The organism is Mucilaginibacter humi (assembly GCF_013087555.1).
On record NZ_JABFCR010000003.1, the window covers coordinates 1 to 55866 of the forward strand.

Below are 55866 nucleotides of genomic sequence, written 5' to 3' on the forward strand. Positions count from 1 at the left end.
GCAATGCTAAAACTCCACAAAAGACTAAAAGATAAAGCGGCACCACCATGAGGTAGACAACAATAAAAATTGTGCTTTCCGAAATACTGGGCCTGCTGAAGTTTACTCCGATGTAGACTAATACCTTCATCGATATAACGCCGTCGCTATCCCGAAGGCAAGAATGCCTCCATCTCGTAATTCAACACTCGCGACAAAGCGTCGCGAGCAACACCAACAGGGTTGTGCTCGATATTGAAACAGAAGAAGGCCGCCGGGCTAGCGCTTGCGTGGGCACAGAGGGGGATCTGTCTCATCGTAAACAATTGGCTGGTATTGCGTCAAAGCATTATAACATTACGACGCATACATACATAGGCGTATCGAGGCGACACAATAACCTTCACTGCCTTGATGGCCGGCTATGTGTGGCAGGCTGAACCTCATTGATGACGAGCCAGCCAAACAGACGATGTTAAAGGCGTCTCATCTAACGGCTCTGGTTTCGGTGTCATTTACTGTTGTGATTTATTATACATGTTAATGCCATCCATTTAGGATGATTAAGGCCCAATTGGTCAAATAATTGTGCAAATGCAAATAATATTAATTCTTCTCGCTGTTCCTGCTGCTTCAATAAGATAATCATATCCTCAATGAAAATATAGAGCCGTCTAAGGTTTTGTTGATGTATGTTTGGTTGCCATAAGCTTTGTACAAACTCAATCAAATCGTTTTTATTGCGCATTATAATCTTAGCAGCACTTTTTTAATTTGATCTTGCTCTTCTGCCTTAAGTTTAACCATATGCATGTTACCTATATTACCTAAATGCAGCCACGCAACATGGCTGTTATTGCAAAATGCTCTAATTATTGCATGTTGGAGATGAATGACAAAAGTTAGGATGTTATCATCATTTGCTTCTGTTATTTTAAACTCTGAAACAATTTGCTTAGTGATTAAATATTTAAGTGCTATTTTAAATTGCGTATGTTTCTTGTCTGATATTTCCGGAAAGATATTAAAGTAGAAGCGGCCAGGTGCAAAGTCCATAAAAAGTTGATCTGCGTCTTTATGATCATGTGCCGGAGCTTGAGGGTAAAGTTTAAAAAAGTTGCCAAAGATTTTTCCAGCTCTAATTTGATGTCAGAATAAGTACTTTTTGAAAAAAACTCAATTTTAATGTGTTCGCCTTGATTATAAGCGAAAGACATGTTATATATTCCCGATGGATTTACATTCTGTTCAAATAACGGCCCGATGCATTTGTTAAAAAGCATTGACCAATGATCTCGAGCACAGAAAATCGATATATTCAAACTGTTATCGATTAAATTCATAAGCATTAAGTTAAATCTGTAGATACATGTCCTTTTCCAAACCCTGATGGATTAACTTTTATAATCCTTTTCTTAAGATTAGATTCCATTATTAAGCGATTATATACTTGATGAAAAAAGAACAACATTTCTTCTCTCAAAATAGAATTGCTATTATCTCGAAACTTTATGCCATTATCGTCAATAAACCATTTTTCGTCAATACAACCGAAATATTTTTGGTTATTTTCAAATTGAAATATCAGGTTGTTTTTTATATAATGCCATTGCCCTATTTCCCATTTGTTTTCTGCTAACGAATATTTATAATGTAATGTTTTTTTGTTTCAGTAGGCAAACAAATTCCGTTATGTATACGATTGTTTATAATTGTGGCTTTAGAATAGCTTCCATCTTTTAATAATAGGCAGAGCACGGATGTTGCTGGATTTATGTGGGCAATAAGCAACTTTTCAAGATCATTTACACCGCCACTATTAGCCATTCTTGACTCATTCGAATGGCTGATTGCAGATAAGTATCTATCATTTTCAATGGGCTCATTCTTAAGTCCATTAAGTTGTAATCTATTTAAGAAATCATAGTCATCGAAGCCATAATAAATCATTGATTCATCGTATCCGTTTACTGCTAAAAAATCTTTTTCTTCACACATATTCTTCCCAATACGTCTTTTTTTTTTTTTTTCAATTCGTTGATGCGTACTTAAAACTATTTCTTCCTTATCATTAAATGTTTTATTTATATAGTTAGCAAATCCCTCTCCTGTAAAGTTGTCTGCATCTATGTTACATAAAATATCACCATTAGCTAGATTAAAAACCATATTTCTGGAATGAGACATATTGTATTTTACAGGTTCATCCGTTCTGTAATAAGATAACTTTCCTGCAGTTATATATTGAGCTAATTCAGACTTTACATAATTTTTTAGCCCATCTGAAGAATTGTAATCCAGAAGGACAAACTCTACATTTTTATAATTCTTATTTGCTAATATATTTTGTGGAAGTGTTTCTTTAAGATGTTCAACACGATTCATACAAGTGGTGCAGAAAGAAATTTTAAAATTCATGGTACTCTATATTTTTGAATAACAACCCTATAGAATTACTAAGTTGCCGGACAATGACAAGCATTGAAAGCAAACCTGGTTGTAGAAAAATTCGATAAGGTTTGGAACTAAATTATAAAAAAATAGCTTATTTGAATCTTAAAAATAAAGAAATAAGTAAAGTTTCCATATAACGGAGATTTTACTTAATCAAAGCTCTATACTTAAGCATTATAATCCATGCACGCAATAGCAATAGGCCGTATATTGCCAATAAATAAAATATTGGCAATCGAAATGCCAATAACCCTACACATAAAAAGCTGAATTAAAGAGCTTACTAGCAAGGCAACAGTCTGATTGGTTTTGATTGTCACCCACTTTAATAAATCGCGATAGGATGTTATTGTAGCTAATATGCCATGCAATAAGGTAGTCTGTTAAAAATTTGATACTAAGTAATAATCAAACTATTTCTGGAAAAATTGTGCAATAATGAATCGCACGTAAGCTGGTTCACTCTTTAATTCTTTATAAAAATTCAAACACTGCTCTTCCATGCTTTCAATTTCATAATGTGCATCAAGCTCGATAACATCGCCCTCAATGTTCATTGTTCTGCCAGTGATATAATATTCTTTCAATTGTGCGTCTGCCTTGAAAGTCCTAATTTTTTTCCAAACTTTTTGGCTCGTTTTGGTTTTACTCCATTTTAGTAAATTCCGATGTAGAAACAATATATTACCATTCAAATCATGTTGCACCATCGTTTGTCCAACAAATTTCTCATTATCGTTGTAATAACCGCAAGAGCCCACTTCAGTTGCAATCATTTCAAATTTTGACTTGAGAGCTAACCATGCAAACTTAAAAGTATCTTTGTCTCCATGTAATAGTTCATAGTAAATATTATGGTTTTGATTGAAATAAAGGCAAAGATTAAGTTCTTTCCAGCATTTTTTTTTATCGATTAATATCTGACCACTTTCTTGTTCAAATGTAAGATAGTCCGGCTCTCAACTATCTTCCAGATAGGGTTAGATGGGGTAGTTTTCCAATAATCTGGCCAAAATATTGCGCCAGATTTTTTATATTCTACACTGTCAAACAAAAAGTTGGATCTGTTAAGCAATTATTATCCGCATCAATAAATAGCACCTCCTGAAATCGGCTAAGAATTATGCTTAAAGGTTTTAACTGGAAGCCAGTAAGTTGCGTTGGCTGATAGTCTAAAAAGTTTTTACATTCAACATTTAACCCTTCAAACAGTTTAATTAATTCTGGCGATAACTCACCATTTAAAAACCATACCTCCATAGGTAAGGTGCATTCAAGAAATCTTAAACGTTTTATTGCGATCCATGCACAAGTAAAATAATCAACACCTCCTGCACAAATTACTATTCCTCTTTCTTTAAATTTTGAATTTGGATATGGTTCAATTTCCTGTATGTGACTTTTCCGGGTAAAATTAAGATAATGAATAGAGTCCTCTGAAAAATTTATTCCAATTTTTCGAATTCCATTTTTAAGAAAATAGGACTTATTGTTCGCTAATTTTTCATCGTTAGAAATATTTTTTTCTGACATAATCTAATGAATATTCTGAAAAGCAAAGTTTAGGAAGACAATAATACATTAAAAAAAATAAATGAAACCGTGTAATTAATTCATTGGTAAAATGAATCATAAAGTTGAGTTATGTGTGTCGTGCACTAACGTGTATAATATAGTAATTCCTATAAATGGCTATTATTATCGATGTAAGTTGGTCATTATTAATTGGTTAACACAGTCGTTAAAATATGCTAATGATTCAAACCAAATATTATAATCAATATTGCATAGAAAGTTCATTTATTTTAAGACCAACCCCGTTAGTCAAATTTGCCGAACTGATAATAACATGGCAACAGTTATACTTATCTTTATCAATAAAGCTTGCTGTGAAACACCGTTTTGAACTTCATATTAACTATATACGGAACTAATTTTGAGATTTGTTTGCATGCTTAAGTAATTCAACGAGGGCAACAGGATCAGTTATTGCGAAGTTGTAACCAGCAAGTGGCTACTACAATAGCTATAGAAGTTTTTACTGGATAAAGCGGGAATGCTTAATCTTATTTATTTCAACGAAATGATGACTTTATCAGATTATAAAATTGATGAATTGCTTTATCATAGGGTCGATAAAGGTTTAGGTGGTTTCCTCAATGTATGGCTAAAGAAGCTGAATATTTTGCTAAAAGGAAAAATCGATGGCATTAAGTGTAGAGAAAAAGATGCACCCCTGTAATTATAAAAGCATAAAAAATGCCCTTATTGATATAATAAGAGCATTTTTACTAATTTAAAAGTGGAGCCGGAGGGATTCGAACCCTCGTCCAAACATGGTACAAGATATGCTTTCTACGTGCTTAGCATCTGTTTAATTGTAGGGAAGGGGAAGGTCAGCTGCTTACCTGTACCGTCTTCCTTAGGTGTTTTATTTCACCTGCTATGCACACCATTAAGCAGGCTATTTTCGTTTTACGATGCCCCGATTGCCGATCCAACGAAACAGAAAACCGGCGGGACAAAAGCTATGCTAATTCTAAATTAGGCAGCTAAGGCGTAGTTATTTTCGCCATTTGTAAGTTTGAATGTTCAGATTTAAGCGCTAATCATCCAACGCGCTGCATGCTTACATACTCATCTCCATCCTGTCAATTCCGGTCGACCCCTTTTTTTGTAGAGTGCACTGTTTAGTGGCAGTAACAGATATAGAACAACAAAGATACGATTTCAGTTTGCAGTTATTAGTTTACAAATTGCAATTTTTTTAGTGAGCTGTAACTATAAACTTCCTACCGCTAATTGGTCGTTGTTAATTGTTCTTCCGGGGTATACTTTCAATGCTTCCTCTAAACAAATCATTGCTTTAGCCAAATCGTCATTATTTAAAACGTAGGCGGGCGCACTTCTTTTAGGCCGGCTTTGGTGTGCTGTAAAACCCAGTAGCAGGGGCCATCATAACAGTCTGATTTTCGTAACTAAACTCTTCCAGCATCCACTGGCAAAATTTATTCGAATTATCTATAGGTAATTGTGCCATCACGTAAAATGCACCGCCCGGGTTAGGGCAATATACACCCTCCATACGGTTAAGGGCATTAACAACGGTGTTACGGCGGGTAGTGTATTCAGCTTTTACGCGGTCAAAGTATTCGTCCGGCGTATCTATAGCAGCCTCGCCTGCAATTTGCTCAACTAAACCGGGGCTTAGGCGCGCCTGTGCAAATTTTATGGCCACTTCCCAAAACTTGCGGTTCTTGCTAATAATACAACCCAAACGTGCACCGCAGGCGCTGTAACGCTTGCTTACAGTATCAATTATAATCACGTTTTCTTCCAGTCCGTCTAAATGCATTGGCGATACAAAAGGTTGGTCGCCATAGCAAAATTCGCGGTAAGCCTCATCAGCAAACAGGTAAAGGTCATGCTTTAAAACCGGGGCTTTAAGTGCTTCCATCTCCTCGCGCGAATATAGGTAGCCCGTAGGGTTATTAGGGCTGCAAATAAATATGGCCCGGGTCCTGTCAGTTATATTTTTCTCAAACTCGCTGATAGGGGGTAAGGCGAACCCGTTCTCGATATAAGACATAATGGGCCTTACTATAACATCATTCTGACTGGCAAAACCATTATAGTTGGCATAGTAGGGTTCAGGTACTATTACCTCGTCGCCGGCATCAAGGCAGGTCATGAAGGTTATTGATATCGCCTCAGATCCGCCTGTAGTAACAATAATATCATCAGTAGTAATGTTATAACCAACTTTGTTGTAATACTTAGCCAATTGTTTACGATAGGACAAGGTCCCCTCTGACGCGGTATACGCCCAAACTTTAAAGTCGATATTTTTAACAGCGGCTATCATACCTTCTGGTGTTTCAATATCAGGCTGGCCTATATTTAAGTGGTATACGGTTTTGCCCTGAAGCTTAGCTTTGTCGGCAAAGGGTGTTAGTTTACGGATAGGTGAAGCGGGCATTCGCTGCCCCTTTCGGGATATATTTGGCATTTGACAAAAGTAATAAAAAGGTGGTGATTATGTCGATAGAATTAGTAGATTATACATCGAATTAGATAAACAAAAAAGGCCCGAAGTATTTCGGGCCTTTTTTAATTTTTTTTTATTGACCCTGTCTGCCGTCATGGTAGCGCAGGGTTAACCTAAACAACTACCGGTGCTTGGTGCCGCTTTGGCCGCAGGTGCCGCTACAACTTCGCCAATGATTTTTAGATATTTTTGTGGAGTTTTAGCATTGCTTGTTACTACAATAGTTTTATCAAATGGTGCTACAACTGCCGCGTTGTAAGTAATGGTGATTTTACCCGTACCGCCTTTTAAAACTGGTGTTTTGGTATAATCAGCAATAGTACAGCCGCAGGTAGGTTTAACTTCGGTTAAAATAAGCGGTTCTTGCCCGATATTAGTATAAGTAAAAACGGTAGTTACGGGTTTTCCTTGCGGTATAGTGCCAAAATCGTGCTTTTCTTCGTTGAATTTAAATTCAGCTTTATTATCAGTTTGGGCGGATGCATTAAAGGCAAAGCCTAAAACTACTGCACACATTAAAATTAATTTTTTCATAATTAGTTCTTTGAGTATTACAAATATAAAAGGTTTAACGGAAATTAAATTATATAGTTTCAAATTTACCTACTATCTGTTATCGGGCTAAATTTTTTCACGTTGATTATGATGTATTTAAGCAGGGGCCGTATAGGCAATTATTATACGTTACCATACAATTGCTACCTTGTGTAAAAACTGACGGGTATGTAGGATGTTTTAAAGGTGCATATACCGATTACAAATTAGAATTTATATTTTTACATCTTAAATAAAGATCTATGCCCGAAACTGCAAATTCTGGTACCGGTAACAATGCTATTGCTGAACTGAGTTTTGATGATTTCAAAAGTATTGTAATTAAGGATTACCGTATAGGTTATGAAAGCAGGCAGGCCAGTATTATTGGCCGCCGCGAAGTACTTACGGGCAAGGCCAAGTTTGGCATATTTGGCGACGGTAAAGAGGTTGCCCAACTGGCTATGGCCAAAGTATTTCGCAAGGGCGACTGGCGCGCGGGTTATTACCGCGACCAAACTTTTATGTTTGCTACGGGCATGAGCAACCTTAAAGAGTTTTTTGCCCAGCTTTATGCAAACCCGGATCTGACAGAAGACCCTGCTTCAGGTGGCAGGCAAATGAATTGCCACTACGCTACCCGGTTTATAAATGAGGACGGCAGTTGGAAAAACCAGTCCGAAACCATGAATTGCTCTGCTGATATATCAACAACCGGCGGACACATGCCCCGTTTGTTAGGCCCGGCATATGCATCAAAACTATATCGCCAAAACCGTGAGCTTGCACCCTTAACTAATTTTTCTGTTAACGGTAACGAGGTTGTTTTTGGCACCATAGGTAACGGTGCAACATCCGAAGGGCTATTTTTTGAGGTATTTAATGCTGCAGGTGTATTACAGGTGCCTATGGCGATATCCGTTTGGGATGATGCTTATGCTATCTCTGTACCCGCAAGTATCCAAACTACCAAAGAAGATATATCCGAGATATTAAGCGGTTTTCAGCGCGAAACCGGTACAAACGGCTATGAGATATTTAAAGTACGCGGCTGGGACTATGTGGCCCTTTGCGAAACATATGAACGTGCAATAACCGTTTGCCGTGAAGAACATGTGCCAGTATTGATCCACGTGGTGGAGATGACACAACCACAGGGGCACTCTACCTCGGGTTCGCATGAACGTTATAAAACAAAGGACCGCCTTACCCGGGAAAGTGATTACGACTGTTTATTGCAGATGCGCAACTGGATGATCGAGTCGGCAATTATTACTGAAGAGGATATAACCGCCTTAGAAGATGAGGCCAAAAAATACGTACGCGAATGCCAGCGCGAAGCCTGGAATATTTTAAGCGATAAAATAAAGACCGAAATAGACGAGGCAGTGCAGCTGATAAATGCGCTTAGTCATGTATCTAATTTCAAGAATGAACTGGAGGATGTGTCTGCCGAACTTTTAGCCTGTGTGGATCCGGGGCGTAAAGACGCTGCATCGGCCATACGCAAAGCATTACGTTTGACAGTTTCGGAACACTCTGATGAAAAATACGCGCTTATTGACTGGCTTAACGAAGAAAATGCTAAGAACGAAGAGCGCTTTAACTCCAAACTGTTTACAGGTTCGTCATCATCGCCGTTAAATGTTAATGTGCTGCCTGCCGATTATGCAGATGATGCCGCACTTTTAGATGGCCGTGAAATATTGAACGCCTGCTTCGACGCTAATTTTGAGCGCGATAAAACTATCGTAGCTTTCGGGGAAGATTTGGGTGCGATAGGTGATGTTAACCAGGGTTTTGCCGGCCTGCAAGCTAAATATGGGGATATCCGGATAACTGATACCGGTATCCGCGAGTCAAGCATTATAGGTAAAGGTATGGGTCTTGCCATGCGTGGTTTAAAGCCAATTGCCGAGATCCAATATGTAGATTACCTGTTATACGCCATCACTGTATTAAGTGATGATCTGGCAAGCTTAAGCTACCGTACTGCTGGTGGACAAAAAGCGCCAGTAATTGTACGTACGCGCGGACATAGGTTAGAAGGGATTTGGCACTCGGGGTCGCCGCTGGGGATTATATTGAATGCGCTCCGCGGATTACATGTTTGTGTGCCCCGTAATATGACACAGGCTGCCGGTATGTATAACACTTTACTGCGTGGCGATGAGCCGGCTATAGTTATTGAATGCCTTAACGGTTATCGCCTCAAGGAAAAATTACCGGCTAACGTGGGCGAGTTTACCGTACCATTGGGCAAGGCGGAGATACTGAGGGAAGGCAGCGATATGACCGTTGTTTCTTACGGATCGACCCTGCGTATTGTAATGGAGGCCGCCGTCGAACTGGAAAAACTAGGTGTTAATATAGAAGTTATCGACCCGCAAACGCTTTATCCTTTTGATATTGATAACGTATGCGGTAACTCATTATACAAAACCAATAAATTATTAATAGTTGATGAGGACCTTCCCGGTGCTGCATCGGCCTACATCTTGCAAAAGGTACTGGAGGCCCAAAAGGGTTATTATGCGCTTGACGCTCCGCCTCGTACCTTAAGCGCCAAAGAACACCGCCCGCCATACGGATCAGACGGGGATTACTTCAGCAAGCCATCGGTTGATGATGTGATAGAAGCCGTTTATGGCATAATGCATGAGAGCAATCCAGGTAAATATCCCGCCATATATTAATTATTGAAGTATAGAATTATTAAATGAGTGATTAACAGTCACTCATTTTCTTTTAAAACAAATTTAGTTATGTCTGATACATTCTCTACCATATCCACCATCATCAAAAATCGTCGTACCATAAAACCTTTTATGATGAATGGCGGTAAGATTCCTGATGAACAAATAAAAGAATTACTGGAACTGGCCGACTGGGCGCCAACGCACGGCCTTACCGAGCCATGGCGCTTTACTATTTATACCGACCCGACAAAATTTTGCTATGCCCATGCAGAAATGTATTTAACTAGTACACCTGCCGATGAGTTTAACCGGGGCGTATATGATAATTTCTTTCACCGGGGCGATAAAGTGTCGCATGTTATTATTGCGGTGATGCAAAGGGGTAACTTACCTAAGATACCCGCATTTGAAGAAATTGCTGCAACTTCGGCAGCTATCCAGAATATATTGCTTGGTGCCACGGCGTTGGGTGTGGCTTCATTTTGGAGTACCGGCGGCATGATACTAAAACCAGCCATGAAAGCGTTCTTAAATCTACGCGACGAGGATGAAGTAATGGGGGTGTTATATTTAGGTTATGCTGATGAGCAGCCGCAAGGAGTGAGGCGGATTAGTTTAGCTGATAAGGTGAAGTGGATGATATAACACAACCATTTTCTTTCTTATTTCGTAGAACCAACTATAACTTAGTTCCTGATGTAATTGTTTTGTCAGGTTTTAAATAATCGTTAATAAATTTTATTTATTGGTAATTTTTGCTTATATTTGTCTTAACAATTATTCCAACTCACTCCTGATTTTTAATAAATTACTGACTTAAAACTCAACAAAGTATGAGAAAACATTTTTGGTGGATAAGCTGCGTTTCGTTAATGTTATTTATAAGTGTTATGGGCTTCAAGCCGGTTAACGCTACAAAAACGCAGTAACTTATAAAACAACAACCCCTACTGCTAAAGAATTATTTGCGCAATATGTAAGTACTGTTTACCAAACAGCGCGTTTACAGGAAACAGGGTTAAACTTCGAAGTTTTTCAAAAGGCTTTAACAGGATATTTCAATATCAAGTCGGCCAATAAATTGCAAAATAGCTCGGTTATTACCGTGGTAGATTTTACAAAATCAAGCCGCGAAAAACGCATGTGGATCATCGACATTTTAAACAAAAAACTTCTGTTAAATACGTTGGTAGCTCACGGACAAGGTAGTGGCGATGATATGGCTACCATGTTCTCAGATAATAACGAGTCGCACCAAAGCAGTTTAGGCTTCTTTTTAGCCGACGATGTTTACATAGGTAAACACGGCCGTTCATTGCGTTTGGATGGCTTAGACGCAGGCTTTAACACCAGTGCGCGTGCACGTGGCATTGTAGTACATGCTGCAGATTATGTTAGCGAAAGCAATATTGCCCGTATAGGCCGTTTAGGCCGCAGTTTTGGTTGTCCTGCAGTATCTCCTCAGGTTGTAACCCGGGTTATCAATACTATAAAAGGTAAAACCGTTTTCTTTATCAATGGTAATAACCCAAGGTATAACTCAAAATATTTAAATGATAATGTGTTAGCGAATTTCACTTCGCCTGATACGACAACTACAGATTCTGTAAGATTATAATAAATTAATTATTTAACAAAAACGCCCTTGAGAAATCAAGGGCGTTTTTTGTTTTTAGCAGGTCGTCATGCTGAACTTGTTTCAGTATCCCACACGCTTAGTAAACGTTTACCTGTACCGTGCGATGCCGAAATAAATTCGGCATGACGTTGAATGAAATTACTTTACCTGCGCCAAAGCATTATACAATACCGTATCCAGTTCATACACATCAGGCCTTATTTGTATGGCTCCGGTAGTATCGGCCCGTGCGGTTATATACGTTATATATACCGGGATGTTAGGCGTTAAGTTTATGGTTGTCGGGTCGGGTTTATCTGATGCCATATCTTTAACAATCAGGTCGAATTTTGGGCCATCGCCGAATAAGGTGTGAGCAAGCCCTTGTGGGTCGCCTAAACGTACGCAACCGTGGCTAATAGCACGCATGGGTCGGGTAAAAGCTAATTTTGCCGGGGTGTCATGTAAATAAACACTGCTTTGGTTTTGAAACAAGAATTTAATTTTGCCCAATGAGTTATCATCGCCTGGTCTTTGTTTAAAGTCATAATCGCCTTTTGCCGCTGTCGACCAATTGACATCATCAGCGTCTATCAGCTTACCGTTCTTATAAACATTAATACCTTTGTTCTCTAAATAATACCTGTCTTTAGCGGCTTCCACCATTATCTCTTTGGTGGCAATGCTTTGCGGGATATTCCAAACCGGGTTTACATCCACACTATGGATCTTGCTGTTTAGTTGTGGGGTAGAGTGCTGATTTGGTTTATCAACTTTGTCAGAATCTACATAATTGGTCAAATCTGTTTTACCGTAAGGGTTACGACCCCGGCCTACGCAAACCTTCATGTTTAATACAGATTTACCGTTTTCTATTACATCAAGGCGGTAATCCGCTATGTTTACGATCACATATTTTTTATCCAATGGTTTATTTTTCCAGCGTAACCGTTCAAGGTTAGCAATAATCACCCGTTTAGCGTTTTCGGGCGATGTGCCGGGTACTGCTGTTCCGTTTACAAGCGCTTTTTGTAATGCCGGTATGATGGATCTTTAGGCTGGATACTGTCGAGGTAAGTTTTTATATCTTTTATCTGGAAGATTCTTTGTGCCGATGTACTATCAGGGCGCAAGGTTTTAGTATAATACCCGGCGTAGATATTTTTAGGATTTACCACACCATATTGAAGCGCGTTACTATATTTTATCAGCGAGTTTGCGGTAAGCAACTCTAGCTCGGCAATGGCATGATAAGCCTGATCGAGTGTCCTGATCTGCTTTTTGTTGTAGAACTTGTTGATAAGCGCAGCCATTTCATCAGCATCAAACATGGATGGGTTAAGGCCATGTTCGCCGGCTTTAGCGTAATACATTACCGCGGTTTTAAGGTCCTTATTAAAGATATGGTCCATTACAAAAATGGGGTCATAACCGTTAGCTTCGTAAAACGCGCTTATAGTTTTAGGGTAGCTTAGTTTGGATTTCTCTTCCTCTAAAACTTTTTGAAATACTTCGGCGCAGCCTTCGGGCGTTACATCTTTAAAAACCTTATTTTTCGTTTTTGAGTATAGGGTTTTACCCATATCAGAGCGGCTTTTTTTACAACTCTGGAAAGCTACAGTAAGCGCAAGCAGCGTTAGTATAGTCAGCTTAAAAATTTTTTGGTATCAGTTAACATAAGTTTAAATTAAAATCACTTGCTAATAGCAATAGCTATACCACATCTTTAAAGATGCAATTAATTGCCTATCTAAATATTGAAATATATGGCAGATCATAATAAGCCGGAAGTATGGTTGCGCGGCCCGTTGGAAGGTATACCTCCGTTAGTACAACCAGTTGCCCATGCGTTATTGCAGGCACGCGAGGAAGTAAACGGATTTATGGCTGATTTCCCCGAAATTTTACTGTGGGTAAAGCCATCAGGGCTGGCTTCGCCTGCATTTCACCTACAACATTTGGCCGGCGTACTCGATCGTTTATTTACCTACGCCCGGGGCGAACAATTAACGGCCCATCAGCTTACCAAACTATCACGGGAAGGAAAAGTGCCCGAAATAGTATACAGTATTAGCACTTTACTGGAAGTTTTTAACCGGCAGGTTGATGAAGCCATCAAGCAATTAAGCGAAACTGATGAGCTTACCTTAACCGATAAAAGAGGAGTAGGGCGCAATCAATTACCATCAACTGTAATTGGTTTGTATACGCATGCGGCCGAGCATATAATGAGGCATGTGGGGCAGTTGCTGGTTACCACTAAGGTTTTAAAGGGATAAGCGCGCAAGGCTTACGAAGTTTTTAAAACTTCGTAAGCCTGACTACGACGGTACATCATCCAATACCCAATCGAACTTATTAAACAAACACCACCCAATATCCACCATAGCGCGGTAAAGCCACCATAATAAATAACATTACTACCTAAAAACGGGGCGATGATCTGTGCTGCCGACCAAGACATGCTATATAAGGCAGCATACTCACCACGGTTATGGGGTGTTGTACGGCTTACCCAAAACGAGTTCATGAACGGCATAGCCAGCATTTCACCAAAAGTTATGAATATAATTACTATTACCGCCGAGATAACCGCGGCAGGTAATATATTTAGCAACATAAGAGCAATCCCACTTAAAAACACACCACCGGTAATGTAAACCAAGCCATGGCGCCGCCCCTCAAGTTTGTGGGTCATTACCATTTCTATCGCGGTAATTAATAAGCCGTTAAGCGCCATTATTGAGCCAATAATACGTTCGCTAAAATGCCAGTTAATTTTAAAAATACCGGCTGCATTATCATAAATTGGTAAAAGCATGTGGCGAATAAAGTGGCAAATAATATAAACCACAGGTAAGTTTTGTCTTTATAAGCTGATGCTTTTATAACCATTTTGTCCGCTTTCTTCATGGTTTTTACCACCGCAGCGCGCGGCATAATTAATAACAATAGCACCCCGGCAATTATGTTAGTAAAACCATCAACCCAAAACAATAAATGATAATTAATTGCCGCTAAAAAGCCACCTAAGCCGCCGCCAACTGCCCAGCCAAGATTTATTGCTAATCTGTTTAAGGAGTAAGAGCGCGTTCTGTTGGCATCTGAACTATAATGTGCAATTGCTGTTGAGTTGGCGGGCCGGACAGATTCATTACAAAAACTTAGTATCAACGTACCTATAGCCAAAACAATAAAGCTTTGTAAAAACCTATAGATATGTAGAGTAGGCCACCGCTTACTAATGCCGCTATCTGCAAATCATAAAAACCAATTTTATCAACCAGCTTGCCACCCATAAATGATCCGCTTAGCGCACCAACGCCATATAAGGTCATGATGACACCGGCTTGCAACACGCTGAAATGTAATTGCTGGATACAGTAAATACTCAGAAAAGGTACTACCATTGTGCCTGCCCGGTTTATCAACATAACAACAGACAGATACCAGCTATTTTTAGAAAGACCGGTGTAAGCGTTTTTGTATAATTGGATAGTATAGGCAAGCATGACAGTATAATTTAAGGGCGAATTGTGATTGACGCCCTGATGTTTATACTTCTAAATCTGTAAAGGTAACCCAGTATCTAAACATTTTTTTGTTGCTATCTTCGCTATGCTCAGATAACAAAAGGATATTTTAAACCAAAGAAGCGTTATTGCGGTAATATGGTGTTCCTGTTCCTCAGCCAATGGTCGGCAATTACCAGTGCGGCCATGGCCTCAACAATAGGAACGGCGCGGGGCACAACACAAGGATCATGACGGCCCTTGCCTGAGATCTCGGCAGCATTGCCCGCAGCATTAACTGTAGCCTGATTATGCATAATAGTAGCAACCGGCTTAAAGGCCACTTTAAAGTCGATAGGCATACCATTGCTGATACCGCCCTGTATACCACCCGAGTAGTTGGTAATGGTTTTAACGTCGCCCAAATGCGTTTTTACGAAGATATCGTTATGCTCTGATCCGCGCATCTCGCTGCCTTCAAAGCCCGACCCGAATTCAAAGCCGTGCACGGCGTTGATACTTAGCATGGCCTTGCCCAGATCAGCGTGCAGCTTATCGAATACCGGCTCGCCAAGGCCAACCGGGCAGTTCAGAATATGGCAGCTTACTTTACCGCCAACGGTATCGCCATCTAAACGTACCGAGTCAATAAAGCTAATCATTTCGTCGGCTGTCGCCGGATCCGCGCAGCGGACAATGTTAAGTTCGCGTTGGTCTATAAACTCCTGCGCGCTTTTGATCTCAACGTTAGGTGCTTCGATCTTACCTACGCTGCTAACGTGGGCAACGATCTCGATGCCTTGTGTTTTCAATAACAGCTTGGCTAAAGCGCCTGCAGCCACGCGCGCCGCGGTTTCACGGGCCGATGAACGGCCGCCACCACGGTGATCGCGGATGCCATACTTCGTTTGATAAGTATAATCGGCATGCGACGGGCGGAACACATCTGTATTATGGCTATAATCCTTACTGCGCTGGTCCTCGTTAGGGATCAGCATCATGATAGGGGTTCCGGTGGTCTTTCCTTCAAACACACCCGAAAGGATGCGTACGGTATCGCTTTCTTTACGTTGTGTAGTGATCTTGCTCTGGCCCGGCTTGCGTTTATCCAACTCACCCCGGATGTATTCCATATCCACTGGTAACTGCGACGGGCAACCGTCAATAATTACGCCTATAGCTTCGCCATGCGACTCGCCAAATGTGGTTATCCTGAATAATTGCCCGAATGAATTGCCTGCCATGGGTTTAATGAGTGAATTATGGAATTATTGAATGAGTGAATACTGTGGGGCGAAAGGCAAAAGAACGCTTTCACCTTTCGCCTTTCAGCTTTTATCTTATATATCTTTTACTTCAAATCCTACTTTTTCGAGGTCGGCCCAGAAAGCAGGGTACGATTTTTCTACTACCGGCGAGTCTTCAATTTCCAGCTCTGGTACTAACAACGCCAGTGGCGCAAAGGCCATCGCCATGCGGTGGTCATCATAAGTGTTAATAAACATACGCTCTGGTATGAACTTTTCGCTGCAGTCCAGCTTATAGGTCTGGCCTTTCTCAATCAGCTTAACACCCATCTTGCCCAGCTCGTTTTGTAAGGCTGCTATACGGTCGGTTTCTTTGATCTTTAAAGTTTCAGGCCGGTAAAAGTAGCTTCATGGTTCAACGCCGCGCACACTACTATAATGGTCTGCGCCAAATCTGGGCATTCTTTCAGATCAAAGATCTTACGGCTGATAGGTTTTGCTTCCTTCAATAAATGCACGCCCCCGTCCCTAAATTGTGAGGTTATACCAAAGTTAGCCATGATCTCGGTGATCACGCTATCACCTTGTAAGCTGTACTGGGTAAGGCCGTGCAGGAACAAGTCGGCGGTATCTGCCAATGCTGCAATAGCGTACCAGTATGATGCTGCGCTCCAATCAGGCTCAACCGGCAATACGGTCTCCTTAAACTCCCGGTAAGCTATGCTGATCACATTGCCGTTCCATTGATGCTGTATACCTGCTTGCTGCAACATCGCCGTGGTCATCTCCACATAGGGGCGTGATGTCAGGTCGCCTTCAATATGCAGCTCCAGGCCTTGCGGCAATTTTGGTGCGATCAACAGTAGCGCCGTAATATACTGGCTGCTGATATCACCTTTAATGCTGATCTGGTTAGTTGCCTGCTGTAAGTTGCCTTTTATACGGATGGGAGGGAAGCCCTCGTTTTCCTCATAGCTGATCTCGGCACCCAGCTTGCGTAATGCATCTACTAAAATACCAATAGGGCGTTGTTTCATGCGCTCGCTGCCAGTTAAAACAACCTCTTCATCCTGCAAAGTATAATAAGCAGTTAAAAAACGCATAGCAGTACCCGCGGGTCCTATATTAATAATTTTGTGCTCCAGCTCGTGCTTAATAGGTGATGCTTCGTAACCAACAGTTTGTAAAGTAAGGCCCAGTACTTTTGATAAGGTGACTGCATCAGCAGCGTCTGAGATGTTTTCAACCCGTACCTTGTCATGACTTAAGGCCTCAATTACCAGCGCCCTGTTGCACTCGCTTTTTGAGCCCGTAAGGCGCACCTCGCCATTTACTGATTTGCTTTCTTTAGTAAGCAGGATATTGTGACTCATTATGTAGTACTAAACGTGCGTAAGCTTTTTCTGCCTGCTGGCCAGCTTCCTGTCCCGCGTTCATAACTTCAGTTTGTTTGCGAATTGATTCAGCATGGATCAACTCTAATAATTTTTCAGTGAAGTCGGCATGTAGTTTTAATGCTTTGCCGTAGTTAATACGTTTGTTTAAAATCTCGTCCCAACGGTTAACCTGTAAAATGGTGATGTTGTTATCTTTTTATAAGTACCAATCTGCTCGGCAATTGTCATACGCTCTGCCATTTTCTGGATAATAAGGTCGTCAATTTTGTCGATGTTGTTACGTAACTCGCTCAATTTGTCATTAACCTGCGCGTTGCTGGTTTCAGGCTTACGAAGCGTTAAGTGGTCTATCAATTCAGCCAAAGCAGCTGGGGTAACTTGTTGTTTGGCATCGGTCCAGGGCAACACTCGGGTCAATATGCGACTCGATCATCAGCCCTTGCATATCAAGATCCAACGCTTTTTGAGATACATAACCTATCAGATCGCGGTTACCAGAGATGTGGCTCGGGTCGCAAATTAAAGGTAAATGCGGTGCCAAAGTTTTCATGTGGATAGCTATATCCCACATTGGCTCATTACGGAAAGCTGATTTCTCGTATGATGAAAAGCCGCGGTGTATAGCTGCTAATTTGGTAATACCCGCATTGTTGATCCGCTCTAAAGCGCCTATCCACAAAGATATATCAGGATTAACCGGGTTTTTAACCATTACCGGGATGTCAACACCTTTTAAAGCGTCGGCAATTTCCTGTACGGTAAACGGGTTAGCGGTTGAGCGTGCGCCTACCCAAAGGATATCAACACCTGCGGCTAAAGCTTCTTCAACGTGTTTTGCTGTTGCAACTTCAACGGCTGTAGGTAAGCCTGTTTCTGCTTTAGCGCGTTTTAACCACTCTAAACCAATGCTGCCTATGCCTTCAAATTCTCCGGGACGGGTACGTGGTTTCCAGATACCGGCACGTAACGCTGTAACGCGACCGGTTGCTTTTAATAAATGAGCAGTAGCTACCAGCTGATCTTCAGTCTCTGCGCTGCACGGACCAGCTATCAATAATGGCTGATTAACGGCCGTTATCCGGTGTTTAATGGTTGGATGTTTAAATTAAGTTTCATTTGTATTGTTTGTTTGTCTGGAAGTCCACAAGTATGGAAGTCCGTAGTTTGTTGTTGTATATATTTTAATTTTCTATTTTCCTATTTTTTTATTTCTTTCGGACTTACCGACTTTCGGTCGTCCTGACTATTTAGCTTTTTTACGCTGATATATTTTCTTTCGGGTTTGGCCGGCGCTGTAAGGGATTTGTCATTCTCTTCTTCATGACGCTTATACTCGCCCAGTATATTAAAATTATGTGTGTATTTTAAAATCTGTTTTACAGCGCTGTCATATTGCTTGGTTTCTTCCCACTCTACATCTACGTAAAAGTTATACTCGTTGCGCTTACCTAAAACCGGCATTGATTGTATTTTGCTCATATTAACACCACGGTTAGCAAAAATATTCAACACTTTAGCTAATGCGCCTACCTGATTACTAACACGGAAGCAAAGCGATGCCTTGTTAGCAGGTTGTTTAACCGCGTTTTCATGGGTTGTTAATATCAGGAAACGTGTGAAATTCTTTTTATTGGATTCGATACGACGCTCAATAATATCCAAACCATATAGTTTGGCTGCTAAGGTATTCGCAATAGCAACGGTATCAGTTAATTTTTCCTCGGCTATCCGTTTGGCACAAGCGGCGGTGTCACTGCTTTCAACTATTTTAAGATGCGGGTATTCATCAAAAAAGTCTACACACTGACGTATAGCGATTGGGTGCGAAGTTACGTATTTTACCTGTTCAAATGCAACACCGGGCAATGCCATTAAATGCAGCTGTATAGGCAGGTAAATTTCGCCAATAACCGGGAAGTTATAATTTAACAATAAAGAGTAGTTAGGCAGGATACTGCCGGCAATACTGTTTTCTATAGCCATTACTACATAATCGGCTTCGCCTGCTTCTAAAGCGTCAAATGTTTGTTTAAAAGAGTTGCACTCAATAGTCTGGATGTTTTCTCCAAAGTATTTAAAGGCCGCCTCTTCGTGAAACGAAGCGCGGATGCCCTGTATGGCTACTCTTGGTTTATCTTTCTTCATAACTGCGTTAAAACAAAAAATCCCGGCTTTACGGGCCGGGACTTTTTAAGTTTCTTTATATGTGTGTTAGTGCATATTAGTCCCGGCTCTTACTTGGTAAAGTAAAAGTAGTAGTAACCAAAAAAATATGCGGTTGTTGCTTTCATTTTTTTATTATGCCGTAAATATAGGAGATTAAAAAGATATGTCAATAGAAAATTTTTATTTTTTCAAAATAAAGGATCCCATCCGAATTTTATATTGTGAAATTGAATTTGGTGGTAGATAATTTTGTTTTACTTTGGATGTAATCTGACTTATCGATCAAATTCAATTACCTCTCCCGTCTTTCTTAATTAATTTATACATTACAGAACCCTTGACTTTTATCATGAATCACCGATTTCTATCTTATGCCTTGGATCATAAACTGATCCTATATAATAACTTGTATGCTTATTAAGATGGTTGGAAGCTCTTTGATATCATATTCAACATGATCTATAACTCCACTAAACCAAGGCTTATGTCTCCTTGATCAATAATATCGTCATTATAAGATCAGTGAGCAAATACAAAGCAACATATAATAAAAAAACTGAGAAAATTACTCGACTACTTAAACTGCTATTTTCTATCATTTGATTGACAAATACATAGGTTGCGTATTACGTTGCTATCGCTCTTTCTTCTTAAAAAAAAGATTACACATCCATCAGGCCGATTTTGAAAGTGTAGTTACAATTTGATTATGGTTTTCTCTCAATTGATAAATCATAACTCCATACGTCAAGGCTACCGAGAGATGGCTTCGTTTGTTTTTATATGTCCACAGCAAAAACTCGCGGTAGTATTTACTGTCTTTATCATATACAGCCAATTTTACAAATGCTTTTATAATATAATAAAATTGGGACATGGTATATTTCTGTTTCATCTTAACACCATATTTAGGGAACTCGTGCATCTCCAAAAACTTTTTAACCTTTTATAAGAATGTTCAGGAGGATAAATACTGGATATTACCTCTAAAAAGCCGCTTTTTAAACGTTCTGCCCCCATTGTCGGAATTATGTTAGTTTCCCCTTCAGAAAAGGTAAAATGCCGGGAGAGCCGGTTTTCACGGTTCATCCTATCAAACAGCGCTGTACCCGGCGGTGCTTTTAACACATTTACAATCGGAACAGGAATTCCGCTTTCTTGTATAAAATTAACTATGTTTTTAAAGCTATCTTCCGTATCAGTATCAAAGCCAACTATAAACCCGCCCATAATTGTAAAGCCTGCTTGGTGCAACTTATGGACATTACTCAATAAGTCCCGCTTTAGGTTTTGATTTTTAGTGAAAATTTCAAGCTTTCTTCTTGCGGAGTTTCAATTCCGATAAATATGTTTCTGAATTTAGCTTCAAGCATCAGCCGCATCATCTCCTCGTCATCTGCTAAGTTGATGGTCAACTGTGTTGCAAAATATAAACCCGGGTTGGTTTTGTATTGCCATTCGATTAATGCCGGAAGTAAATCAGATTTTAAAATTCTTTTATTTCCAATGAGATTATCGTCGGCAAACAACACTAACTGACTTTCGCCTGTCTTATGAATCAGATCTAACTCTGCCATAATTTGCTCTACAGACTTAGTACGAGGTTTACGCCCATACAAGGTTGTCACATCACAAAAATCGCATAGATATGGACAACCTCGTGAAAATTGTACAATAGCATACAAATAGTCCTTCATATTGATCAGGTCCATTTGCGGAACCGGGGTTTGGCTTACATCAGCAAACTCATGTGTTTTATAAATAGGCTTCGCCTGGCCAAATTTCAAATCGGCCAGAAATAGTGGAAGTGTAATTTCAGCTTCATTTAAAACGAAATGATCGACGCCCTCAAAACGCTCATGTTCATGTGTAAAAAGCGGGCCGCCGGCCACGATAATTGCATTTTTTCTTTTACATTGTTCAATAATCTTTCGCACAGACTCTTCCTGCACATTCATAGCTGAAAGAAAAACCATGTCAGCCCATTCAATATCCGAATCAGACAATGGCTTTACATTTAAATCGATCAGTCTTCGTTCCCAGTTTTTAGGTAACATGGCCGCTACGGTCAATAAGCCCAGCGGGGGAAAGCTGCCTTTTTACCTACTAAAGAAGCGGCATGCCTGAAAGCATAAAATGAATCATACATTTCAGGATATATCAACAGAATTTTCATAGAATCTATTCGACTTTAAACTTATTGGATTATTAATTATCAACCCCTCTGTTTCAAATGTTTTAGTTGCTAAATTATTGTTTTATGGTGATAATTCATAATTGTACAATAGGTTTGGGTGTAATCGGCAAACACAATATAAAAATATGTATTACAAACACTTATGGCGAAGTTTGTTATTACTTTGATTCGGTAGGTTTTATGATAATAATGAGTTGACACGCAAGAAATCAGGTCAGTGATAATCGACGTAAGCAGATGTTTTAGTTACATCATAACACCTGAAAAGAAAAAGCCCTTAGTTGTCAATAAGAGACTTTTGCAGCACGCCCACACGGGCGGCGAGCCGAGAATCAAAAGATTATGGGTCATTTACTCAAACCAACTGAGCTACCCATTTGGAAAGGGTGAAAATTTATGCTAAAAAATCAAGAACAAGTAAAAAAGCCGCTCTGGTGTTGAACGGCTTCAATATTTTTGTTTAGTAATTATAAACCGGCATAATAATTCAATCCCTCCAACAACTCATCAGCAGTACAAATATTGTCGATGTTAAATTGGCCTATCGTGCTCAGTAGAGTGCAGTTAATTTTACCGTTGCTGTTCTTCTTATCTTTAAGCATATACGCTAAAAGGGTATCGCTATGCTCCATTTTTAATTCGTAGCGCGGGTATAAATTCGTTAAAAACGGGTAATCTCTGCCAATTCATCGCTGCTTAAACCTGTTTTTTTGTAGGATAAGTAAGACTCACAGATCATACCGATAGCAATAGCTTCGCCATGTGACAATGAATCTGTATCGTTAATCAACGACCAGGTTTCAACCGCGTGACCAATAGTATGCCCAAAGTTTAATGATTTGCGAATGTTCTTTTCGTGCGGATCTTCCAGCACCACCTTGTTTTTAATGGCTACTGATTTGTAAACCATTTCGGCAGTAGTCGTGCTAAGGTCGCTTTGTTTAAGCAGGTTCCAGTATTCAGCATCACAAATCAAACCATGTTTCAGCATTTCTGCCGTACCTGATAGGATCTGGCGGGCCGGCAGGGTCTTTAAAAATTCGTACTCAATAAATACAGCTTTTGGCTGTGTAAACGTGCCGATGATGTTTTTAATGCTATCAATATCAATTCCAGTTTTACCGCCAACTGATGCATCAACCTGTGATAATAGGGTAGTGGGTACATGTACAAAATCAATCCCGCGCTTAAAGGTTGATGCTGCAAAACCACCAAGGTCGCTTATAACACCGCCACCTAAGTTTATCAATAAACTTTGACGATCGGCACCAAAGTCTATCAGCATTTTCCATACACCTATACAAAAGTCAATATCCTTGCTTTCTTCACCGGCGTTAATTTCTATAATATCAAAGTTGTCAGGATTTCCCAAGCGCTCCCTTAATAAGGGCAGGCAGTATTTCGCGGTATTTTCATCGGTTAAAACAAAAAAGCGCGAATAACGCCCTTGCTCAATAAAAGTAGCAAGCTCGCCTAAGCTATTGTCGAAATATATATTGTAATTGTTGCTTTGTATCGTATCCATATTAGCATCTAATGTGCAAGTATCGGTATCTATTGTACTCATAGTGTTAAATCACTTTTATTTTATTACCTCTAAATTCAACCACGTCACCCTTCTTCACTTTAAGACGTTTGCGGTAATCAATTTCGCCATTATATTTTACTTCTCCCTCATCTACAACTATTTGCGCTTCTCCCCTGTCGAAACCGGGTGGGTTGCTTTTAATAATTGTATCATTGGGATATAATCGCCGGTAACTTTAAACTCTATCATCAGGGGGCAAAAATAAACTATTCGCAGAATAATGAGTTATGTAACTATCATTTTATAATTTTGCAGCACGCTAAACGGTTCTGGTAGTAGCTTATCTTATTGGTTGGATAAGAAAAATATAAGGAACCACTAACTCTTACTATGACTGCAAAAAATAGCCTGTCTTTTGAAAATACGGAAATTGCTTTCCGCCACTCATCAAATGCTGATCTGAGCCGTGCCTACTGGCTGTTCAAGGTAATTAATGTTAATTTTTTAGTGAAGATAGGCCCGCCCATAACAAATTTTGCTGTTAAGATAGGTTTACCCATTAAGGGACTGATAAAGGCCACCATATTTAAACATTTTTGCGGCGGCGAAACTATCCGCGAATGCGAGAAAACAATAAAAAGCACGGAGAGCGGTGGCGTAGGTACAATATTAGATTATTCGATAGAAGGCGAGGACGATGAAAAAGTTTTTGACGAGACCTGCGAAGAGATCATCCGCACTATAAAACGCGCGGCAAAAGATAAAGCCATACCTATTACCGTGTTTAAAGTAACCGGTGTTGCGCGTTTTGGCTTGCTTGAAAAATTAGATGCGAAAGCCACACTTACTGATGCCGAGCAGCAGGAATGGCAAAAAGTACAGGACAGAGTATTGGCTATTTGCGAAAAAGCGCATTCCGTAAATATACCGGTAATGATAGATGCCGAGGAAACCCGGATCCGTGGATACGATCGATTTATTGGCTTTGAATATGATGCGCAAATTTAATAAGGAAAAGGCCATTGTTTATAACACTTACCAGTTTTACAGGCACGATAAATTAGATTCTATAATGGATGATAATGAAGTGGCCGTAAAGGAGAATTTTATCCTTGAGCTAAACTGGTACGCGGTGCTTATATGGAAAAAGAACGCAAACGTGCCGAAGAAAAAGGTTATCCATCGCCCATTCAACCTACTAAAGAAGCCAGCGATAAGGACTTTAAACCTGGCGCTTGAGTATTGTATAGATAATATAAAAAGCATTGCCTTTGTATCGGGTACCCATAACGAAGAAAGTTGCCGTTTGTTAACCGAACTTTTGGAGAAAAATAAAATCGACCATAAACACCCCCACATATATTTTGCCCAATTATTAGGCATGAGCGATAACCTTAGCTTTAATCTTGCCGATGCGGATTATAACGTCGCTAAATACGTGCCCTACGGACCGATAAAAGCGGTATTACCCTACTTGTTCCGTCGCGCGCAGGAAAACACGGCCATAGCCGGGCAAATGAGCCGGGAGCTTGGATTAATAGTTAAAGAGAAGGAAAGAAGAAAGCTGTAGCGTTAGTCTACATATTATAGTGTTGATAGTTACAGCAATCCGTTTATTTTAAAATATTCCCGGATATTATCGGGCGCTGTCATTAAATAGGTTTGTAATCCCAGTTTTTTGGCTGTCTCTAAATGCTGGGGACTGTCATCAATAAACAAAGTCTCCGCCGGGTCGAGGTTGTTTTCCTTCAATACTTGTTCAAAGATTTCGGCGTCAGGCTTACGTTTACCAACCGGTGCGAATAATAAGTTTTTTCAAACAGGCCGCTGTTGTCATTCATATCATATTCGCGTTTTAAATAATCATGCACATAATCGTAGTGGATAGCGTTGATATTACTCAATAAAAATGTGCGGTATTTATCTTTTAGTTGCAACAGCAATTCATGATTCCCTTTGGGGATGCCGATAAAGATCTGATTCCAGGCGTGGTTAATTTGCTCGTTGGATAATTCGGGTTTGCCGGTGAGCTTGCGTATGCGGTCGGCAAAGGCTTCCGTACTTATCTCGCCTTTCTCCAAAGCATCAAATACACCATCCTGTTGTCGGTGACCGTAAAACTCGTGTGCGTTGGTTATACCCAAATCTTTCCAGGCTTGTGCTACTTTATTAAAATCGATATGAAATATTACGTTGCCGTAATCAAAAATAATGTTCTTAATGGATTTCATAGTTTAAATTCCTTGGGTAACTGCTTTCATTTTAGCAAGGCCGGTTTTGGCTACTAATAAAGCATCTTGTTTATAATAACTTTCGTTAAATACTTCAAGCGAAAGCACTACCGGTTTAGCGGGGTTTTTAAGAGTTTGTAAAATTTGTCTAAGCGGAGCGATACCATCTCCGGTATAAATACGGTCGGGTTCTGATATTTTAGCCGGGGAAATGCCTGCGGGATAGTCATTCATATGAAATACCGCTATGGCATCCTTACCTACAAATGCTAAACTTTCTACACTTGACCCACCTTTGTAAATATGAAATGAATCTAACAATACCAGCGCATTTTTATGGCCGCTTGCAGCAGCAACATACAATACCTCGGCTATACGCTTTAAGTTGGCCGATCCGCCCCACATTTCAACCATGGGTATAACGCCGGTTTTGGTGCCCATTTCTAATATACTGATATAACGTTCAGTGATAACATCAAGGTTTATCAATGGTAATCCGGTAGCCCCTGAAGGTGGTGCGGCAATACGAGGGCAACCTATCTGCGCCAGCAAATCCATTTCTGTTTGTAACTGTTTAAGAGCGGCTTCACGTGTTGTTTTATCGTCAACTATCCATTTGGCAAAACCTATTGCGTTTTCTATCGTGATATCCGGTCGGCAATGATTTTTTGGCTTCAGCTGTTGTTCCCCCGGTTTGAAGGTAGGTTTGAAAAGTATCTATCCATATTTCTACGGATGTAAAACCTGCTTTCGCGGCTACCTGCAGCTCTTTAATAAACCCTAATTTATGCCCGCGAATGGTACTCATATTCAGCGAATATTTAAACGCTGCATTAGTTTTTTTTGAAACATTGATGGCTGATACAGATGTATTTAATAGGGCGGCACCGGCTGTTAGCCCTAAAGTTTGTAATGCTTGTCTGCGGTTTTGTGATAGCTTATCCATGTAAACAATAGCGCCTTATTAAAAGTACTGCCATCAAAAATATAGTATTTTAATTAAAATAAGGCTTTGCAATTTTCAGCAGAAAGTTGTAACATTGCAGCCTGAAATTTAACAAGATTTCTGCGCGCCTATAGCTCAGTTGGTTAGAGTAGAAGACTCATAATCTTTTGGTCCCCGGTTCGAGCCCGTGTGGGCGCACTAAGTAGACAGGCTCTACACCTAAAAACCCCTTAAATCCCTGATTTAAGGGGTTTTTTCATTAAAAGTACCGCCAAACGCAGTATGATCTTTGATGAATTTCCAACCGCTCGATGCAGCTGCATTAAAATTACTACATCAATATTTCGACCTATTCAGGCGGACCGGGGCAAACTGATCCAGAAGGTAGATCCCTGACCTTCGGTGCTGTTAAACGCAATGGTTCCCCCTTGTCTCTCCATGAATTCACGACATAGAAAAAGACCCAATCCAGCCCCGCGTTCCTGTCTTGTGCCGCTTAAGGCATGAGTCTGATGGGTGAATAGCCGCTGCTGCTGGGGCACAGGAATACCGACTCCGTTATCTATCACTTTAATCAGGCAGTGGGCCCCTGTCTTTTCTAACTGCACCTTGACGGTTCCGCCGGGATGGCTGAATTTAATGGCGTTGGTTAGTAAATTGCGTAATACCAGTTGCAGCAGATCTGGTTCTGCCCGGACATAGGTATCGTCGATTTCAGGCGCTTCCAGACTGATGGATTTTTCGGCAGCCTGAGGCCCGAGTTGAAGGATAACCATCGCAATGAGTTGATTTAGACGTACGTCTCCGGGTGTTAAACTGGTACCTTCTAGCTGACCACGGGTCGGGATAAGAGATTGACCAATAATTCAGAGGCGTTGCGAGTCCGCTGTAACAGTTCCAGTTTTATACTTCGCAGCTCCTCTTCGTCCGGGCTTTCAGCTGTAAGCACTTCCAAAAAGCCCTGAATAGAACTTAGGGGCTCCCGCAGGTCATGAGCCAGTACCGATAATAATTTGTTTTTGAGCTCGCTGGCGGCGGCTAATTCAGCTGCCTGGTGATGATAAGCGCGGCGGATATACAAAGTCACAAAAATGATAAGCGCGGCTATAACTACATAAGTATAGCCAAAGTCTGTAAAACGCGTGGCACGGTCAGGATAATTAGCTACAATCCAGCCAGGATGATAATAATCCCGGGCAAAAAGGCCGAACATTGCCAGTAAATTAAGCGGTAGCCAGATAAGATATTGACGACGGGGTATCACCGCGATACTTACGAACAGCCACAATAAAAATATGGCATAGGTAGGGCCGTTCAAACCAGCGTTGTTATAATAATTTAAGATTAGCGCGGCATTGGCGCCGAATTGAAACAATACAATCGCAAAATTTGTAAGGCCTTTAAAGCGTGATAAATAATAAACTACCGCGGTTATGAGAAAAGCTACTCCCATAACTGTGGCCAGTCGGGGCAAGCCAATTAGATAATTAAACGGGATATTCAAACCGATGCCGCAAAGCATGATCAGACAGACCGAATGAAAGATTCGCGCCTCCAGGCGAAAAATGGTTCGGTCGCCGGTCAGCCAGGCAAAGAAAGCGCGCCGCGGATTGATTTCCATATCATATCTAACGTAATATTCATCCCTTTTGTTCAACCTACTAAATGAAAACCGCTTAACCCCAAAAGAGGCGAAGTAGAAGACAGTCTATCGGCATCTAAAAGCAATGATTTATATTTTTTTATTTATTAAAATCTTTTCAGTCGTTATAAATACACCATTTCTGACACCAAAACGCCACCCCGATTTAATTTTTAGGTTTGGGATTTTTTAAGAGTTAATAGGTTGTTATACAATATTAATTAAAAAAATACACAGATTTGACTGGAAAACAAATGTGCCGGGGATCATTTTTTGCCGCGGTGGCCGGGATTATCTTTGTTTCTTATTCGCTCCGTTATGATCGCATTATCCTATCATTTTGTCTTCCCGGCCGAAGGGAGAGATCGTTATTTTAAATTTCACTGCTTGCCAGATATAACTCATGTCTGAATCAACACCTGATTACCGAACGCGGATCCGAAACTGGCTGGGCGCCGGAATTTTCATGGTACTGGTACAAATCGTCCGGGAGGCATTACCCGGCTGTCAGGTTCGGGCTTATCAATTACCGAATGGAAACCGCTTATGGGTGTTTTTCCACCGCTCAGTGACAGCGAGTGGCGCCACAGCTTTGAACAATATCAGCACATTGCGCAATTCAAGAAACTTAATTACCATTTTACACTGGCGGATTATCAGGGGCTCTTTTTTTGGGAGTGGGTTCATCGGGAGTGGGCCCGGCTGATGGGGCTCGTATTTATTATCCCTTTCCTTATTTTTCTAACGCGGGGGAAATTTAACCGGACGCTCGGCGTACATCTGGCCGGTTTGTTCCTGCTTGGGATGTTGCAGGGACTCGCCGGGTGGCTGATGGTGCAGAGCGGGTTGAACGACACAGATGTAACAGTTAGCCATATCCGGCTGGCAGTGCATTTTTGCCTCGCGCTTTTCCTGCTTTCCTATCTGTTTTGGATGTTCCTTGATTCAGGAGCGAACCATGCAACAATCAGTCCGGTCCGACCTTTCCGTAATTTAACCGGGGCTATCGTTATTACCCTCGGGTTCCAGCTCATCTACGGGGCTTTTATGGCAGGTACGCACGCGGCCCTTTACGCACCCACGGCCGGATATGAATGGAGCGATCTTTATGTCATCAACTGACGCAGGCAAGACCTGGCTGCACCGGGTTATTTACGATCCTTTACTGATACAGTTTATCCATCGGTCGCTGGCTTACTTATTATGTGGCCTGTTTGTTGCCTGGTTTCTCTTGAGCCGGCCGTTAGCGCCCGCTGGTGGCGCATTTTTAAACTGGCCGCCGACCTTGCTCATTACACAAGTCAGCACGGGCATTTTTGCCTGCTTCGCAGTGGGACTCCTCTTTATAGCTGGCTGGCGGTTGCACATCAGTTTAATGGTATTCTGCTGCTGCTAAGTATGGTCAATGTTCTTTACTGCCTGAGAAAAACACCTGGCTCATTTACGGGAGTATCGGTACCTGATGAATAACAGGGAATGATATAAAACCGGGACCAACATTAAACTCCTTCATAAATTACGCCTGAGGTGGGGGTTTCCTTCAGCTCAATTTTTTGCAAACCAGGCAGCCCGTTCCTGAACTGGTGCCACAGCCAGCACGCTACGTTTTCGGCTGTTGGGTTTTCAAGACCTTGAATCTCATTCAGCAAAGCGTGATCAAGTCGCTCCAGTACCGGCTTGCAGACGGCCGTGAGCTCGCTGAAATCCATAACCCAGCCACGGATCCTGTAAAACCGCGCCTGAAATAAAAACGGAGAGGTGATAAGTGTGGCCATGCAGCGCACGGCATTTATGCCCATCCGGCACTTTGGGTAAAAAATGTGCTGCGTCGAAGGTAAATTGTTTATATATGATCATGCGTTGATTCCCTAACGAACTGTTTGCGTCGTCCGTAACGCAAAAGTACCGCATTAGCATGACAGGAAAAATGCGCGCCGTCACCTATCATACTATCCGTGCGTAAACTGGCCTTTTCGCTTTTTTGCACCGAAAGATCATGTCCGGTAATGACGAAGGTCACTTTTGAGTGTGGCAAATTGCGGAGTTTTAGGATCTGTTAAACGTTAAATGAATAAAAATCTTAAAACAAATCCGATGAAGACAATTGCAGTGCTGACAGACCTTTCGAAAAGCGCCGAACACGCGACGCATTTTGCCCTTCATATGGCAAGAAAGATGAAGGCCGGGGTGCTTTTGTTTCATGACTGCCCTGTGCCGGCCGCAAGGCAACTGGCTTATGCCGGTGAACAGGAGCCCGAAGCTGACGAACACCTGCTGATCGATCATGCCCGCCGCATGTCACATGACCTGGCCAAACGTTCTTTTACAGGTTCCTATTTGCCGGAAATCCGCACATATGGTAAGAGTACCGAGATCGTGGACATTATGACAGAGATCATGCACAACGAAGAAATATGTCTGATTGTGACGGCACCGGTTAACGGTATGGACCCGGCGACCTACCTAACGGGCGATATCTGTAACCGAATCATTGACTGGGCGACCGTGCCGGTACTCGTCGTTCCGGATACGGCTCCGCTACGCAACTTTGAAAAGATCGCGTTCGCTTCACAACTGCATGAAGAAGATATTAACGCCATTGAGGAGCTTGGCAGTTTGCTGGAAAGTTTTGCTGCCGAACTGATGGTCGCTCACCTCAACCGTAACCCCTCCGACCAACATATACGCGGGGCAGAGGAAGAGCTTAACCGCGAATTGTATCGTAAACTTAATTGCGGCGGGGTTTATTTCCGCAGTATACCGGATGTTATTAGTCAAAAGAACTGGGAGTGGCTAAAAGCAAATAAACATACTGATCTGCTCGCGGTTATGCAGCAGTCGCGGGAACAGATGGCCGCATTGTTCAAAAGGGGCCAAAATAGGGAGGTGACCTATCACCTTAACCTCCCGGTTATGATCCTGCCTAAAAGGCCTTAAGCGAAGTCCTAAATACTAACGGCAGTGTTGGCTAACTGGTATAGTGCGTTACAACACGTGATATTTATAGTGATTTCTTATGATACCTGCCCCTATAAAAACATCTGTTAATTGCCAGACTATTCATTTTGGGATAATTTTACTGAAAATATTGGTCAAAAAGGTCAAGCTGAGCCTCGACCGCATGGAATGATCTTTCTGTCATTCCTGCACGATTTGAAGCACTCAGCTGGTTAATTTTTGCCATCAAGGGTTCCAGCCAATGGTGCAGGGCCACATGATCTGGCCCTTTCAGCCGGCATTCTTTTATCATTCTGACTACCCCTGCCTGCAGCGCTTTTGCCGTGGACTGGTGATTTTTTAGTGACCACGTTTTTTTGCTGCCTGCGTTTTTAACGATATTTTTCAGGCGCGCCACATTATTTTGGGTCGCCGGGTCCGCCTTCCACCTAACGCCATTGTTCAGTTCCAGTTTTTCTGATGCGGGTTCATTTTGACAACGTGCCTTTTCTGGCGCTACAGCCAAAGCTGCGGCAAATAACAGTATTATGATCTTCTTCATTACAGGTCTTTCTTTTTAAATATTTTGAGCGCAAAAAACAGAGGTACGACGATCCAAACCAGTTGCAGGAGCAGCGAAAACGCGATGCCTTCACCGCTGCCGAAAAACTGCTGATAGAGCGCGCCGGTATAACCCATCAGCGCGGAGATATCCAGCTGGAGCAGGATCAGGATACGGGCAAGATCTATAGGATTTAAGGCGGTCAGCGCGATCATCGCTTTTTCCGGGGATAATCTGCAAAGGAATACAGGAACAGCAGCACAAGTCCGTCGAAAATGATCGAAAAATAGAACCAAAGCATTAGGGCCAGGCCGATGCCCTTCGCCTTATCCCGGGTTAACACGGAGGTCAGGAAAGCCAGTGAGACAAAACTCAAAGTGAGCAGGCAGCCGGATATCATGAGCGTAATACCTGTTAGCGAGTATGCGAACAGAGCGACCGGCAGGCAGACGCCCAAGATAAAGGCCAGCAAAATAGAGCTGCTGATGCCGATGAATTTCCCGAGCAGGATATTGCGCCGGCTGATCGGCTGAGATACCAGCATTTCGGTAAACTCCGCTGCGTTGAAATAATAGGTAGTCGAATAGACCACACTGACCAGCGGAACGATGATCAGTATAACCGTCGTGATGCTTACCAGCCCTTTGGTCACATCTGCATCAGACAGGAAAATACTCAGGCTGATCGCCAGCAGCAGCAGTGTATAAGCCAGCAGCACTTTGCTGCGTACAATATCAAGGATGATATATTTAGCGATCTTTAACATGATGTGTACTTAAAATTTTAGTCAGGGCCCTGTTCAGTTTTTGTTCGCCGGTTTCCCGCTTCAATTCGGCCAGGGTTTTTAAAAATTTAATTTGCCCTTCGAAAAGGTAGAGGATCTGATCAGAAATCTCGTCGGCTTCGCTCAGGATATGTGAAGTGATCAGTACCAGCTTTCCTTTTGACCTTTCTAAAAGAATCTTTTCTTTGAGTGCTTCGGCCGCCAGCGGGTCAAGGCCAGCGGAAGGTTCATCCAGGATCAGCACATCAGGGTTAAACATAAAGGCCAAAGCAGCACTTACTTTCTGCAATGTTCCTCCGGATAAGGTGCGCATGGTTTTCTGATACATGCTTTCCAGCTCGTAAGCTTTCAGCAGGTCCGTATCTATCGCGTCCTGCTGCCGGATATCCATCACCATCTTAAAGAGCTGGCCGATCTTCATATTATCGGGATAGTGTCCGATCTGCGGCATATAACCGATATGTCTTTTATAGTCAAACGTATCGTGAATAGCTTTACCTTTAAACAGGATCCTGCCGCTGTCGGGAATCACCATACCGAGAATGGATTTGATGAAAGTCGTTTTCCCGGAGGCATTCGGCCCCAGGATAGAAATCACCCCGCCGCCGGCAAAATTGCAGCTTACATTTTTGAGCACATCCAAGCGGCCAAATGATTTTTTGAGACCTTCTATCGCGATTATTTTTTCCATGGTTTCATTCTGGGTGTTTCGTCTTTAACAGATTCGGGCGTTATAGAAGGAATGGCGCGTTCTACCTTATCGATCAGGTTGACGATGAAGCTCCGCATCAGCATCACGCTTTGGGGATTCTGTTCGATGATCTGTGCATAAAGGCTGATCGGGCGGTAAGGTATATCACCGGTGCCGTTCTTATTCAGGTCATAACCTTCGTATTTGTCCCAATAGTTGTCATTAAAGTAAATCTCTTTCAGCGTACCGTTAGTGGTCACATCAAAAGAATTACCCTTGTAGTTGTTTTGTGTAAAATGGTTTTTGTTGCAGCTGGCCAGTACGCGCATAGCCCAGCCATTAGAAATAAAGTCATTGTGCTTGATGGTGATACGGTCGGAGTTTTCCATATAAATACCAGTGGTGTTCCGGATAAATTGGTTTCCCTCGATACGCGCATCCGTAATCTCTTTGAGGAGGACACCATAGATGGTGCTTCCCCAGTTTTCAATAAAAGTATTATCCAGCATGGCTATACGCCGGGTATACATAACGGAAACGCCGGAGCCGTTATTTTTAAAGGTATTGTGCCGGTAAGTATCGTCATCTGAGAACATAAAATGTAGGCCATAGCGGATATTCCTTTCGCTGAGGTTATTCACAATAAGGCATTTCTTCGCAAACTCAAAGTAAATACCATCGCGGTGGCGGGTCACATAATTACCGCGAATGAGTACTTCCTTACATTTCCATAGATGGATGCCGTTTCCCGAATTCTCTATATTATTAGAGCCGGTTACCCGGTTATCCAATACCTGTATATGCCGGCAATTGGACAGGTAGATGCCGAAGAAATTATTCAGGAGCGTATTATTACTGATGGTCACAAATGCTACATTGCTGAGCCGGATAGCTGCAAAATCCCGCATAGACCCTGTCTTGGTGTTCCTGAGGATAAAGCCATCCAGTTTTACATTACTGGCGGTGATGGTCAATACTTCCTCCCGGAAACGGGCGTCCAGTATCGGCTGGTTCTGACCTAATATCGTTACTGATTTGTCAACCGGGGTATTCAACGAAATGTAGACACCTTTTTTGACCAGTATCGTGTCACCGTTTTGAGCGAGCCTTACCGCCTGCTGCAGGGAAGTAATACCGGTGCCGGGTGAGACCACAATATTACGCGCCGCTGAAATGACCGGCAGTAACAAAAGCAGCAGTATTTTGGCAGGCAGGGCTCTCATTTACGATCTTCGTTTAAAAGCGATGTCCAGTCAAAGATCTTTGCTGTGGGGTCATGCTGCGCGCGCTGTGCTGCTTCCCACATACTAAAGGCCGCCAAATTTCCGCCCATAGGCGAGGAGAGGGAGCTATCGCGTAAAAACCAGGCTTTTCGCGCATCGAAGAGCTGGCCGGGCTGATTGAAATCACTGACCAGAAATTGCTTTTCGGGTCGGAAGCCTGAGCAGGATTTTCTTTCAAATAAGCGGTCATACATTCAGCGGCGTCAAATTTGAAAACCTTACCCTTAGCGGTGACCAGTTCAGACGAAAAACGTTTGTCCATGATCGTCATTTTGCAGTGTGCACAGGCGTCCTTTCCATAGCGTATCGGCTCGGGAGCGTGGCTGCAGGCGCCCAGCAGCAGGCAACAAAGCATAATAATAAAAGCACTTAGGGTTTTCATTTGATATTGTTTGACGATGAGCGCGGTTTGTAAAAAAGCGATGCGGCGACCAGGATCCCGCCGATGCCGACCAGTATTCCTCCGGTATCGGGTAGTGAGCCGGCCGTAAAGTTGAGTAATTGCTTGTAGCCGAACAGCGGGGGCTGGTAGTTCATCCCTTCCACCTTAATGGCGGCATGCGGATTAAGGTGATGTCCATAGTTATATTCCCACACATAAAAATCAGCGAACCCTATGATGGCGAACAGGCATAGGCCGATGAACCAGGCCCATAGCAGGCGGCGGCTTTTGGCGATCGCAGCAGCTATACCGATGAATATCAGTATGCCGAAAATATAAGGCAGGATCTTAAACTCGGCAAAATCATCTACCGAAATAAATTTCATGCCGATATAATGATTCAGTCCGTTGATCTGATCAATGTTGCCTGACAGCCCGTTCAGCCATATCTTCATTTCCAGCCCTTCCGGGTATTGGGGCGCATCCAGCATAATATGCCAAAGCGGTAAAAAATAAGCGCTGAGCATGAGTAAACAGGCAGCGGCTATCCATATTCTGGTTATCGGTTTCATGAGCTAAAGATTAACTGCCGTATGCCGCGCGGGAGCCCGGCACACGACAGTTGAGATAATTATTGAGTTACCGGGTTTACACCGATAGAGAATTTGATTGCAACTTTTGAACCCGCAGGAGATACCCTGAAATAACCCTGCATTTCTGGTGAAGCGCAGAACAGAAATCTGTACAGTAGAACGGAACGATGCCCTGCTGATAAGGATTCCATTTAAGCGTGCTGGTTTCGCCCGGCATGATCAGCAATTCGGCGTTATTGGCGCCTTTGATCGCAAATCCGTGCGGTACGTCCCAGTCCTGCTCGAGGTTGGTCACGTGGATATACACATCATCGCCTATCTGGATGCCTTCGATATTGTCAGGGGCAAGGTGTGAACGCATGGCGGTCATATAAACGTCCACGCGTTTGCCGTTCCGCACCACTTTGGTTTCCTTTTCTGATTTAACTGCATACGGGTTGGTATTCTCGGCCAGTTTAAAGAATTTTACCTGGTTCTTTACGATCTTTTCAGCCGGTATAGATTGGGCATAGTGCGGTTCGCCAATGGTCGGAAAATCCAGCAATAACTTCATTTTATTACCCGAAATATCAAACAGCTGCGCTGCTTGTGAAAGTTCCGGGCCGGTAGGGAGGTAACGGTCTTTGGTGATTTTATCCATAACGATCACGTATTTACCATAAGGTTTTTTAGAATCGCCGCACGGGATGGATAAGTGGCCCTGGTGAATAAAATACGGGGGCGCGATCGATGATCTCCGGGTTGTCTACTTTCCATTTCACTACTTCTGATGACACGAACATGGTGGTATAGGCAAAGCCTTTGTCATCAAATTCGGTATGAAGCGGGCCAAGGCCTGGCTTTTTTACTTCACCGCGTAATACAGCCTCATATTTTAATACAGGCAAATTACCGGCAACCATGCCATCATAAGTTTTTTTGTCTATCGCGTCCAGCATCTTTTTATAAGAAAATACCGGGATCACGGCCGCCAGCTTTCCGCTGGCAACAATGCTTTCACCGTCAGGGGTTACGTCAACGCCGTGCGGCGATTTCGGGCAGGGCATATAATATACTAAGCCGGGGAATTTGGTTACATCCAGGATCTGGGTTTCTTTTTCCATAGTCGAAGTAGCGCTATGGGTTTTATCGCTGTACACATTGTGGGCATATTTCACCGGTATCCTGGTGCCTTTACCCCTGGGCAATCAGTTCTTCGGCTTTTTTCCAGTTAATGGCCATTACGAAGTCTTTATCACGCTGGCTGGCATTAACTTCCAGCAGCGTATTAGCCTGTTCGGTGTTATAGCAGGTAAAGAACATCCAGTCATGCGACGGGCCTTTACCGGCGTGCGCCAAGTCATAATTGAAAGCCGGCACTATCAGCTGGAAAGCCAGTTTCATGCCGCCTGTTTCTTTATCCACTTTTACAAATGACACCGCGCCTTTAAAGTTCTTTTTATAACTGTCTATCGGTACATCATTAGCAGCATCATCCAGCGGCTGGCTGAAGCGTGTGTTGCCCACCACATACTCCGTATTTTCTGTACAGAATGGCGAAGCGTGGTTGCCACCGATGTTCGGCAGCTCGATGATCTCCGTGGTTTTGAATGTGGTCAGGTCGATCCGTGCGATACGCGGCGTATTGTTACCGTTAATAAACAGCCAGCGGCCATCGTCTTCGCCATTGGTTTTTGACAATTCCGGGTGGTGAGAGTCATCCCACGCCACAAATCCATGTGAGGTGTTCAACATCGGCTTGGTCTCTTCGGAATAACCGTAACCATTTTCAGGATTTTGTGAAAAAACCGGGATCACTTTTAATAAACGCCCGGACGGGATCCCATAGGCCGCGACCTGCCCGCTGAAACCGCCGGACATGAATGTATAGATTTCGTCGTATTTCCCGGGGGCCACGTATACTTTTTTGGCGGCATCGGCATCAACCGAAGATCCGGCTGGCCCGGTTTACAGCCGGGCATCGTACCGCCTACCAGCAGGGCCAAAATGGGTAGCAGTAATTTATAGTTAGAAAATTTCATGATTCTTTTTAGCGTTAAGTTATTTACTATCGTTTTTTCTAAAATATTCCAGTATCTGGCGCGTTTGCTCATCGCTAACATCACGGAAGGTCATTTGGGTAAGGTGTTTAGCCAACAGCGCTTGTCCGACCGGATCCTTAGCTTCCATTTCCACCGGGTTGGTGATCTGGTTCATGATCCATTCCGGTGTACGCCTTTGGTCACACCCAGCAGGCCCGGGCCTACGACCTTCTGATCAGTCATTTTATGACAGGCAGAACATTTGGCGCTGAATACCGCTTCGCCCTTAGCGGCCATTGCCGCGTCTATTGGTTCCAGTTTAATCTCCTTGAACTTGCCGATACCTTTACTGTCGCTTTTTGCTTCCGGGTCGATATCCGCGGTTGTGGCAGCTGCTGCCGGTGCCGTCGAAGTTGATTCCGCTTCTGATCCGCCGTTAGACTGACCGCAGGCAAACAGAAGAGTCATTCCCGCTAGCAGGCCGGCGAGAATTAAGGTTTTTGGATTTTTCATTTTGCTGATTTTTAATTAAGCTAAATTATGGCTAAGGCCGGATGCTCGAGATGACCGACCTCAATATTAAACATGATTTAAATCATGTTTAAAGGCCATATATTTAAATATATAAGACTTATTTTATGAATTTAATCATAATTATAAAAGATGTAATTGTCTTTTATTAAGGCAAATTTTTATTTTAAAAAATACCCGTTCGCACCGAATCCTGATACCAGCTCGGTTACCGGTTTTTACTGAATTCGTCCAACAGCATCTCCCTGATGGGCTTCACCTGCTCATGCATCGGGCAGGGCTGAGTTTCTGAACACTTCTCTAAACCAAGTACACAGGCAGAGAAGAGGCCATTGCCATCAATCGCCCTGACAATGTCGATCAGGAAGAGCAAGTGACCGTTTTCCAGATAAAAGCCGCCGGTGGGCCCTTTAGCCGAAGAAAGAATGTTTTTACGAACCGGGGTTTGCAGGATCTTGCCGGTAAAATGCATGGGTGAACCAATCGCTTCCGCTACTTCTATGATGCCCACCTTCTCATTCTTCCCGCTTTTTAACGCGATATAGACGGTGGCACGGATGGCGTATTCACAAGATTTGGATAGTATCATTTTCCTGCAGTTGATTTTACAAACCTAAAATATATTTTTATCCTTTAAGACAATTCCTTTTCCAGCTGAATTGCTTTAGGGAACAGGATATTACTTTCGGTGCACATGACGGTGCAGATCATTTTCATATTCATCGAGTTTTTTGAACAGGATGGTATAAGAACTACAGGCATCTTCTGGCAACTGGTAATTTGAAGTGATCTTTCTTATCGTTTCAAAATCTCCGCCTACCTGCTCATGCTCTGAGTCCATCACCTGTATTGGTACAGAGATCTTACCGAAGTTGGCTGACGGAAGCATCCCCCGGAGTTATAAACCTGTGCCAGTTCTTTGATGAACGGGAACAATATTTTTCTTCCTTCACCATATGGAGGGTCAGGTCATTCCCGATCCGCGAAAACAGGTCAGCAACCTGGATGAGTTCGGGGTGCCTTTCGCCGTGAACCCCGGCTACTTTCTGCGCCATCTCAAGTATAAACTGGGTGTTCTCGCGTACATAGCGGTGATGTGTATTAATGATATAATCACTCAGGAACCCCAGATCCCAATTCTGAAAATCATTTTCGCTGGTAGTCGCAGCTTCACCTTTAACCGCAGCAAGCTGGCGTTCTACTTCTTCCGGGTCGATACCCTTTTTTCGCAGACCTCAGCGATCGTTTTCTTACCGCCGCAGCAAAGTCGATACCCGGTTTTTAAAAACCTGCGCTTTGCGATAATCACCGGCCACAATCTGACCGATCGTCTCCGTGTTTTCAGCTTCAGTCTTCTTCGCGATCTTTACCTGCCAGATCTGCGGGCCGCTTTCCAGGTAATCCCAGGCAAAAACCTGTCCTCTTTCAGCCAGCAACTGGTAGTACAAAGGCTTGGGGTCATGATCATTGTGAATAATAAAAGCTTCGCCGCCAAGCAGCGAATCGAACTTGTCGAAGATAGTTGGGTGTTTGAATCGCGGTTCTATCACCGTGACGTCAAGAATGTCTAATACTTCCATTTTTTGATGTTTAAAATAATAAAAGACAAACGTATCTTTTATTATTGAATAAAAAAGTGATCCTTGTCACTATGGCGCGAAAGCCGTTAAAAAAAAACAAAAGCTAACTTAACCGCATTTAGAAGAGCCGCAGTCTTTGCAGTTCAGGCAGCCTTCCTGGTATTGCAGGTTGGTAGAGTTACAATTCTGACAAACTTGTTTTTTTACTGCTGTACCATCCGGTATATATTTTTCAACGCCCGGGCTACGCCGTTCTTCCGGTATTAATAGCCTCGTCGAGTTGAAGACTGCCAACCAGATCGACCACCTTTTCAATAGGCATGCCATGGCGTAAGGTTCCGGAGATCAATTTGGCGTAGTTCCAGTACTCGGGGTTGAACTTGTAGGAAAGTCCTTCGATTGTCGTTTTGTGGCCGTACCTGTTCTGGTATTGAAAATCATAACGGGATCCGCCAGCGTTATCTCTGTTTTTGATGATCATGCCGTCGTTTACCCACCGCGGGATAAGGATACCATCCTCATCGTCAGCAAGGCCGGTAAATATTTCGTAAGGTTTACCGTCAATCAACCCGATGAAAGCGATCCATTTGTCCTTATTGTTTTGGAAACGGACGATCTCCGCATCAAGGACACGGGGCCTGTCGACAGGAAATGCCGTTTCTCGCCCTGTAGCATTCTCTGTTTTTTCTTTTGTATTCGCAATAAGCACACCCGAGCGTGAACCATCCCGATATACGGTGATGCCTTTGCAGCCTGACTTCCAGGCCGCCATATAAAGTTGTCCCACCACATCCTCGGTTACCTCGGAAGGCATATTGATGGTAACACTGATGGAGTGATCGACCCATTGCTGGATCTGCCCCTGCATCTCTACTTTTTTAAGATAATCAACATCGTTGGCCGTAGCTTTGTAATAAGGCGACAGCGCCACCAATTCGTCCAGCTCTTGCTGCGAATAATTTTGTTAAGGTCATAACCGTTCACGGTCATCCATTGCTTAAACCGATGGTGAAAGACGACATATTCTTCCGGGAGTCACCCAGCTCATCTACAAAATCCACCCGTGCCTCCTGGTCTCCGGGATTCACTTTCCGGCGGCGTTTATATACCGGCATAAATACCGGTTCGATCCCCGAGCTGGTTTGCGACATCAGGCTGGTAGTTCCGGTAGGTGCAATGGTAAGTAACGCCATGTTACGCCTGCCGTGTTCCTGCATTTCATTGAAAAGCTGGGGATCCGCAGCGGACAATCTGAGCATAAACGGGTTATGCCGCTCCCTTTCTGCATCAAATAAGGCAAATGCGCCCCTTTCCCCTGGCGGCGTTAACCGACGCCCGGTAAGCCTCTAATGCCAGGATGCGGTGCATTTGCACAGCGAAAGTTGTGCCCTCATCGCTGCCGTAGCGCAAGCCCGGGGCGGCCAGCATATCACCTTCGGCTGTAATACCGATTCCGGTCCTTCTCCCTTCTTTGGCTTTGGTCTGGATATTTTGCCATAAATTCGTTTCCGTACGCTTCAATTCAGCATTCTCCGGATCCGCGGCTATTTTTTCAAGAATCGAGTCGATTTTCTCCAGCTCCAAATCAATGATATCATCCATAATGCGCTGGGCCACATGAATGTGCTTCTTAAAGATGTCCCAATTAAATGCCGCTTCGGCGGTAAAAGGGTTGGTTACGTAACTAAACAGGTTAATAGCCAATAAGCGGCAGGAGTCATAGGGACACAACGGTATCTCGCCGCAGGGATTGGTAGAAACGGTTTTATAGCCCAGATCGGCGTAACAGTCCGGTAACGATTCCCGGATGATGGTATCCCAAAATAAAACACCGGGCTCTGCCGAACGCCAGGCATTATGAATGATCTTTTGCCACAGCGGCACAGGGTCGATCAGCTTTTCATGAGTTGGTGAACCGCTATCCACCGGGTATTGCTGTTGGTAGGGAGACCCCGATTCTACTGCTTCCATAAAAGCATCATCTATCCGTACGGATACATTGGCCCCGGTTACTTTACCCTGTTCCATTTTAGCGTCTATAAAATCCTCCGCATCGGGGTGCCTGATAGCCACTGAAAGCATCAGCGCGCCGCGCCGTCCATCTGGGCGACCTCGCGGGTGGAGTTTGAAAAGCGCTCCATAAAAGGCACGATGCCAGTGGAGGTCAATGCTGAGTTTTTTACCGGGGAGCCTTTCGGGCGTATGTGCGACAGGTCGTGGCCTACGCCGCCCCGTCTTTTCATAAGTTGTACCTGTTCCTGGTCTATCTTGAATATTCCACCGTACGAATCGGCATCGCCGCTATTGCCGATCACAAAGCAATTGGAAAGAGAACCGACCTGAAAGGGATTGCCGATGCCCGTCATGGGGCTTCCCTGCGGGATAATATATTTAAAGTCACGGATCAGTTCGAACACTTCATCCGCCGACAACGGATTAGGATAGCGCTGCTCTATCCGTGCGATCTCGTTCGCGATACGATGGTGCATATCATCTGGTGTAGCTTCGTAAATATTGCCGGCAGAATCTTTAAGGGCATATTTATTTACCCATACCCCGGCCGCGAGTTCATCGCCTTTAAAATATTCAAGTGACTGCTGGTAAGCTTCTTCAGCGGTATACACGGTTGATTTTTCTCTTTCTTCAGCGATGATCATAGCGTTAGCGGGGTTTAAAATAAATATGATTGGCCTGGCGCTGTCCGCGCGAAACCCGGCAGCGGCACCATTGGATATAAAAGACAAATATCTCTTTATTTACCGGCCAAAAAGTGATGCCGGTCATAATCGCTGGTGATTATTCATTTTTCTGGTCGTCACCAACAGTCCTGCTCCAAAGCCCAGTAACAGCAGGCACAACCACAGTAACAACTGCTGATAACAAAGAATAGCTATATCAAAAAGCGCCAGCATTGGCTGGATAAATAACAAAGCTAAATAGACTACAGTGAGCCCGACGTACGCATAATTCAAGGCGCTGGTTATTATTCCTGTTATTATAAACCCTTTGCGTACCAACTGCCCGATAAGTAAAGGCATGATGATACCGAGCGAGAGCAGGTGGATGTAGCCTATGATCAGATTGCGGTTAATGACGGCCCAGTCACCAATGCGGGGAATACAAACCAATAGCTGAAAAAGGCATTTGAAAGTGAGGCCAATGATAGCTGCTCGTTCGATAAAAGACAGATCGCGCCATACGCTTTTAAATTTAAGGCATAGCACCAGCCAGCACACCAGATTTAGACTTCCGCCGAAAGCAGCGAGTATTAGGATACCATTACCGGGCTGGCTCCATAGCGTAAAAATAAAGTATAGCGGGATGGCGGAAGAGACAAAAAGATATAGCCAGATCCCGGATTGTTTTGTTAATGGCTTAAATGGCAAAGAGGCAGCCAATAGTCCCAAAACAGCCAGTAACATAAACCCATTCATTTGAAAATGCAGGTAAAAATAGATCGCGTCCTGGTAGTACGACGTATTTTTTAGTCCTGATGCAGCCAGTGGGCCTGGGGCTAATGGGCCTAATGCCGAAAGACATAGTAAGATCAGGCTTCCCCCAGCAGGATAAAAGCCGGCTCATTCACATGTTCCTTTAGTAAATTTCGATGAAATAAGAGGTAGGTAAAACGAAAAGTTATAACTATGAAAAGGGTGGAAAAACTGATGGAAACCAGTTTATAACCCTGCCGGGAAAAACTGGCCAGCATGCCATATGAACTGATAAGGGTTAGCACGAGTATAGTTTGGAAACCGATACTTATTTTACCGTCACTGCATAACAACGCGATCAATAAAGCGATGGAAAAAAACATCCAGCCCGAAAAAGCAAAGTGCGAGTGGGCGTGCAGGATGAACTGGTAATTAAGCCCCGGGACATCGTAAAGCTGCATGTAGCGCAGTATTACGCCGAAGATACTGAGTACAACAAAATTAAATATCGCCCATCGGGGGTAATTCAGGGTGGAAAAGCGTTTCATTACATGCCCAACAAGCCTTTACCCTCATCGGATATATTATCATATGACCAGACCGGTTCCCAAACAAGGTCAACTGTTGCTGCATAATCTTCATAATGGCCCTCGATACAATTTTTAACTGCAGATACAATGCTTTCTCCCATCGGGCAGTAAGCAGAAGATAAGGTCATTTCGACCTTGACCAGTTTTTTCGTTTCGTCTATTGCAAGGCCGTAGACCAGGCCAAGATCGATAATATTGATGTGCAACTCAGGATCGATCACCAGTCTGAGCGTTTCCATCATTTTAGCTTTCAAAAAAGAGAGCGGGTCAGTAATATCAAAGCTTGCCATAAGTCACTGTTTTATGAAAAAGTACAATAAATACGTTGGATAGGTATAACAAGGCGGTCACTATCAGCGCGGCGGTCCCGGTATAGATCAGCGGCACGAACAGCAGGTAACAGCCTGGCATAAAGGTAAGGCAAAAGACCGGGTAAGATACAGTTTGGGCTTTAAGTAAATTATTCGCGAACAGATCTGCCGGCATAGGGGTTTTTAACTTGCCCGTCAGATGTTCGTAGTGTTTAACCCAAACAATAAATGGCAGTGTTTTAAAGGTTTGCCCTAATATTAACGCGGTGATCCAGCCCATCAGCATAAATTCGCCATAGATCATTGAAAAACGAATGGTCAGCGGGTTGTTTTTAAGGTGGAAGTAGATAATTACAGGGACGCTCAGCGTTGCTATTTTTAACAGGATAAACGACAGGAGACTGGTGATCATCGGCAGGTCGATATGTTTCCTAAGGCGTGACCGCAGGCATTTTAAAATAAAGATAAAATAGCAGGCCATTCCGGCGGCCCCAATCGCAAATATCAAATAAGTCCGTAAGCTCAACCCGAAGAGATAAGAATCTATCAGGAAGTACAGCAGCGCTCCGACGATCAGGTAATAACTGTAAGTGAGCAATTTAGTGCTTTGATAAGATGATACCGGGAACATGGGTAGCAGTTTGGAACTCACACCGATCAGCATTAACAAAAACCAGCCTATTAGTCCCGTGTGCGCGTGCAGTTTCAGGAAATGCAGATGGTCCTGCGGAAAAATGGGTAGGGTAAAATTAAAGACCAAAGCCGTGCCTAACGTGACGGTCAGGCAAAGGCATATACAGGCGCTGAAGATAAAATCCTCCTGGATGGTCTCCTGCTTTTTCTTTTTGGCCGTCAGGTATACGTTGACTGTAAACAGGACAACCGCTAACAGCAATAAAATAGCCCCGCACTGCATGTGGATACCAGGCACGAATACCCAAAAGGAATAGACAAGTGCGATTAGCCCCGGCACAAAGAGCGCAAAGCTTAGCCAGGCGAGTCTTTCACTGTACAGGTCCGTTTCCAGCACAACCGGTATTAACTGATAGGACGCGCCCGGGATGATCATCGTTCCCCAGCCGAGCGCGGCCATATGCGTGATAGCCAGGATCTGCGGATGGAAGTAATGCCCGGTAAATGCTTTAACCGAAAATAATATCATCCCGGAAAGCACCAAAAAACAAAATGCCGCAGCAACATAATGCGTCACAACGATCCTGAAAAGCCCGGGATTCTGCTTGATGCCGCTCATTTTTTATAGATCAGCATATTGATATCGGCAGGGCCAATCGTTTTAAATACATAGGTCAATCCCTGCTTTTCTAATTCCGGCAAAAGGTATACCGGGATCTTTTTGTGAAACACAAATAAGGCGTTGCCGGCAACCGGTTCGGCGTTTGTTCCAAAATGGCCAGCATAGGTTTGGGCATCTCAAGCTGTCGAACATCAAGAAAAGTAATTCGGGATTCATCAAATCTTTTCAGCTGCCGGTCGAACTGCTCATTGTCAGCAACCGGCACTGTTGAGGGAATCTCAAGCGTTTCGCCAGCCATGGATCCTGCTTTACTAAAATAAGTTAAGACCAGGTTTGGTTCCGGGTGTTCCACGCGAAAAGAAAACCCTTTGTCTGCCAGCAAATGGATCAATGGCAAGGGCTCGAAGGTGTTGATGAGTTTTAGTCCCTGTCCCTCTTCGAGTTTTTTAATCGCCGTTAATATTTCTTTTAATGGGTCTTTATCCTGTGCCAAAACAGGGCGTACATCAAGTTCCAGATAATCCAAAGGTTCTTGGTAGGAAGCAGCCTGTAAAGCTATATTGTTATCAACGGAAGGGGCAGTAACTTTGAATCCAATTTGTTGCATGCTCCACATAAAATCAGCGATCTCTGTGTTTGATATTTTGCACGCGTCAGCAATGCTGACTCTTTTAACCAATAAATTGCGGAGCAACGGATTTTTAAGCTTTGAAAATTTTTTATTTAAGTTGACGAGGGTCTTAATGACCAGATCACGGTCAACACTCAACAGCTGGCTAATCTTTGTATTGGGGTCTATCGTTATTTGCATCTGGCAAAAATGCATGTTGATATAGGCTTATTATATGATATAAATCATGTTTTACAATGATTCTCAACGATCTTTCTTATTGCTACCGTTATTTTGAAAACCTTCGATGCACTTTCATGTCAATTAAGGTAATATCGTGTCTTTACTTTCATATATGAAAGCCAAACGTAGTTTTGACATTTAAGTTTCTGTTGGATATACTATAGTTCTTTCGAACCAGTCAAATTGATATCAAACCATTCGGTTACCACCAGTCGCCTGTTGCGCGGCGGTCCCTGAGCAAGCACCCTGATCGAGATTTAAGCATCGAGAAGCCATAAGAAAAAGCTATTTATATATTAATTTTACAGCTATGAAAGCGACCATTATTCTTGTAGCGGCTATACAGGGGCTATTGATCGTTCCGGGTTTGATTTTAAAAAAGTCCGGAACCGGCCGCCACAGATATACACGGGGCTATTGATCCCTGGTATTCGCACTTGAAATGCTTTTTGCACGGGGCGGGTTGACCGGTTATAATAACCGTGCAGGCCGGATACCTTTCTGGCTGCTAAAATCCTATCTGATGATACCGCCGGCACTGTGGTTGTTTTTCCGGCATCAGTTTGCTCCGGATTTTACCTTCCAGCGCAGGCAGTTGGTTCTTTTTATTCCGGCATTATTTGAGATTCTCCTGTCTTCCTTAAACTACTTTTTAAAAGGTAGTTTCCTGCGCCCCGTTGGTTTTACCGTCTGGCTGGTGCTGGTTGACTGGTTGCCGCTATCGTTGACGGTCTTAGTGCTGGTGGCATACTCGAAGAATTTGGTGGCAAGCCTCAGGGAGACAAAAGAATCTCAGCGCGCGCACCTATGGAAAATGGTTATGGTGCTGGTTGTGTTCTGGCTGATGACGATCATCTGGGCCGCTGAAAGCGTTTTCGGTTTCGACCTTCATATCCTGTTTCAAACCTCAACCGCCGTGATATTATTCAGCCTTGCTTATGCTGCCTATTTTGATCCGGCTTTTTTGAGCGCGCACAACCCGCCCAGCAAAAAGACCAAGTGAGTTTTCAAGTTACGACGACCGGATTGAATTAGCGCGGCTAAAAGTTTTATTCGAGCAGGACGGTATCTATACACGCCCGCGATTAACCCTGTCGCAGCTTGGTGCCGAACTTAGCTTACCCGGTAAATATGTTTCCTACCTGATCAATCGTTACGGGGATGTAACTTTAACGACTTTGTTAATGGCTACCGGGTGAATGAGGTACTTCGACGTATACCGCTGGAACGGCATAAAACCTTGGTCGGTATCGCCCTCGATGCCGGTTTCAGTTCCAGATCCACCTTCCAGCAGGTGTTCAGGCAGCATACTGGCAAACAGCCTTCAGAATTTCTGCCAAAAACGTCCGAAATCGCGATTTCGGACGTGTAGTTAGCTGTCAATTAAGTTTTGTATCGTGACAACAAGCTTTCTTTGCAGTAAAAAATCACTTATGAGAAACTTATTGTTATGCTGCCTGGCGTTGCTTTCCGCTTTATCGGTAAAAGGCCAGCTAGTCACCAAACCTGCATTCGGAGATACCCTTAAGCAAAACCGGGTAAAGCAGATACGTTCAGGTACGCGTTTACTTTTAAACGCGGCGGGACCTACCAGTTTATGTTACGACAACAAGGCATAGGCCTATCCTTTCAATTAACTGGCCCTTCGGGCAAATTGTTGGTCAAGAGTGACCCGCCGGAGGAACTGGACGAGGTCGAACGGTTCGACTACGAAGCGGAGGTTACCGGTGCTTATGTGCTAACCGTAAGCCGCTTTGAACACCCGGAAAATACGGCCTCAGGGCAATTTATATTGGTGGCGGGCGCCATGGATGCAAAGGCAATTGGGCGCCGCAGAAAGATCAAAAAAGAACTGGCCGCTGAGAATAGGAAGACGGTTCAAACGCTGGACATCGATCACTTCTGGGAGGCATTTGATCGACTGAAAAAATGCAGGTCCTATTCGGACAGCTGCCGGGCATTCCGGGAACTTTACGGACCGTGGGACGGACGGCCTGCATGATTTTATCCGGGTGCGGGGCCGGATGCCGGCAAGTATGTACGGATGGCCGCGAGTTATCCAAAGTTCTGGCGAGTATCCGTAGCCATACGCTACAGGCAAAGCAATGGGAACCCCTGATCAATCCGATATTTGAAAAGTTCCGGGCCCTTTACCCGGCGTTCCAACCGTTTAAGGTTTGTTTTGCCATCGGTATATTAAATACCGGTGGGACGGTATCCAATAGCTTTGTGCTGATCGGCACCGAATTGGCAGGCTCGACGGCAGCGGCCGACCTCAGTGAATTCCGCCCGGGGGCATTTCGGGATAACCTGGCTTTCACTGGAGATCTGACCCAAAAAATGATCAGCCTGATCGCGCATGAATGCGTCCATACGCAACAGGCTCCGTCCGGGCCAGAAGCGGCTAAATGTCCCTTGCTTTCCCAGTCATTGCGTGAAGGGAGCGCCGACTTTGTTGCAGAACAGATCACTGGCAGAGCTTACACCGGAAATCATAACTACGGCGATGCGCATGAAACTGAACTTTGGCAGCAATTCAAAAATGAACTTTGCAGATCAAACACCGCTGGCTGGTTATACAACTATTCTACAATAAAGAACCGACCGGCAGACCTCGGGTATTACGGGCTACCGTATCGCCCGGAGTTACTATGAGCGGGCTATGAATAAGACGCAGGCGGTTTCAGAAATTATAGGGATGACCAATCCAGAGGAGTTTTTGAAGAGAAGCGGTTATGACCCACATTGATGGGTACGCCACTATAAAGCAGGTATAGGCGTTGAACGTCACAAAAACAATCTCTGTTCTGCCCTCAAAATTTGTTAATGAGGGCAGAATAGAGATTATCATCGGATCTTTACGATACCTGACAAATAGTGATTCAACGCACGGTTTCCTGATTGGCTAATTGTGCCCGGCTGACGGGGGAAACGAACGATAGACCAAACATTTCTATTTTCTCACTTTCAATAAACTTGCATTGATGGCCACTACCACCGTGCTCACGGTCATCAACACAGCCCCAATTGCCGGACTCAATAAAATGCCTTGCTTATACAATACGCCTGCAGCAAGCGGTATAGTTACCACGTTATAGCCGGTTGCCCAAGCCAGGTTTTGAATCATTTTGCGGTAAGTAGCTTTACCAAACAGGATCAGGTTAACAATGTCTTGAGGATTGCTGTTCACCAAAACAATTCCCGCAGTTTCGGCGGCGATGTCGCTGCCTGAGCCTACAGCGATGCCGATATCGGCCTGAGCTAAAGCGGGGGCGTCATTTACACCGTCGCCTGTCATGGCCACAAACTCGCCTTTTTGCTGAAGCGCTTTAATCTTTTCCAGTTTCTCATGAGGCAGCACTTCCGCAAAAAAACCATCCATGTTCAGTTGTTTACTGACACTTTCAGCTACCCGCTTGTTGTCGCCGGTTAGCAGGATGGATTGAATATGGTTTTCGTGCAAGGTGGCGATAGCATCCGCAGATTCCGGCCTTATCGCATCACCCATGGCCACAAAACCGGCCAACTGATCATTGATCAACACAAATACCACCGTCTCATTACCAGCCGCGCTGTAATCCGAAGGCAGCTGCAAATTATTTTCTTTAAGATAGCCGGGACTAACGATCTTGACCTGTTTCCCTTCTGCCACGCCCGCTACACCTTTACCGGTGATCGCCCTGAAATCTGAAACCTGTGGCAGGGTCAGATTCCGTTTCTTTACTTCGCTTATGATCCCGGTTGCAATAGGGTGCTCAGAGTTAGCTTCGAGGGCCCCGGCCAAACAGATGAGTTCATCTTCATTTTTAGCCTGCTGACCTATGATAACAATCCGCGATACCTCAAACTTCCCCTTGGTTAAAGTTCCGGTTTTGTCAAATACCACGGAGGTGATCTTGCGGGAGTTTTCAAAAGCGGTCCGGTTCTTAATCAGCAGGCCATGCTGTGCCGATAAAGCAGTTGATTTGGCCACAACCAGCGGTACAGCCAGGCCAAGCGCATGGGGACAGCAGATCACGATGACGGTAACCATGCGCTCTATGGCAAAGGCGATATCGCGACCCAGGCTTATCCAAACAACAAATGTGGCAATACCCGCCGGGAGGGCAATAATCGTTAACCATCGTGCGGCTTTATCAGCCAATAGCTGGGTGTTGGATTTAGCCTCCTGTGCGCTTCGCACCAGGTCAACCACCTTGAAGAGATAGGAATCTTTGCCGCTATGGGTCACCCGAACTTTTAATGCGCCGTTCCCGTTTACCGAACCCGCGATTACCTTTTGTCCCTTCGTTTTTGAACGGGCTTAGATTCGCCCGTCAGCATCGATTCATTCAGGTAGCTGTCACCTTCTTCAACCGGGCCGTCTGCCGCAATTTTTTCACCAGGCTTGATTAGGATAAGGTCACCTTTCTTTAAGCTTTCTGTGTGTACGTCCGCCGTGCCATCGTCCTTGATCAGGTGAGCCGTTGACGGCATTAGCTGAACGAGCAGTTCCAACTCGCGCGAGGCACCTGCGACCGACCGCATTTCGATCCAGTGGCCAAGCAGCATAATGAGGATAAGCGTGGCCAGTTCCCAAAAGAAATCCATGCCTTTCAACCCAAATACCGTCGCGGTACTGTAGCCATAGGCTACAGTTATAGCGAAACCGATCAGGGTCATCATACCCGGATTTTTCGCTTTCATTTCCGAGAGGCAGCCGGTTAAGAACGGCCAGCCTCCATAAACGAAAGCTGCTGTGGACAACAAAAAAGCACATATTGGCTGCCGGAAAACTGATTGGCAGATGCAGCCACTGCTGGATCATGTGCGATAAAAGCAGGATCGGCACGGTCAGTACCAATACGACGTAAAAACGCTTCCGAAAATCAGCGATCATCGCGGTGTGGTCATGGCCACCATGTCCCATATGCTGATGGTCCTTATCATGGTTCCCGTTATTGTGATCTGTCACGTACTGATGCTGCTGATGTTCCATAGTGCTGTTTTTAATAGGTCAATGTTAGTCCTGCACCCAGTCCCATATCACTGTCGTAATGACTGGATATGGAGAAAGTTTTGTTAACGATATAGCGTAATCCGCCCGTATATTCTTTATCGGTATTGGCCATTAGCATCATGCGCAGTCGGCTGCTTAGCGGTATATCTTCCCGGCCAAGCTGAAATCTGAATTTGCCGTTGCCGTCGACACGAAGATCTGCTACAAATAACATTGGCAGCGTGTAAGCGATACCCGCTACCGCGGTATGCCTGTCATTCTTGTTACTTACCTGGCCAAACATGTTCTTCTCAATTTCGTCTGTCCGTTTGTAGTGATAATCGAAGCCTGCATAAGCATATAACCATTGCATCCGGCCAAAGTAACGACCGAACATGGTCTCGCTTTCATAGCCTTTGGTATCGTTGATACCCAAATGCCACATCGTCGAGAACTTCCAGCGGGTGTTGGCCAATGCCGCGTTACCGTCGCTGCCGTTACTCTCCAATCCCAATTTCGCGGAGGCGTAAAACTGGCGATCATCGGCAGCTACCTTTTTAAAACCGGCTACCGGATCAGGTACTTCCGGATTCGGCGGCGAATTTTCATAGCTGAAGATGCGGCCCATACCGCTCATCATATGATATAAGATATGGCAGTGAAAGAACCAATCGCCACTCTCCGTCGCCCGAAATTCTATGGTATCCCGTTCCATCGGCATAATGTCCAGCGTGTTTTTTAGCGGGGAATAGTCTCCTTGTCCGTTCAATACGCGAAAATAATGGCCGTGCAGGTGCATCGGGTGCCGCATCATGGTATTGTTGTACAAAATGATCCTGACGTTTTCACCCTGTTTGATCAGGATTTTATCGGATTCAGAAACTGTTTTGTTATTGATCGACCATACATAACGGTTCATGTTGCCGGTCAATTCAAAGTTGAGCGTTTTAGTGGGGCCCTTGGGTAAAGTGGTTATATGAGTTGCCTTGAGCATGTTATAATTCAAGGTAACTATGTCGCCCGTGCCTGCGCTCATATCCATCCCTTCCATCTGATGCATAGGTGCGGCTGCATCTTTTCCCGTACTTCCATCTTCGCCAGACATTTCCGGATACATTACGGTATTCATATCCATTACCTGGTTAGTCATCACCATACCCTTCATCTCCTTCATATTTCCGTGCATATCCATCATGTTGTTCATCATGTTCATGCCTTCAAAGTACTTCAGACGGCCCATTCTTTTAGCCGGATGTTTCATCCCGTTCCCTAACCAAAGGGACGTGTATTTCGTCCGGTCCTCCGGCGTCGCCAGAAATTCATAGCTGCCATCAGCCGGAATGGTAACCACCACATCATAGGTTTCTGCCACACCGACGATCATCCGGTCTACTTCGACAGGCTGTACATCTTCGCCATCATTAGCCACCACCTGTATTTTTCCGCCAGCCCATTTAAGCCAGAAATAGGTAGATGAACTGCCGTTGACTATACGTAAGCGTACCTTTTCGCCTGCTTTAAATTGCGGGGCCTGTACTTCAACTTTTCCATTACTAAAAAAACGATCGTAATAAACGTCACTTACATCCATGGCGTTCATACGCTTCCATTCGTTAGTTAGCTTGGTTTTCAGGTGCCCGGTTTTTAAAGCGCCAAGATAATCCTGCGTACTGCCTTTCCGGATGGCATACCAGTCCGTAGCATTATGCAGGCGGCGCTGCACCTGCTCTGGGTTCTCGTCTGTCCAGTCGCTCAGCAATAAGGTATACTCCTTTAATGCCTGTGGCTTACGCTCGTGGATGATAAAGGCGCCGTACAGGCCGCTTTGTTCCTGTGTCATGGTATGCGAGTGATACCAATAGGTGCCGTGTTGAACAAGCGGGAATTTAAACAGGTGGGTTTGTCCTGCAAGAATAGGCGTAGTAGTAAGATACGATACACCATCATAACGGTTGGGCAGGATCAAACCGTGCCAATGGATGGATGTCTCCATCATCATTTCATTATGCACATATATCTCGGCTGTATCACCCTCCGTAAACTCCGGGGTAGGCGCGGGTATGATGCCGTTGATGGCCATGGCCGATGTTTGCTTACCGGTGTAGTTTACGGTAGTATCGTTAATATATAAGTGGTAGATGTCCCGGTTGCCGATCCCTGGTATGCTGCGGAAGATGCGGGCTTTTGCCCATACCCATCATAGCGTGCTGGGCAAAGGCTGCTTCGAAAAGCAGTAAAGGAATGATAAATAATATGAACTTTTTCATGGTATAAAACAGGCCGAAACTTGCGCTCCGGCCCTTTATTTATTTGACTGCGGGTAAAGTTTCTTTAACCTCGCCGCATGTTAACATTTGATTGCCGTAATAAGGGTTTTTGATGGCTGCCGATTCGCTCAGCCAATAAGCCTTTTTCATGGGACAGTAGTCGCGGTAAACCGGCATGCTGTTAAACTTACCGGCTTTTACCAGCGCATACATATTTTCCGATAGCTTGGCAAAATGTTCGCGCTGGTGAGCGATATCGTTGCTCTCGCCAATATGACGGGCATCAAACAGTAATTTATCTTTTTGAGCCTCGGTCAATTGATCGGCAGGAATGGCGTTTACGGTGGTTTGAAATTCCTTTGCTTTGGAGTTGGCAGTAGCCGCATTACCACTGATCAGCGCGTTCTTTACTTTGTAATAACCGGTTAATATTGCGTCTTTGGACGAATTAGTTTGTGCTTTCACTGATGTAAAGGACAATACTGCCACAAAGGCGCATAGGAGAATTTGAAGCTTTTTCATGTTCTTGAATTTTTAAAAATGAATTTATTCATTCCTGTGAAACAGGAAATTATCGGATCGAAGGATAGAAAGGGATCAGATAAGAAAAGCGCAGTTACGCAGAAATACAGGGACAGCCGTGACGGAAGGCGGGGCCTTACTGACCGGGTACTGCACCGTTAGCGGTACAGAGTTATCAAGCAGTGATCCGAAAAAAAAGAACGTATGGCAGCACAACTGCGCTAATGCCCGGGGTAAGTTGGCCATAAGTCACCGCACCGCTTTTATCTGATTTGAGCTGTTGGTGCTTATCCGTACAGCATTTTTTATTTGATTTCGCTTTAAGATCCATACCGCAGGTATGGCATTTTTCGGTGTGAGTGTGCCATAGTGATACCTTGACCAACCTGCCCATGCAGTACTGGTAATGCACTGTTGCCCCGGAAGAAACGCCCGTGTACAGCACGGCTAAAAAGGTTATGAACAGTTTTTTGATCACGATACGAATATCATCAATATAACGGAAAAGCGATTTATATAATTATCTATGTTATTTACAAAATAGTCGGTTAGTTCGGCATCATTTAGAAATCCGCCTTATTTTATAAAAATCGGGCGTAATTGTATAAATGCCTTTAAAATTAAATGGCGACCTTTAGGTTTACAATATGACCGAACTATTTATTAAAAATATGGTATGCGACCGCTGTAAGATGGTGGTAGAACAGGAACTCAAAAAACATGGGCTCCGGTGGACGACGTTCACACGGGCCTCGTGCGTTTACGTAATGATATCAATAAACATCAACGCACGGAATTGGCTGAAGGATTAAGCAAACTGGGCTTTGAACTGTTGGATGATGCTAAGTCAAAAACTGTCGAGCAGATTAAAAACAGCATAATTCAAAAGATACATCATAGCGACTACCTGGACATCAAAGTGAACTGGTCAGCCTTGCTATCAGATGAACTGCACCAGATTACAAGCACCTGAGCGGCTTATTTTCGGCGGTGGAAGGCATCACCCGGAACAATATATCATTCAGCAAAAGATCGAAAGGGTAAAAGAACTGCTTTTTTACGACGAACTGAACCTGAGCGAGATCTCTTATAAATTGGGGTATAGCAGCGTTGCCCATCTTTCCGCGCAATTTAAAAAAGTGACCGGTCAAACGCCTTCACAGTTTAAAGCGGCAAGATCGGCCGGTAATGCACGCCGGTCGCTGGACGCTATCTGAAAAAGATATAAATCACTTAGCCAATTCTGTAAAGTTCAATAGGTTCACACTTCAGACCTTTGTTTAAATAAAGAGCTGAACAATGACAACCCTAACAACTCATAATCAAAAGAAATCATTTCCTGTAACCGGCATGACCTGCGCAGGCTGCGCGATCAGCGTGGAGTCGATACTTAAATCTACTCCGGGCGTGAGCGATGCCGGCGTCAACTTCGCCAACAGCACCGCCCGGGCATCCTATGACGATACACAAACTAACCCCAAAGCTCTGCAAAAGGCGGTACAGGCAGTAGGTTACGATCTGATAATAGACGCTGAAGACCCTGCTAAAGCACAGGAAGCAGCACAGCACAAACTTTACCCGGAAGCCAAACAACGGACAGTATGGTCTTCCATATTTGCATTTCCGGTTTTCCTGATCGGCATGTTTTTCATGGATATGCCCCATGCCCAATGGATATCCCTATTCCTGACCATCCCTGTAGTATTTTGGTTTGGCAGGAACTTTTTATCGGTGCGTGGAAACAAACCCGCCATCGGAAAGCGAACATGGACACCCTTGTTGCCCTCAGCACCGGCATCGCTTTTATTTTTAGCGCTTTTAATACGATCGATCCAGACTTCTGGCACCGTAGGGGCATTCATCCACATGTTTACTATGAAGCTGCTGCGGTCATCATCGCCTTTATCTCCCCGGGGAAGTTATTGGAGGAAAAGGCCAAGTACAATACGTCAACAGCCATTAAAAAGTTGATGGGCCTACAACCGAAAACAGTCCACGTGATTATAGACGGTACGGAGCAGGAAATATCCATTGAATCGATCGTACCGGCGATATTATCCTCGTTCGCCCGGGAGAAAAGATCGCGGTAGACGGAAT

General features: G+C 43.7%; 65 protein-coding genes, 1 tRNA gene, 1 other RNA gene and 9 pseudogenes (1 of these 76 only partly in view). 19 read left to right on the forward strand and 57 right to left on the reverse strand.

Annotated elements, in window-relative coordinates:
- Positions 1-726 precede the first annotated feature (726 nt).
- The 4 genes and pseudogenes from HK413_RS00925 to HK413_RS00945 form a co-directional block, all read right to left on the reverse strand.
- A complete protein-coding gene (locus HK413_RS00925) occupies positions 727-1035 on the reverse strand; it encodes a hypothetical protein (RefSeq protein WP_175268807.1) in 309 nt (102 codons plus the stop codon).
- A 579-nt stretch (positions 1036-1614) separates the two neighbouring features.
- Positions 1615-2397 (reverse strand): glycosyltransferase family 2 protein, encoded by a 783-nt coding sequence (locus HK413_RS00930; protein ID WP_262886712.1) that lies wholly within the window; start codon positions 2395-2397, stop codon positions 1615-1617.
- Between the two features lie 449 nt (positions 2398-2846).
- Positions 2847-3356: pseudogene (locus HK413_RS00935) on the reverse strand (hypothetical protein); the annotation flags it as partial.
- Positions 3347-3966, reverse strand: a pseudogene (locus HK413_RS00945) (hypothetical protein). The pseudogenes HK413_RS00935 and HK413_RS00945, both read right to left, overlap by 10 nt.
- A gap of 550 nt (positions 3967-4516) precedes the next feature.
- Here HK413_RS00945 and HK413_RS00950 point away from each other — a divergent pair.
- Entirely contained in the window at positions 4517-4675 is a 159-nt protein-coding gene (locus tag HK413_RS00950; protein ID WP_175268811.1) for a hypothetical protein, read from the forward strand.
- Positions 4676-4733: 58 nt separating this feature from the next.
- On the opposite strand, the gene ssrA is transcribed toward HK413_RS00950, so the two are convergent.
- From ssrA to HK413_RS00965, 3 genes are all read right to left on the reverse strand, one after another.
- Positions 4734-5102: a transfer-messenger RNA gene (gene ssrA / locus HK413_RS00955) on the reverse strand.
- Positions 5103-5344: 242 nt separating this feature from the next.
- Positions 5345-6412, reverse strand: coding sequence for a pyridoxal phosphate-dependent aminotransferase (locus tag HK413_RS00960; protein ID WP_394353095.1), 1068 nt, complete (start codon positions 6410-6412; stop codon positions 5345-5347).
- A gap of 177 nt (positions 6413-6589) precedes the next feature.
- Positions 6590-7015 (reverse strand): DUF1573 domain-containing protein, encoded by a 426-nt coding sequence (locus HK413_RS00965; protein WP_175268812.1) that lies wholly within the window; start codon positions 7013-7015, stop codon positions 6590-6592.
- A gap of 263 nt (positions 7016-7278) precedes the next feature.
- Here HK413_RS00965 and HK413_RS00970 point away from each other — a divergent pair, with 263 nt between their 5' ends.
- The 3 genes from HK413_RS00970 to HK413_RS00980 all read left to right on the forward strand — a co-directional run bounded on the left by HK413_RS00970 (position 7279) and on the right by HK413_RS00980 (position 11332).
- Complete coding sequence (locus HK413_RS00970; protein WP_175268813.1) at positions 7279-9711, forward strand: alpha-ketoacid dehydrogenase subunit alpha/beta; 2433 nt, start codon at positions 7279-7281, stop codon at positions 9709-9711.
- A 69-nt stretch (positions 9712-9780) separates the two neighbouring features.
- Positions 9781-10359 (forward strand): nitroreductase family protein, encoded by a 579-nt coding sequence (locus HK413_RS00975; RefSeq protein WP_175268814.1) that lies wholly within the window; start codon positions 9781-9783, stop codon positions 10357-10359.
- Positions 10360-10777: 418 nt separating this feature from the next.
- Positions 10778-11332: a murein L,D-transpeptidase catalytic domain family protein gene (locus HK413_RS00980; RefSeq protein ID WP_317169176.1), complete on the forward strand. Its 555-nt coding sequence runs from the start codon at positions 10778-10780 to the stop codon at positions 11330-11332.
- A gap of 159 nt (positions 11333-11491) precedes the next feature.
- On the opposite strand, the gene HK413_RS00985 is transcribed toward HK413_RS00980, so the two are convergent.
- Both HK413_RS00985 and HK413_RS00990 read right to left on the reverse strand, forming a co-directional pair.
- Positions 11492-12304, reverse strand: coding sequence for a L,D-transpeptidase family protein (locus HK413_RS00985; RefSeq protein WP_175268815.1), 813 nt, complete (start codon positions 12302-12304; stop codon positions 11492-11494).
- Positions 12305-12348: 44 nt separating this feature from the next.
- A complete protein-coding gene (locus tag HK413_RS00990) occupies positions 12349-12915 on the reverse strand; it encodes a L,D-transpeptidase scaffold domain-containing protein (RefSeq protein WP_175268816.1) in 567 nt (188 codons plus the stop codon).
- Between the two features lie 183 nt (positions 12916-13098).
- Between HK413_RS00990 and HK413_RS00995 the strand changes: the two genes are divergently transcribed.
- Positions 13099-13611: a DinB family protein gene (locus HK413_RS00995; RefSeq protein ID WP_175268817.1), complete on the forward strand. Its 513-nt coding sequence runs from the start codon at positions 13099-13101 to the stop codon at positions 13609-13611.
- An 11-nt stretch (positions 13612-13622) separates the two neighbouring features.
- Here the strand turns inward: HK413_RS00995 and HK413_RS15890 are convergent, their stop codons facing one another.
- The 13 genes and pseudogenes from HK413_RS15890 to HK413_RS21740 all read right to left on the reverse strand — a co-directional run bounded on the left by HK413_RS15890 (position 13623) and on the right by HK413_RS21740 (position 23539).
- Positions 13623-14153 (reverse strand): MFS transporter, encoded by a 531-nt coding sequence (locus tag HK413_RS15890; RefSeq protein WP_246229473.1) that lies wholly within the window; start codon positions 14151-14153, stop codon positions 13623-13625.
- Positions 14072-14521 (reverse strand): MFS transporter, encoded by a 450-nt coding sequence (locus tag HK413_RS15895; RefSeq protein ID WP_317169164.1) that lies wholly within the window; start codon positions 14519-14521, stop codon positions 14072-14074. The genes HK413_RS15890 and HK413_RS15895 overlap by 82 nt, the downstream gene beginning before the upstream one ends.
- Positions 14512-14844, reverse strand: a complete 333-nt coding sequence (locus HK413_RS15900) for an MFS transporter (RefSeq protein ID WP_246229474.1) — start codon at positions 14842-14844, stop codon at positions 14512-14514. The genes HK413_RS15895 and HK413_RS15900 overlap by 10 nt, the downstream gene beginning before the upstream one ends.
- A gap of 146 nt (positions 14845-14990) precedes the next feature.
- Positions 14991-16088, reverse strand: a complete 1098-nt coding sequence (gene aroC, locus HK413_RS01005) for a chorismate synthase (protein ID WP_175268818.1) — start codon at positions 16086-16088, stop codon at positions 14991-14993.
- 96 nt (positions 16089-16184) lie between these two features.
- Positions 16185-17464: pseudogene (gene aroA, locus HK413_RS01010) on the reverse strand (3-phosphoshikimate 1-carboxyvinyltransferase).
- Positions 17439-17728, reverse strand: a pseudogene (locus tag HK413_RS21730) (chorismate mutase). The pseudogenes aroA and HK413_RS21730 overlap by 26 nt, the downstream one beginning before the upstream one ends.
- 115 nt (positions 17729-17843) lie before the next feature.
- Positions 17844-18542: a DAHP synthetase I family protein gene (locus tag HK413_RS21735; RefSeq protein ID WP_394353096.1), complete on the reverse strand. Its 699-nt coding sequence runs from the start codon at positions 18540-18542 to the stop codon at positions 17844-17846.
- A 143-nt stretch (positions 18543-18685) separates the two neighbouring features.
- Positions 18686-19633 (reverse strand): prephenate dehydratase, encoded by a 948-nt coding sequence (locus HK413_RS01020; protein ID WP_175268819.1) that lies wholly within the window; start codon positions 19631-19633, stop codon positions 18686-18688.
- Positions 19634-20545: 912 nt separating this feature from the next.
- Complete coding sequence (locus tag HK413_RS01025; protein WP_175268820.1) at positions 20546-20926, reverse strand: DUF4070 domain-containing protein; 381 nt, start codon at positions 20924-20926, stop codon at positions 20546-20548.
- A gap of 11 nt (positions 20927-20937) precedes the next feature.
- Entirely contained in the window at positions 20938-21366 is a 429-nt protein-coding gene (locus HK413_RS20430; RefSeq protein WP_317169177.1) for a B12-binding domain-containing radical SAM protein, read from the reverse strand.
- A gap of 102 nt (positions 21367-21468) precedes the next feature.
- Positions 21469-21738 (reverse strand): annotated as a pseudogene (locus tag HK413_RS20435) (cobalamin-dependent protein); the annotation flags it as partial.
- A gap of 774 nt (positions 21739-22512) precedes the next feature.
- Positions 22513-23418, reverse strand: a complete 906-nt coding sequence (locus tag HK413_RS01035; protein ID WP_317169167.1) for a 3-dehydroquinate synthase — start codon at positions 23416-23418, stop codon at positions 22513-22515.
- Positions 23419-23422: 4 nt separating this feature from the next.
- Positions 23423-23539: an RNA-binding S4 domain-containing protein gene (locus HK413_RS21740; protein ID WP_394353098.1), complete on the reverse strand. Its 117-nt coding sequence runs from the start codon at positions 23537-23539 to the stop codon at positions 23423-23425.
- A 230-nt stretch (positions 23540-23769) separates the two neighbouring features.
- Between HK413_RS21740 and HK413_RS20440 the strand changes: the two genes are divergently transcribed.
- Entirely contained in the window at positions 23770-24387 is a 618-nt protein-coding gene (locus HK413_RS20440) for a proline dehydrogenase family protein (protein WP_317169168.1), read from the forward strand.
- Complete coding sequence (locus HK413_RS20445; RefSeq protein WP_317169169.1) at positions 24371-24949, forward strand: proline dehydrogenase family protein; 579 nt, start codon at positions 24371-24373, stop codon at positions 24947-24949. The genes HK413_RS20440 and HK413_RS20445 overlap by 17 nt, the downstream gene beginning before the upstream one ends.
- A gap of 29 nt (positions 24950-24978) precedes the next feature.
- Here the strand turns inward: HK413_RS20445 and HK413_RS20450 are convergent, their stop codons facing one another.
- The 4 genes from HK413_RS20450 to HK413_RS14250 are packed head-to-tail and all read right to left on the reverse strand — an operon-like array spanning position 24979 to position 26556.
- A complete protein-coding gene (locus tag HK413_RS20450) occupies positions 24979-25131 on the reverse strand; it encodes an HAD-IA family hydrolase (RefSeq protein WP_317169170.1) in 153 nt (50 codons plus the stop codon).
- Entirely contained in the window at positions 25128-25610 is a 483-nt protein-coding gene (locus HK413_RS01050) for an HAD family hydrolase (protein WP_317169171.1), read from the reverse strand. Before HK413_RS01050 ends, HK413_RS20450 begins: the two co-directional genes overlap by 4 nt.
- A 3-nt stretch (positions 25611-25613) precedes the next feature.
- Positions 25614-26168, reverse strand: a complete 555-nt coding sequence (locus HK413_RS01055; protein WP_246229475.1) for a sugar phosphate isomerase/epimerase family protein — start codon at positions 26166-26168, stop codon at positions 25614-25616.
- Between the two features lie 46 nt (positions 26169-26214).
- Complete coding sequence (locus tag HK413_RS14250) at positions 26215-26556, reverse strand: hypothetical protein (RefSeq protein WP_217451904.1); 342 nt, start codon at positions 26554-26556, stop codon at positions 26215-26217.
- A 124-nt stretch (positions 26557-26680) separates the two neighbouring features.
- Between HK413_RS14250 and HK413_RS01060 the strand changes: the two genes are divergently transcribed.
- Positions 26681-26754: transfer RNA gene (locus HK413_RS01060), tRNA-Ile, on the forward strand.
- A gap of 155 nt (positions 26755-26909) precedes the next feature.
- Here the strand turns inward: HK413_RS01060 and HK413_RS01065 are convergent.
- Complete coding sequence (locus HK413_RS01065) at positions 26910-27332, reverse strand: sensor histidine kinase (RefSeq protein ID WP_175268822.1); 423 nt, start codon at positions 27330-27332, stop codon at positions 26910-26912.
- Positions 27333-27382: 50 nt separating this feature from the next.
- Positions 27383-28009 carry a histidine kinase dimerization/phospho-acceptor domain-containing protein gene (locus HK413_RS01070; RefSeq protein ID WP_175268823.1) on the reverse strand — a complete coding sequence of 209 codons (627 nt, stop codon included), beginning with the start codon at positions 28007-28009 and terminating at the stop codon, positions 27383-27385.
- A gap of 684 nt (positions 28010-28693) precedes the next feature.
- Between HK413_RS01070 and HK413_RS01075 the strand changes: the two genes are divergently transcribed.
- Together HK413_RS01075 and HK413_RS21745 are read left to right on the forward strand one after the other, a co-directional pair.
- Positions 28694-29320 (forward strand): COX15/CtaA family protein, encoded by a 627-nt coding sequence (locus tag HK413_RS01075; protein ID WP_394353099.1) that lies wholly within the window; start codon positions 28694-28696, stop codon positions 29318-29320.
- The gene (locus HK413_RS21745) at positions 29307-29594 is read left to right on the forward strand and encodes a hypothetical protein (RefSeq protein WP_175268824.1); all 288 of its coding nucleotides are present in this window, start codon (positions 29307-29309) and stop codon (positions 29592-29594) included. The genes HK413_RS01075 and HK413_RS21745 overlap by 14 nt, the downstream gene beginning before the upstream one ends.
- Before the next feature lie 103 nt (positions 29595-29697).
- Here the strand turns inward: HK413_RS21745 and HK413_RS01085 are convergent, their stop codons facing one another.
- Positions 29698-29973: a 6-pyruvoyl trahydropterin synthase family protein gene (locus HK413_RS01085; RefSeq protein WP_449406784.1), complete on the reverse strand. Its 276-nt coding sequence runs from the start codon at positions 29971-29973 to the stop codon at positions 29698-29700.
- A complete protein-coding gene (locus HK413_RS22540) occupies positions 29855-30115 on the reverse strand; it encodes a 6-pyruvoyl trahydropterin synthase family protein (protein ID WP_449406783.1) in 261 nt (86 codons plus the stop codon). The genes HK413_RS01085 and HK413_RS22540 overlap by 119 nt, the downstream gene beginning before the upstream one ends.
- 150 nt (positions 30116-30265) lie before the next feature.
- Here HK413_RS22540 and HK413_RS01090 point away from each other — a divergent pair, with 150 nt between their 5' ends.
- A complete protein-coding gene (locus HK413_RS01090; RefSeq protein ID WP_175268825.1) occupies positions 30266-31135 on the forward strand; it encodes a universal stress protein in 870 nt (289 codons plus the stop codon).
- 139 nt (positions 31136-31274) lie between these two features.
- On the opposite strand, the gene HK413_RS01095 is transcribed toward HK413_RS01090, so the two are convergent.
- The 23 genes and pseudogenes from HK413_RS01095 to HK413_RS01170 form a co-directional block, all read right to left on the reverse strand.
- Positions 31275-31697: a hypothetical protein gene (locus HK413_RS01095; protein WP_175268826.1), complete on the reverse strand. Its 423-nt coding sequence runs from the start codon at positions 31695-31697 to the stop codon at positions 31275-31277.
- The gene (locus tag HK413_RS15905) at positions 31697-31912 is read right to left on the reverse strand and encodes a hypothetical protein (RefSeq protein WP_246229477.1); all 216 of its coding nucleotides are present in this window, start codon (positions 31910-31912) and stop codon (positions 31697-31699) included. The genes HK413_RS01095 and HK413_RS15905 overlap by 1 nt, the downstream gene beginning before the upstream one ends.
- Positions 31909-32463, reverse strand: coding sequence for an ABC transporter permease subunit (locus HK413_RS01100; protein ID WP_246229478.1), 555 nt, complete (start codon positions 32461-32463; stop codon positions 31909-31911). Before HK413_RS01100 ends, HK413_RS15905 begins: the two co-directional genes overlap by 4 nt.
- A complete protein-coding gene (locus tag HK413_RS01105; protein ID WP_217451905.1) occupies positions 32447-33172 on the reverse strand; it encodes an ABC transporter ATP-binding protein in 726 nt (241 codons plus the stop codon). Before HK413_RS01105 ends, HK413_RS01100 begins: the two co-directional genes overlap by 17 nt.
- Positions 33160-34395: a nitrous oxide reductase family maturation protein NosD gene (locus HK413_RS01110; RefSeq protein WP_175268827.1), complete on the reverse strand. Its 1236-nt coding sequence runs from the start codon at positions 34393-34395 to the stop codon at positions 33160-33162. The genes HK413_RS01105 and HK413_RS01110 overlap by 13 nt, the downstream gene beginning before the upstream one ends.
- Positions 34392-34649, reverse strand: coding sequence for a nitrous oxide reductase accessory protein NosL (locus HK413_RS21750; RefSeq protein ID WP_175268828.1), 258 nt, complete (start codon positions 34647-34649; stop codon positions 34392-34394). Before HK413_RS21750 ends, HK413_RS01110 begins: the two co-directional genes overlap by 4 nt.
- 184 nt (positions 34650-34833) lie before the next feature.
- The gene (locus HK413_RS01120; protein WP_246229480.1) at positions 34834-35328 is read right to left on the reverse strand and encodes a hypothetical protein; all 495 of its coding nucleotides are present in this window, start codon (positions 35326-35328) and stop codon (positions 34834-34836) included.
- A gap of 157 nt (positions 35329-35485) precedes the next feature.
- Positions 35486-36079: a hypothetical protein gene (locus tag HK413_RS15915; protein WP_317169172.1), complete on the reverse strand. Its 594-nt coding sequence runs from the start codon at positions 36077-36079 to the stop codon at positions 35486-35488.
- Positions 36080-36098: 19 nt separating this feature from the next.
- A complete protein-coding gene (locus HK413_RS15920; protein WP_246229481.1) occupies positions 36099-36587 on the reverse strand; it encodes a hypothetical protein in 489 nt (162 codons plus the stop codon).
- A gap of 16 nt (positions 36588-36603) precedes the next feature.
- A complete protein-coding gene (locus HK413_RS15925) occupies positions 36604-37326 on the reverse strand; it encodes a hypothetical protein (RefSeq protein WP_246229482.1) in 723 nt (240 codons plus the stop codon).
- 144 nt (positions 37327-37470) lie between these two features.
- Positions 37471-37626, reverse strand: a complete 156-nt coding sequence (locus tag HK413_RS15930; RefSeq protein WP_246229483.1) for a hypothetical protein — start codon at positions 37624-37626, stop codon at positions 37471-37473.
- Positions 37623-37919 carry a c-type cytochrome gene (locus HK413_RS15935; RefSeq protein WP_246229484.1) on the reverse strand — a complete coding sequence of 99 codons (297 nt, stop codon included), beginning with the start codon at positions 37917-37919 and terminating at the stop codon, positions 37623-37625. Before HK413_RS15935 ends, HK413_RS15930 begins: the two co-directional genes overlap by 4 nt.
- A 271-nt stretch (positions 37920-38190) precedes the next feature.
- A complete protein-coding gene (locus HK413_RS01135; protein WP_175268830.1) occupies positions 38191-38571 on the reverse strand; it encodes an RrF2 family transcriptional regulator in 381 nt (126 codons plus the stop codon).
- Between the two features lie 90 nt (positions 38572-38661).
- Positions 38662-38871, reverse strand: coding sequence for a hemerythrin domain-containing protein (locus HK413_RS18885; RefSeq protein ID WP_262886713.1), 210 nt, complete (start codon positions 38869-38871; stop codon positions 38662-38664).
- Between the two features lie 361 nt (positions 38872-39232).
- Positions 39233-39562 (reverse strand): DUF2249 domain-containing protein, encoded by a 330-nt coding sequence (locus HK413_RS15945; protein ID WP_246229485.1) that lies wholly within the window; start codon positions 39560-39562, stop codon positions 39233-39235.
- A 244-nt stretch (positions 39563-39806) separates the two neighbouring features.
- Entirely contained in the window at positions 39807-40493 is a 687-nt protein-coding gene (locus HK413_RS15950; protein WP_317169178.1) for a hypothetical protein, read from the reverse strand.
- A gap of 55 nt (positions 40494-40548) precedes the next feature.
- Complete coding sequence (locus HK413_RS18895) at positions 40549-40821, reverse strand: hypothetical protein (protein ID WP_262886716.1); 273 nt, start codon at positions 40819-40821, stop codon at positions 40549-40551.
- 28 nt (positions 40822-40849) lie between these two features.
- Positions 40850-42219, reverse strand: a pseudogene (locus HK413_RS15955) (ribonucleotide reductase N-terminal alpha domain-containing protein).
- A gap of 123 nt (positions 42220-42342) precedes the next feature.
- On the reverse strand, positions 42343-42996 hold the full coding sequence (locus tag HK413_RS01150) for a hypothetical protein (protein ID WP_217451906.1): 654 nt from the start codon (positions 42994-42996) through the stop codon (positions 42343-42345).
- A 113-nt stretch (positions 42997-43109) separates the two neighbouring features.
- Positions 43110-43541 carry a hypothetical protein gene (locus tag HK413_RS01155; RefSeq protein ID WP_175268832.1) on the reverse strand — a complete coding sequence of 144 codons (432 nt, stop codon included), beginning with the start codon at positions 43539-43541 and terminating at the stop codon, positions 43110-43112.
- Positions 43541-43873, reverse strand: coding sequence for a metal-sulfur cluster assembly factor (locus HK413_RS01160; protein WP_175268833.1), 333 nt, complete (start codon positions 43871-43873; stop codon positions 43541-43543). The genes HK413_RS01155 and HK413_RS01160 overlap by 1 nt, the downstream gene beginning before the upstream one ends.
- Positions 43860-45146 carry a cytochrome C oxidase subunit I gene (locus HK413_RS01165; protein ID WP_175268834.1) on the reverse strand — a complete coding sequence of 429 codons (1287 nt, stop codon included), beginning with the start codon at positions 45144-45146 and terminating at the stop codon, positions 43860-43862. The genes HK413_RS01160 and HK413_RS01165 overlap by 14 nt, the downstream gene beginning before the upstream one ends.
- A gap of 70 nt (positions 45147-45216) precedes the next feature.
- Entirely contained in the window at positions 45217-45918 is a 702-nt protein-coding gene (locus HK413_RS01170) for a DUF2249 domain-containing protein (RefSeq protein ID WP_175268835.1), read from the reverse strand.
- A 547-nt stretch (positions 45919-46465) separates the two neighbouring features.
- Between HK413_RS01170 and HK413_RS01175 the strand changes: the two genes are divergently transcribed.
- The 4 genes from HK413_RS01175 to HK413_RS01190 all read left to right on the forward strand — a co-directional run bounded on the left by HK413_RS01175 (position 46466) and on the right by HK413_RS01190 (position 48657).
- Entirely contained in the window at positions 46466-47005 is a 540-nt protein-coding gene (locus HK413_RS01175) for a hypothetical protein (protein ID WP_175268836.1), read from the forward strand.
- Positions 47006-47197: 192 nt separating this feature from the next.
- Positions 47198-47374, forward strand: coding sequence for an AraC family transcriptional regulator (locus tag HK413_RS21755; protein WP_394353097.1), 177 nt, complete (start codon positions 47198-47200; stop codon positions 47372-47374).
- Positions 47375-47659: 285 nt separating this feature from the next.
- Positions 47660-48004 carry a hypothetical protein gene (locus HK413_RS01185; RefSeq protein WP_175268837.1) on the forward strand — a complete coding sequence of 115 codons (345 nt, stop codon included), beginning with the start codon at positions 47660-47662 and terminating at the stop codon, positions 48002-48004.
- Positions 48001-48657 (forward strand): hypothetical protein, encoded by a 657-nt coding sequence (locus HK413_RS01190; protein WP_175268838.1) that lies wholly within the window; start codon positions 48001-48003, stop codon positions 48655-48657. Before HK413_RS01185 ends, HK413_RS01190 begins: the two co-directional genes overlap by 4 nt.
- A gap of 298 nt (positions 48658-48955) precedes the next feature.
- On the opposite strand, the pseudogene HK413_RS01195 reads toward HK413_RS01190, so the two are convergent.
- The 3 genes and pseudogenes from HK413_RS01195 to HK413_RS01205 form a co-directional block, all read right to left on the reverse strand.
- Positions 48956-50688 (reverse strand): annotated as a pseudogene (locus HK413_RS01195) (heavy metal translocating P-type ATPase).
- A gap of 302 nt (positions 50689-50990) precedes the next feature.
- Positions 50991-53156 (reverse strand): multicopper oxidase domain-containing protein, encoded by a 2166-nt coding sequence (locus HK413_RS20455; protein WP_317169180.1) that lies wholly within the window; start codon positions 53154-53156, stop codon positions 50991-50993.
- 130 nt (positions 53157-53286) lie between these two features.
- Entirely contained in the window at positions 53287-53736 is a 450-nt protein-coding gene (locus HK413_RS01205; RefSeq protein ID WP_175268840.1) for a DUF3347 domain-containing protein, read from the reverse strand.
- A gap of 151 nt (positions 53737-53887) precedes the next feature.
- On the opposite strand from HK413_RS01205, the gene HK413_RS01210 reads away from it, so the two are divergent.
- On the forward strand, positions 53888-54040 hold the full coding sequence (locus HK413_RS01210; protein ID WP_175268841.1) for a hypothetical protein: 153 nt from the start codon (positions 53888-53890) through the stop codon (positions 54038-54040).
- Positions 54041-54082: 42 nt separating this feature from the next.
- Here HK413_RS01210 and HK413_RS22545 read toward each other — a convergent pair.
- Positions 54083-54247: pseudogene (locus HK413_RS22545) on the reverse strand (HYC_CC_PP family protein); the annotation flags it as partial.
- Positions 54248-54499: 252 nt separating this feature from the next.
- Here HK413_RS22545 and HK413_RS20460 point away from each other — a divergent pair.
- The 3 genes and pseudogenes from HK413_RS20460 to HK413_RS18910 all read left to right on the forward strand — a co-directional run.
- The gene (locus HK413_RS20460; RefSeq protein WP_317169173.1) at positions 54500-54742 is read left to right on the forward strand and encodes a hypothetical protein; all 243 of its coding nucleotides are present in this window, start codon (positions 54500-54502) and stop codon (positions 54740-54742) included.
- Positions 54714-54986 (forward strand): helix-turn-helix domain-containing protein, encoded by a 273-nt coding sequence (locus HK413_RS20465; protein ID WP_317169174.1) that lies wholly within the window; start codon positions 54714-54716, stop codon positions 54984-54986. Before HK413_RS20460 ends, HK413_RS20465 begins: the two co-directional genes overlap by 29 nt.
- 82 nt (positions 54987-55068) lie before the next feature.
- Positions 55069-55866, forward strand: a pseudogene (locus HK413_RS18910) (heavy metal translocating P-type ATPase); it runs 1430 nt beyond the window's last position.

Excerpts from the sequence above, each read along its gene's own strand:
- HK413_RS00925 (WP_175268807.1), bottom strand. The coding sequence starts at position 1,035 with ATGGACTTTGCACCTGGCCGCTTCTACTTTAATATCTTTCCGGAAATA.
- HK413_RS00930 (WP_262886712.1), bottom strand. The coding sequence starts at position 2,397 with ATGAATTTTAAAATTTCTTTCTGCACCACTTGTATGAATCGTGTTGAA.
- HK413_RS00950 (WP_175268811.1), top strand. The coding sequence starts at position 4,517 with ATGATGACTTTATCAGATTATAAAATTGATGAATTGCTTTATCATAGG.
- HK413_RS00960 (WP_394353095.1), bottom strand. The coding sequence starts at position 6,412 with ATGCCCGCTTCACCTATCCGTAAACTAACACCCTTTGCCGACAAAGCT.
- HK413_RS00965 (WP_175268812.1), bottom strand. The coding sequence starts at position 7,015 with ATGAAAAAATTAATTTTAATGTGTGCAGTAGTTTTAGGCTTTGCCTTT.
- HK413_RS00970 (WP_175268813.1), top strand. The coding sequence starts at position 7,279 with ATGCCCGAAACTGCAAATTCTGGTACCGGTAACAATGCTATTGCTGAA.
- HK413_RS00975 (WP_175268814.1), top strand. The coding sequence starts at position 9,781 with ATGTCTGATACATTCTCTACCATATCCACCATCATCAAAAATCGTCGT.
- HK413_RS00990 (WP_175268816.1), bottom strand. The coding sequence starts at position 12,915 with ATGGGTAAAACCCTATACTCAAAAACGAAAAATAAGGTTTTTAAAGAT.
- HK413_RS00995 (WP_175268817.1), top strand. The coding sequence starts at position 13,099 with ATGGCAGATCATAATAAGCCGGAAGTATGGTTGCGCGGCCCGTTGGAA.
- HK413_RS15890 (WP_246229473.1), bottom strand. The coding sequence starts at position 14,153 with ATGCTTTTACCAATTTATGATAATGCAGCCGGTATTTTTAAAATTAAC.
- HK413_RS15900 (WP_246229474.1), bottom strand. The coding sequence starts at position 14,844 with ATGCTTGCCTATACTATCCAATTATACAAAAACGCTTACACCGGTCTT.
- aroC (WP_175268818.1), bottom strand. The coding sequence starts at position 16,088 with ATGGCAGGCAATTCATTCGGGCAATTATTCAGGATAACCACATTTGGC.
- HK413_RS01020 (WP_175268819.1), bottom strand. The coding sequence starts at position 19,633 with ATGAAGAAAGATAAACCAAGAGTAGCCATACAGGGCATCCGCGCTTCG.
- HK413_RS20430 (WP_317169177.1), bottom strand. The coding sequence starts at position 21,366 with ATGGACCTGATCAATATGAAGGACTATTTGTATGCTATTGTACAATTT.
- HK413_RS01035 (WP_317169167.1), bottom strand. The coding sequence starts at position 23,418 with ATGAGTACAATAGATACCGATACTTGCACATTAGATGCTAATATGGAT.
- HK413_RS20440 (WP_317169168.1), top strand. The coding sequence starts at position 23,770 with ATGACTGCAAAAAATAGCCTGTCTTTTGAAAATACGGAAATTGCTTTC.
- HK413_RS20445 (WP_317169169.1), top strand. The coding sequence starts at position 24,371 with ATGATGCGCAAATTTAATAAGGAAAAGGCCATTGTTTATAACACTTAC.
- HK413_RS01050 (WP_317169171.1), bottom strand. The coding sequence starts at position 25,610 with ATGAAATCCATTAAGAACATTATTTTTGATTACGGCAACGTAATATTT.
- HK413_RS01055 (WP_246229475.1), bottom strand. The coding sequence starts at position 26,168 with ATGGATTTGCTGGCGCAGATAGGTTGCCCTCGTATTGCCGCACCACCT.
- HK413_RS14250 (WP_217451904.1), bottom strand. The coding sequence starts at position 26,556 with ATGGATAAGCTATCACAAAACCGCAGACAAGCATTACAAACTTTAGGG.
- HK413_RS01065 (WP_175268822.1), bottom strand. The coding sequence starts at position 27,332 with ATGGTTATCCTTCAACTCGGGCCTCAGGCTGCCGAAAAATCCATCAGT.
- HK413_RS01070 (WP_175268823.1), bottom strand. The coding sequence starts at position 28,009 with ATGGGAGTAGCTTTTCTCATAACCGCGGTAGTTTATTATTTATCACGC.
- HK413_RS21745 (WP_175268824.1), top strand. The coding sequence starts at position 29,307 with ATGTCATCAACTGACGCAGGCAAGACCTGGCTGCACCGGGTTATTTAC.
- HK413_RS01085 (WP_449406784.1), bottom strand. The coding sequence starts at position 29,973 with ATGGCCACACTTATCACCTCTCCGTTTTTATTTCAGGCGCGGTTTTAC.
- HK413_RS22540 (WP_449406783.1), bottom strand. The coding sequence starts at position 30,115 with ATGCTAATGCGGTACTTTTGCGTTACGGACGACGCAAACAGTTCGTTA.
- HK413_RS01090 (WP_175268825.1), top strand. The coding sequence starts at position 30,266 with ATGAATAAAAATCTTAAAACAAATCCGATGAAGACAATTGCAGTGCTG.
- HK413_RS01095 (WP_175268826.1), bottom strand. The coding sequence starts at position 31,697 with ATGAAGAAGATCATAATACTGTTATTTGCCGCAGCTTTGGCTGTAGCG.
- HK413_RS15905 (WP_246229477.1), bottom strand. The coding sequence starts at position 31,912 with ATGATCGCGCTGACCGCCTTAAATCCTATAGATCTTGCCCGTATCCTG.
- HK413_RS01100 (WP_246229478.1), bottom strand. The coding sequence starts at position 32,463 with ATGTTAAAGATCGCTAAATATATCATCCTTGATATTGTACGCAGCAAA.
- HK413_RS01105 (WP_217451905.1), bottom strand. The coding sequence starts at position 33,172 with ATGGAAAAAATAATCGCGATAGAAGGTCTCAAAAAATCATTTGGCCGC.
- HK413_RS01110 (WP_175268827.1), bottom strand. The coding sequence starts at position 34,395 with ATGAGAGCCCTGCCTGCCAAAATACTGCTGCTTTTGTTACTGCCGGTC.
- HK413_RS21750 (WP_175268828.1), bottom strand. The coding sequence starts at position 34,649 with ATGTATGACCGCTTATTTGAAAGAAAATCCTGCTCAGGCTTCCGACCC.
- HK413_RS01120 (WP_246229480.1), bottom strand. The coding sequence starts at position 35,328 with ATGCTGGATGCGCCCCAATACCCGGAAGGGCTGGAAATGAAGATATGG.
- HK413_RS15930 (WP_246229483.1), bottom strand. The coding sequence starts at position 37,626 with ATGAACCAGATCACCAACCCGGTGGAAATGGAAGCTAAGGATCCGGTC.
- HK413_RS15935 (WP_246229484.1), bottom strand. The coding sequence starts at position 37,919 with ATGACTCTTCTGTTTGCCTGCGGTCAGTCTAACGGCGGATCAGAAGCG.
- HK413_RS01135 (WP_175268830.1), bottom strand. The coding sequence starts at position 38,571 with ATGATACTATCCAAATCTTGTGAATACGCCATCCGTGCCACCGTCTAT.
- HK413_RS18885 (WP_262886713.1), bottom strand. The coding sequence starts at position 38,871 with ATGCTTCCGTCAGCCAACTTCGGTAAGATCTCTGTACCAATACAGGTG.
- HK413_RS15945 (WP_246229485.1), bottom strand. The coding sequence starts at position 39,562 with ATGGAAGTATTAGACATTCTTGACGTCACGGTGATAGAACCGCGATTC.
- HK413_RS18895 (WP_262886716.1), bottom strand. The coding sequence starts at position 40,821 with ATGCTCAGATTGTCCGCTGCGGATCCCCAGCTTTTCAATGAAATGCAG.
- HK413_RS01150 (WP_217451906.1), bottom strand. The coding sequence starts at position 42,996 with ATGAATGGGTTTATGTTACTGGCTGTTTTGGGACTATTGGCTGCCTCT.
- HK413_RS01155 (WP_175268832.1), bottom strand. The coding sequence starts at position 43,541 with ATGAAACGCTTTTCCACCCTGAATTACCCCCGATGGGCGATATTTAAT.
- HK413_RS01160 (WP_175268833.1), bottom strand. The coding sequence starts at position 43,873 with ATGGCAAGCTTTGATATTACTGACCCGCTCTCTTTTTTGAAAGCTAAA.
- HK413_RS01165 (WP_175268834.1), bottom strand. The coding sequence starts at position 45,146 with ATGAGCGGCATCAAGCAGAATCCCGGGCTTTTCAGGATCGTTGTGACG.
- HK413_RS01190 (WP_175268838.1), top strand. The coding sequence starts at position 48,001 with ATGATTTTATCCGGGTGCGGGGCCGGATGCCGGCAAGTATGTACGGAT.
- HK413_RS20465 (WP_317169174.1), top strand. The coding sequence starts at position 54,714 with ATGAACTGCACCAGATTACAAGCACCTGAGCGGCTTATTTTCGGCGGT.